The organism is Paraburkholderia sp. JHI2823 (assembly GCF_038900695.1).
GTDB lineage: Bacteria > Pseudomonadota > Gammaproteobacteria > Burkholderiales > Burkholderiaceae > Paraburkholderia > Paraburkholderia mimosarum.
Window position 1 is genome coordinate 1 of the sequence record NZ_JAYMRY010000002.1, and the last position, 56,052, is coordinate 56,052.

The following is a 56,052-nucleotide window of genomic DNA, read 5'->3' on the forward strand; positions in this document are numbered from 1 at the left end:
ACCCCGAACCACCCAAGGCCGCTCCACCCCGATGAAGTCCCCCACCGGCCGCAAACCTCGTCCCCGTCTCGTCGCGCGCTTCGTGGCGATCTCGTGGCGCGACCTGGCCGTCACGTTCGGCCCCATCCTGCTCGTGAGCGCGGCGGCCATCTGGCTCGCGGTGCGCCTCATCCAGCCCGCGCCGCCCAACACGCTCACCATGAGCGCCGGCCCCAAGGGCAGCACCTACTGGAACGCCGCCCAGAAGTACAAGGAAATCCTCGCGCGCAACAAGATCGCGCTGACCGTGCTCGAATCGGAAGGCTCGCTGCAGAACCTGCGTCGCGTGGCCGATCCGGACGCTCACGTCGACGTTGCGTTCGTGCAGGACGGCCTCGCGAGCAAGGTGCCCGACGGTCTCGTCTCGCTCGGCAGCGTGGCCTACGTGCCGCTCGTCGTGTTCTACCACGGCCCCGTCGCCACGCGGCTCTCGCAGTTCGCGGGCCAGCGGCTCGCCATCGGCGCGGAAGGCAGCGGCACGCGCGAGCTGGCGCTCACCCTGCTCAAGGCGAACGGCATCGAGCCGGGCGGCTCGACGAAGCTCCTGCCGCTCTCCGGCGAGGACGCCGCGCGCGCGCTCGTGGAAGGCAAGACCGACGTGGCCTTTCTCGCGGGCGACTCCGCGCAGCCGCCGGTCATGGGCCGCCTCATGCGCACGCCTGGCGTGCGCTTTTTCGACTTCACGCAGGCCGACGCCTACGCGCGCCGCTTCCCCTACCTCACGGCCATCACGATTCCGATGGGCGCGTTCGACTTCGGCCGCAATCTGCCTCCCGAGCCGCTGCAGTTCATCGCGCCCACGGCCGAGCTGGTGGCGCGCGACTCGCTGCATCCGGCGCTCTCGGACCTCCTTATCGAAGCGGCCAAGGAAGTACACGGCCGTTCGACGCTGCTGCAGCGCGCGGGCGAGTTCCCTTCGCCGCGCGCCCAGGACTTCCCGATTAGCGCCGACGCCGCGCGCTATTACAAGTCGGGCAAGAGCTTCCTGTACCGCGTGCTGCCGTTCTGGGTCGCGAGCCTAGCCGACCGGCTCGTCGTGTTGCTGGTGCCGATCATCGTCGTGCTGATTCCCGGCATGCGGATCGTGCCGTCGCTCTACGCCTGGCGGGTAAAATCGCGGATCTACCGCTGGTACGGCTCGCTCATCGCGCTCGAGCGCGCGGCCATGGCCGACATCTCGCCAGCCGAGCGGCAAGCGCTGCTGCGCCGGCTCGACTCCATCGAAGAGTCGGTGAACGGCATGAAAATGCCACTCGCTTACGCCGAGCAGTTCTACGTCCTGCGCGAGCACATCGGCTTCGTGCGCGCGCGGCTCGCGGAGGCGCGCGATACGCGGGCCGCCGATCGCGCCGAAAGCGAAGGGGCGCAGGAAGGCGAAAGCCAGGAAGCGGACACAGCAGGCAACGAGGCGAGCCATGCAGAAGAAAGCGGCGGCAACGACACAGGCGAGCGCACGCACTAGCGCCGCCGCACGCATTTTGAACCGGTTGCATACAACAATGGGCCACGCGCACCACGGCCCGGACATAGCGCTAGAGCGGAGGAACAGCATGATCAACGGCATCGACGCCAACCAGCCAACCTGGTTCTACGACTTCGTATCGCCGTTTTCGTATTTGTTGCTGGAGCAGCACGACAAGTGGCCCGGCTTCGACTTCGTGCCGACGCCGGTATTGCTCTCCGAGCTGTACCGCCACTGGGGCCAGCCGCTCAGCTCTGCGATCCCGGCCAAACGCGTCTTCACCTACCGGCACGCGCTCTTTCGCGCCGAGCAGCTCGGCATTCCGTTCAAGATGCCGCCCGCGCACCCGTTCGACTCGATCAAGCCGATGCTGCTCGCCATCGCGGCCGGAGGCGACCTCGCCTGCGTGCGCGAGATCTTCCGCTTCATCTGGCGCGAGGGGCGCGACCCGTCGACCGAAGAGGGCTTCGAGCAGCTTTGCGAGCGCGTGGGCATCGCGCACGGCGAGTCGCTGATCGAAGAAGAAGCCGTGCGCGCGCAGTTGCGCCGCAACACCAATGACGCGATCGCGATGGGCGTGTTCGGCGTGCCGACGTTCTGGATGAACAAGCAGCTCTTCTGGGGCGAGGACGCGTTGCCGATGGTGCTCTACTGCGCGCGCTCGCCGAACTGGCTCGATTCCCGCGAAGTCAGGCGCATCACGTCGTTGCCTTCGGGACTCGCCAAGCGCGCAGCAGAGTAACGGAGTGACGGGCAGCGCGCCCGTCTGATTCCCGGCATGCCGCGCGCCCTATGGCGGCGGCACGCGAGCCGGCTTATGGTTATGGGGTGAATCCGTGCGCGCTTTCGTGTCGATGCGCGCACGCGTCTTTGCCCGCCACGCCCCATGGACGACGATACCGCCCTCTCCCTCGACATCTGGCTGGTGCGCGTGCTGCGCACGCTGCTGGTGGAGCGCAGCGTCACGCAAGCCGCGTTGCGCCTGAACCAGACGCAGCCCGCCATCAGCACGGCGCTGCGCCGGCTGCGCGAGATCCTGGGCGACCCGATACTCGTGCGCGGCAAAGCCGGCATGGTGCCGACCGAGTACGGCGAGTCGCTGCTGCAACACGCGCAGCGCGTGCTGCGCGATGTCGAGTTCGTGGCTACGCCGCACGGCGATTTCGACCCAGCGCGCTCGAAGCGCACCTTTCGCCTCGCCGCCCCCGACTATCTCAACGACTTCTTCATGCCGACGCTCATCGCGCGCTTTCGCGAGACGGCGCCCGCGGCGCGGCTGGAAATTCTCTCGCTCTCGCCAACGCTCGATCACCACGTCGCCCTGGACGCAGGCGAGCTCGACATCGTGATCGGCAACTGGCCGAAGCCCGAAGCGCGTTTCGCGCGCAGCGACCTGTTCTCGGACAAGGTGGTCTGCATGATGCGCGCGGATCATCCGCTCGCGCGCCGCGAGCTCACGCGCGAGGCCTATCTCGCCGCACCGCATCTCGCGCCCACGCCGTACACGGGCGCGCACGCGAGCGCGATCGATCTGGGCTTCGCGAAGGCAAAAGCCGAGCGGCGCATCGTCGCGACGCTGCCCTACTTCGGGCTCGTACCGCAGGTGCTGATGCAGTCGGATCTGATCTTCACGACGACGCGGCGCTTCGCGCAGCATTACGCGAAGCTGCTGCCCATTGCCGTGGTCGATACGCCGTTCGCGTTCCCGCGCATTCGCTGCTACCAGATGTGGCATCTGCAGCCGGACAGGCCCAGCGACGTGGGATGGCTGCGGGCGTTGATCGATGAAGTGTCGCAGACGTTGACGGCCGAGCGCGACGGGAAGCGCCCGGGAGCGAACAGGGCCGCGCGCGCGGCTGGCGACGAGGCGCCTCATTGAAACACGCGCCCGTCTCGCTTCTCGTCCTGCCGCGTTTTTTATCGGCTCGCGCCGTGATGACTTGTTGAGATCGTCCCCCGCCCGGCGACGACCCGGTTCATGTCGTCGATCGAGACCGGTCTCGCGGGCTTCTTCACGATGCCTTTGAGCGACGCAAGCGAGCGCGTGGCCGGAAAGATCTCATAGCGCCCCGTCGCCTCATTGAAACTGAACTCGATCCGGTCTCCCGCCTGGAGGCCAAGCTGGTCGCGCACGTCTACCGGGATCGTGACCTGGCCCTTCGAAGTGATCGTTGCTGCTGTCATAAAGGCACCTCCGAGACGCCTTTACTCTAAGGTAAGGCAAACGGAAATGCCAAGGCAACCGTCGACGCACCACGCCGCCAACGAGACGCGATATCGGCAAGCGTTAGTCGCCGCAATCAGTTGCGGCGACGGCTTGCAGGCGCGGGGTAACACGGCCGCGCATGCCTGTCTCAGCCTCCCTCGAGCGCAACCGTTTTCACAGCGGCCGGACGCTGCGCCACCCGCATCTGCATGAGCTGCGCGGCCACGGCCACCGCGATCGATGAAGGCGCCTTGTCGACGATGCCCGCCACGCCGATCGGACAGGTCATCTCGCCAAGCTGCTCCGCGGCGATGCCACGATCAAGAAGCCGCCGCTCGAACTTCACGCGCTTCGTTTTCGAGCCGATCAGCCCGAACCATGCGAAATCGCGCCGGCGCATGATGTGCTCGGTCAACTCGAAATCGAGCGCGTGATTGTGCGTCATCACGAGGAAATACGCGCCCGCCGGCGCCTCGTCGACGATCGCGGCCGGCGTGTCCGTGGCCTCGATCTGGACGTTGGCGGGCACTTCGTCGGGGAACAGTTCGTCGCGCTCGTCCACCCACTGCACGACGCACGGCAGCATGCCGAGCAGCGTGACGAGCGCGTGGCCCACGTGTCCCGCGCCGAACAGCACGATATGCATGGGCCCGTAGTGCGGCACGGGCGTGCTGCGGCGGCCGATGACCACACGGCCGGTTTCATCGACGCGCACACAATGTTCAGGATGACGATTCATGGTTCGAAACTCCGCGCCTCACGCCGCACCGCGCGCCATGGCCCGCACCGCGCGCACGGCCTTGAGGATCTCCTCGGCGGTGGCGGGCGCATTCATCGGCGGGTTGAACCGGTAGTCGGCCACGCTCGCCACGGCGTCGCGAATTGCGAAAAACACCGAGAACGGCAGCAGGAGCGGTGGCTCGCCCACGGCCTTCGAGCGATGAATGCTGTCTTCCGCATTGCGGTTCTTGAAGAGCTTCACGTTGAATTCGGCGGGCGTGTCGTTCACGGTCGGGATCTTGTAGGTGGAGGGCGCGTGCGTCATCAGCTTGCCGTCCGCCTTCCACCAGAGTTCTTCCGTGGTGAGCCAGCCCATGCCCTGAATGAAGCCGCCTTCCACCTGGCCCACGTCGAGCGCGGGGTTCAGCGAAGCGCCCACGTCGTGCAGGGCGTCGGCGCGCAGCACGCGCATTTCGCCGGTGAGCGTGTCGATCACGACCTCGGAAACCGCCGCGCCATACGAGTAGTAGTAGAACGGCCTCCCGCGCAGCGCCGCCTGATCCCAGTACAGCTTGGGCGTGGCGTAGAAGCCGTCCGACCAGAGCTGCACGCGCGCGAGATACGCCTTCGAAACCAGCGTTTCGAACGGCACGATCTCCTCGCCCACGATCACGCAGTCGTTCGCGAACTGCACGTCGGCGGCATTGACTTCGCCCTTGCCCCACGTGGTCGCCGCGAGCGCGGCGAGGCGCTCGCGCAGCTGGCGCGCGGCGTCCTGCGCGGCCTTGCCGTTCAGGTCGCTGCCCGTCGAGGCCGCCGTGGCCGACGTGTTGGCGACCTTGCTCGTATCGGTGGCGGTGACGCGCACGCGGTCGAACTCGATGCCGAGCTCGTGCGCCACGACCTGCGCGACCTTCGTGTTGAGGCCCTGGCCCATCTCGGTGCCGCCATGGTTCACGAGCACCGAGCCGTCGGTGTAGATGTGAACGAGCGCGCCCGCCTGGTTGAAATGCGTGACGTTGAACGCAATGCCGAACTTGACCGGCGTGAGCGCGATGCCCTTCTTGAGCACCTCGCTGTTCGCGTTGAACTCGCGGATCGCCGCACGCCTTGCGCGGTAGCCGCTCGTTTCGACGAGCTCGTCGATCAGCTCGTGAATGACGTTGTCCTCGATGACCTGGCCATAGGGCGTCTCGTTGTTGTGCGTCTTGCCGTAGAGGTTGCGGCGGCGCACGTCGAGCGAGTCGAGGCCGAGCGAGCGCGCCACGTCGTCCATGATGTATTCGATCGCGAACGCGCCCTGTGGGCCGCCAAAGCCGCGAAACGCCGTATTCGACTGCGTGTTGGTCTTGCCGCAGAAACCGGAAATCGATACGTCGGGCAACCAGTAGGCGTTGTCGAAGTGGCAGACGGCGCGCGTCATCACCGGGCCGGAAAGATCCGCGGAAAAGCCGCAGCGCGAAGTCATGTCGACCGACACGCCTTCGATCGTGCCCGCGTCGTCGTAGCCCACTTCGTAGGTGTAATGGAAGTCGTGGCGCTTGCCCGTCACCATCATGTCGTCGTCGCGGTCGGGACGCAGTTTCACGGGGCACAGCAGCTTCCATGCGGCGAGCGCGGCGCAGCAGGCGAAGAGGCCCGACTGCGATTCCTTGCCGCCAAAACCGCCGCCCATGCGGCGGCATTCCACGAGCACGTTGTGCGAGGCGACGCCCAGCACGTGCGCGACGAGGTGCTGCATTTCGCTCGGATGCTGCGTGGAGCACCACACGTGCATGCCGTCGTCGTCCTTCGGCACCGCGTACGCGATCTGCCCTTCGAGATAGAACTGCTCCTGGCCGCCGAGCAGCATCTCGCCCTCGTGGCGATGCGCGGCGCGCGCGGCACGCGCGGACGCCTCGCCGCGCGCGAGCTTCATCGGCGGCAGCACGGATTGTCCGGCGGCGCGCGCCTGCTGCGCCGTGAGCACCGCGGGCAGTTCCTCGTAGCGCACCTCGGCGCGGCGCGCAGCGAGGCGCGCCGTGTCGTGCGAAGCCGCCACCACGATGAACATCGGCTGGCCGACGTACTGCACGACGCCATCGGCGAGAACCGGATCGTCGTGGATGATCGGGCCGCAATCGTTCACGCCGGGAATGTCCCCGGCCGTGAGCACGGCCACCACGCCCGGCGTCGCACGCACTTTCGCGAGATCCATCGAGACGATGCGCGCATGAGCCTTCTGCGAGAGGCCGAGCGCGGCGTGCAGCGTGCCTGCCACGAGCGGAATGTCGTCGGTGTACGTGGCGCGCCCGCTCACGTGCAGATGGGCGGATTCGTGCGGACGCGAGACGTGCACCTGCGTGAACGACTCGACGGGGTCGTGCGCTTTCAGTTCGTCCAGGAACGGTTCGGCTTGCTGGTTCATTGTTTCGTTCTCCGAATATCTCAGGCCGGTTCCGCTGTCACGTTGCGCACATTGAGCGCCTGCGGCGCGAGCGGATCGTGCGCACGCGTTTCGAGCCAGAAGCGGTACAGCGTGTTCTTCGCGGCTTCGAGGCGGTACTCGCTCGTCGCGCGCATGTCGGAAAGCGGCGCGTAGTCGTCGCCTAGCGCGATCATCGCGGCCTGTACCGTCGCCTCGTGCCATTGCGCGCCGGCGAGCACGGCCTCCGCGTGGCTCGCGCGCTTCGGCGTCGCGGCCATGCCGCCGAACGCGATGCGCGGCTCGCGGATCACGTCGCCATCGGCGATCCAGGCGAATGCGGCGCACACGGCCGAGATGTCCGAATCGAAGCGCTTCGAAATCTTGTAGGTGCGAAACCGCAGGTTCGCGCGCGCGCCGGTGCGCGTGGGCACCTTCAGCGCGAGCACGAATTCGTGCTCCGCCATGTCCTTCTTCTGGTACGCCTGATAGAGGTCTTCGAGCGGCATTTCGCGCTCGATCTCGCCGCCGCGCAGCACCACGCGCGCACCGAGCGCAATGAGGCCAGGCATCGAGTCGCCGATGGGCGAGCCGTTCGCCACGTTGCCGCCGATCGTGCCCGCGTTGCGGATCGGCAGCGAGGCGAAGCGCAGCCACATCTCCTCGAGTTCGGGGTAATGCTTCGCCAGCTCGGCATAGCCGCGCTCGACCGTCACGCCCGCGCCGATCTCGATCCACGCGTCGCTCACCTTGACGTCGCGCATCGCATCGATCTGGCCCACATAGACGACGTCGCCCAGCTCCCGCATCTGCTTCGTGACCCACAGGCCGATGTCGGTGCTGCCCGCGAGAATGCGCGTGGTCGGGCGCTCGGCCTTGATCGCGGCGAGCGCCTCGACGGTGCGCGGCGCATCGTAGCGCTGGCCGCGGTGCTCGTAGTGGAACGTGTCCTTGCGTTCGAGCGTGGCGAGCGTCTGCGCGAGCGCCTTCACGTCGACGGGCTGTTTTGGCGCATCCATCTGGAACATCCGCTCGGCGGCGTCGAGGATCGGCCGGTAGCCGGTGCAGCGGCACAGGTTGCCCGTGAGCGCGTTGGCGATCTCTTCGCGCGTAGGCGCGCTGCACGCGCCCTTGCCCGCGCAGCCGCCCTTGCCGGCCTGGCCGCCGTGCTCGTGGCCATGCTTCTCGTAGAGCGCCCACATCGACATCACGAAGCCCGGCGTGCAAAAACCGCATTGCGAGCCGTGGCAGTCGACCATGGCCTGCTGCACGGGATGCAGCGAGCCGTCGGGCTGGCGCAGGTCTTCGACGGTGAAGAGCGCCTTGCCGTCGAGCGTCGGCAGGAACTGGATGCAGGCGTTGACGGCCTTGAAGCTCACGCCGCCCGCTTCGTCGCGTTCGCCCACCACGACGGTGCAGGCGCCGCAATCGCCTTCGGCGCAGCCTTCCTTGGTGCCGGTGCAGCGCGCGTCTTCGCGCAGATATTGAAGAACGGTGCGCGTGACGCCCGCGTCGCTGACTTCGCGGATCGCGTTGCGGTGATAGAAGCGGATCGGCTGGTTCATGGGTTCTGGCTCGTCGTTGGCTGCGGCTCGCAAAAGGCGTGTGCCGCTCGAGTGGACGCTTCGAAAACTATCACTGCCAATATTGGCAACCCATAGCTACGCGAGCATGGGGGATATATCGCTGGATCGATAAATCCGCGCGCTGTGATGATGCCGCACTTATGTTGGGATGGCTCGATTGCGCGGTTTTCCGGTGGATGTGCGAATAACGGACACGGTCGATTGACGTCGCCTTCCGCACGAACGGTCGGACACAGAGACAGAATCTGCACGAATTGCGGCCAACGTCCCGTGATATCGCGGCATCTTCGAAGGGTAGCGTCCGCCAGGCAGCACACTGGCTCAGCGCGAAACAAGCGCGCTCCGCGTACCCGCACCGCTTGTCCATTTCTGCACGAGAACCGGTTCCATGGGACAATCCCGCCTTTCCCGCCGTTAGCTATCCGCATTTTCCCCATGTCTGCCGATTTGGCGCCCCCGCGCAACGCCGCATCGACGACCCTGCAGATCATCCCGGTCGTCTTTTTCACCTTCCTCTGCTACCTGACGATCGGCATCCCCCTCGCCGTCCTGCCGGGCTTCGTGCACAACGATCTCGGTTTCAGCACCGTGGTGGCGGGCGCGGCGATCAGCGTGCAGTACATCGCCACGCTCTGCTCGCGCGCGCTCGCGGGCCGCTCGGCGGATACGCTCGGTCCCAAGAAAACCGTGACGATCGGCCTGACGATCTGCGGCGCGAGCGGCGTGCTGCTGCTGCTCGGCACGCTCGTCGATCACTGGCCCGGCCTCGCGCTCGCACTGCTCGTCGTGAGCCGCCTGCTGCTCGGGTGCGGCGAGAGCCTGTGCGGCACGGGCGCGATTCTCTGGGGCATCGGCCGCGTGGGGACCGCGCACAACGCGAAGGTCATCTCGTGGAACGGCATCGCCACGTACGGCGCGCTCGCGATCGGTGCGCCGCTCGGCGTGGAGATGGGGCGTTTCCTCGGCTACTGGGCACTCGGCGTTTCGGTCATCGCGCTGGCCGCGCTCGGCTTCTGGCTCGCGCGCCCGATCGCGCCGGTGCCGCTCGTACACGGCGAGCGCATGTCGTACCGCAGCGTGTTCACGCGCGTGCTGCCGCACGGCATTGGCCTCGCGCTCGGCTCGGCGGGCTTCGGCTCCATCGCCACCTTCGTCACGCTGTTCTACGCGGCGCGCCACTGGCCCAACGCGGCGTTCACGCTCACGGTGTTCGGCCTGATGTTCATCGGCGCGCGCCTCCTGTTCGCGAACACGATCAAACGCTTCGGCGGTTTCCGCGTCGCCATCGCCTCGTTCTCGTTCGAGTGCGCAGGCTTGCTGCTGCTCTGGCTCGCGCCCACGCCGCAAATCGCGCTCGCGGGCGCGGCGCTCACCGGCTTCGGCTTCGCGCTCGTGTTTCCGGCGCTCGGCGTCGAGGCGGTCGGACTCGTGCCGCCCGCGAGCCGCGGCGCGGCGCTCTCGGCCTACTCGGTGTTCCTCGATCTCTCGCTCGGCATCACCGGACCGCTCGCGGGCTATGTCGCGAATCTGTTCGGGTATGGCTCGGTTTTTCTCTTCGCCGCGATCGCGGCAGCGTCCGCCGTGGCGCTTTCGGTTTCGCTCCATCGCAAGAGCCTGCGCGCGCGAAGCGCAGGCACCGCGCAAAGCACGGCCGCATCCACCGCCCAACAGGGCGAATAAAGCAACCGCGTGCAGCAGGGGCGGCTCACGGCTGCCGGGATACGCCTTCGTTCTCTTGAAAGCGCTATCAAAGAACGGACGGGAATGCATATTAAATAACATTCAAGCCATTGCCATGTCATGCACAATCATTCTTTTGCATGACATGGAAATTCACGCGCGCTGATTGCCGGCTTGCAAATCAGGTCTAATTCGCAAAGTGCAATTGGCTCACCATCCCATGAAATTTACTGCATACTCGTTGCGATTCGCACGTGCGCGCCCCGCAGCAATGTGTTAGAGCTGGCATGAATCGGGCGAACCCGCTATGCGGAATGGCACCCAATTGAATATGCGATACGCAAAATCGCATTTGTCAATCTATTGCGCACCTTGAGGGTTATTGAATCTGACGTTTGCTGGGACAACATTGTAATTCCCACAAACTGCCAATATGATTTTTACTGGATTATCGAGGTTCCGCTTTTGAGGTTCATTGGCTAGTGCGAGGCGCCAGGCCGCCTCCTCACGCACGTCCGCCAGCAGTCGCAGTGCGCACTCAACCGGTCCACGCATTGAGCATACGAGGCTAGACATGAACCAGATACACGCGATGCGCGTCTTCCTGAGGGTTGCGGAAACTGAGAGCTTTCGTCGCGCGGCACAGCAGCTCGACGTCTCCAACGCGCTCGTCACGCGCTCGATCGCCATGCTTGAGGCGCACCTGAACACGCGGCTCATCAACCGCACCACGCGCAATCTCTCGCTGACGGAGGCAGGCCTGCGATATCTGCAAGGGTGCCGTTGCGTGCTCGAAGAACTCGATCATCTCGAGAACAGCGTCGCGCAGACGGAAAGCGAGCCGAGCGGAACCCTGCGCGTGCTCGCCGCCGGCACGCCTTCGCTGGCCGCGCTCACGCCGCTCTTCGGCGGCTACCGGCGCCTTTATCCGCGCGTGAATGTGCGCCTCACGCTCGCCGAAGGGCCTGTGGATCTCGTTGAAGACGGCTTCGACGTGGCCATCGTCGGCGCCACGCCTGCGCGCCACGGCGCGTTCGTCGAACGCGCGCTGGCCACCACGGCGTTCGTGCCGTGCGCGTCGGCCGCGTGGCTCGCGGAACATGGAGAGCCGCGCACGCCCGCGCAACTCGCACAGTGCCCCGCCGTGGCGCTGCCGCCAGAGGAACGCAGTACGACGTGGCAGTTCGCGCGGCCTGGCGAGCGTGCGCAACAGGTCACCCTGCTGCCCGGCTACACCGTCAACAACGTGCTGATGGTGCGGCTCGGTGCGCTGGCCGGCATGGGCGTGGCGATCTTGCCCGCGCCGCTCGTCGCCGACGACCTGGCCGCCGGCACGTTGCGCAGGCTGCTGCCCGACTACGAGACCGACGACCCCGACACGCGCATGTGCATCGTCTATTCGAGCCGCCAGTACGTGCCTGCGAAGACGCGCTCCTTCGTCGACTATGCGCTCGAGCACTTTGATCGTGCGTGTGCCGGAACCGCTGCTGCGAATGGGACGCCATCGTCATTGAAAGCGGAATCGACCGGCGCGCCGATCAGGCCGATGAGCGTCGCGTGAACCTGCAACGCCCGCGCGTCATGCTGGCGCGCGATGCACACGTTCGATATCGATGCACCAGGGCAGCACGCAGCCGCTAGCGAACACGCCGCTCGCGCCGCCACGAAGCATCAGAACGGGGCGCACGCTCGTCGTCGAAGGTGACCGGGCCCTCGGCCGCGCCACACAGTTCGCGAAGCAGCGCGGCTTCCCGCTCGTGCACTTCCACGGGCAGCCATAGCGCGCCTGCCCACGCGAGGTAGCGCGCACGATGCTGGCCGTTGCGGAACGCCACCACGCCTTCGTGCGCGAGGCCGAGCCAGCCGGCCAGCCCCGTCGTGCGGCGTTTGGAGATCGTCACATAGGGCATTTGCGGCACGCGCTCGTTGTCGGGATCGAGAAATTCACGAATGCCTCGCACCTTGCCGCTATGCCAGTCGTCGACGGGCTTGAGGACGTAGTCGGTGTCGTCGCGATCGGCGCAGACGAGCAGCTTGTGCAAATCGACGATCACGACTTCATGGCGCGTGCCATCGGCTGTGAAGACACGTTTGAAACGCACATGGTCGTACGCGTCGTGGGCGGGCAGCGGGACGGTCCAGAAAGGTCCACAAGCCGGAGACGCCGAGGAATCCGGAAAGGATGCGAGAGGGGACATGGACGTCGATTGCATGCAGGGGGCGGGAAAGCAGTTCACAAGTTGAAACCGGCCTAAGCTACGGATGGACCATGAAATTTTTATGACGAATGCAGGGCGCATCGAGGAGATGCCCATGACCATCGAAACCTTCGGCGAACACGTGCGCATCGAAGTCCAGGAACATGTAGCAATTATCGTGCTCGATCGCCCGGCGCGGCGCAATGCCATCGACAGACCCACGGCGAATGCGCTGGCAGCCGCCTTTACGCGCTTCGAAAGCAATTCCGCCTGGCTCGCGGGCGTGCTGTACGGCGCGGGCGGCACCTTCTGCGCGGGCGCGGACCTGACGGCGCTCGCCGACCCCAAGCGCCGCAACGAAATCCGCGAAGACGGCGGCGGCCCAGGGCCGCTAGGCCCCACGCGCATGTCGCTCAGCAAGCCCGTGATTGCGGCGGTGGCGGGCTATGCCGTGGCGGGTGGGCTGGAGCTCGCGTTGCTGTGCGATCTGCGCGTCGTCGAGGAAGACGCGGTGCTCGGTGTGTTCTGCCGGCGCGTGGGCGTGCCGCTCATCGACGGCGGCACCGTGCGCCTGCCGCGGCTGATCGGCCTTTCGCGCGCGCTCGATCTCATCCTCACGGGGCGCGCCGTCGATGCCCAGGAAGCGCTCGCGTTCGGGCTCGCCAATCGCGTGGTCCCCAAAGGCGGCGCGCGCAAGGCGGCCGAGCAGATCGCCGCGCAACTGGCGGCGCTTCCGCAGGCTGCGCTGCTCGCGGACCGCCGCTCCGCGCTCGACCACAGCGAACTGCCCGATATGGCCGAGGCGCTGCGCCGCGAAGGTGCGCACGGCTATCGCGCGGTGCTCGAAGAAGGGCTCGCACACGCGGCACGCTTCGCGGCCGGCGCGGGTCGCCACGGCGAGCCGCTAGACGAGTAAGGCACAGCGAAAAGAACCGGCTTGCCGGACTGATGCGCCAATGGCCAGCGGTCCGCGGCCGATTCTTGAAGGCGCGCGCGAGACGCACTAGATTGAATTGATCCGCGCCGCAGCCCCCGCTCCTGCCGCGATCCCCCAAGACGTCGAGCACGCTCGCGTCCTGGGCCATCCTCCGACGAACCGCCCCGGCGCCCCTTCCCTGATGCCGCATCACGGGAGAGATCTCATGCCGACGGATCGAATCATCCGCTTCGCGGACTTCGAACTCGACGTCGAGCGCTACCAGCTGCGTCGCGAAGGCGTGCAGGTTCGCCTGGAACGCTTGCCCATGGATCTGCTGATCCTGCTTGCCTCGCGCCGTGGCGAGCTGATCTCGCGCGCGGATATCGTCGACCGGCTGTGGGCCGGCAGCCCCTTTCGCGACACCGATAACGGCCTGAACACGGCGATCCGCAAAATCCGCATTGCGCTTGCCGACGACCCCGCCGCTCCGCGCCATCTCATCACGGTCAAAGGCAAGGGCTACCGCTTCGACGGCATCCTGCCCCCGGTCGCCGAGGCGCACGACGCCAGTCTCGCCGCCGCGCACGACGCGCACGCTTCGCGCGAGCGCGAGCACGGCGAGCACCCCGTACGCATGCTGGTGCTGCCGTTCGCCAACCTCACCGACGACGCGAGCCAGGAGAGCCTGTGCTGCGCGCTCGCCGACGAAATTTCGGTCACGCTCGGCGCGCTCAACCCCGAGCGGGTTCTCACGATCGCGCGGACCACGGCGGCGTGCTATCGCGCGACGCAAAAGAGCATCGGCGAAATCGCGCGCGAGCTGGCCCTCGATTACGTGCTCGAAGGCTCGCTCACGCGCGCCGGGCAGCAAACGCGCATTCTCACGCGTCTTATCCGTTGCGCCGACGAAGTGCAGATCTGGAGCCGCGCGCACGAGAGCGCCACGCAGGGCGCGCTGGAGATCCTCAAGGAGGCGGTCGCCGCGCTCGCTGCGGACCTCGCCTCGACGCTTTCCGAGCAGCAGCGCACGCGGCTCGCGCGGCGCCTGCCCGTCGATCCGGCCGCGCACGACGCCTATGTGCGCGGGCGCTTCTTCTGGTATCGGCGCGTGCATTTCGAGGCGGGTTTTTCCGCGCATCACGGTCTGGGCGGCGAAGACTTCGTGCGCAGCCGCGCGTACTTCGAGGCCGCGCTAGAGCGCGACCCGAGTTATGCGCTCGGCTACACAGGTCTTTCGAACTACTACGGATCGACGGTGGTGCACGGTTTCATCGCGCCCGACGATGGCTGGCCGGTCGCGCGCGCACTCGCCGAAAGCGCGCTCGAACTCGACCCGGACCTGCCCGAGGCGCACCATGCGCTCGCGGCCGTACGTTACTTCTACGATTGGGACTGGGTTCAGGCAGAGGCCGGTTTTCGCGAGGCGTTACGGCGCAATCCGAGCTATCCGGAGGCGCATCGGCTGTACGCGCGCATGCTCGTCGCGGCGGGGCGGCGCGCCGAGGGCGACGCCGCGATGGAGCGCGCCGAGCGGATCGATCCGCTGGCGTTCCAGGGGTCGCGCGCGTTCGGCATGGTGATGTCGGGCAGGCACGCCGAAGTGGTCAACGAATATCTCGCGCCGGGGCACATGGAGCATCCGCCGCTCGTCTATCAGCTGCTCGCCACGGCGTTCGAAGTGAAGAAGCTCTATGCGCAGGCCGTGGACGCCACCGTCGAGGCGCTCGAGCACTGCAACCAGCACGCGCGCGCCACGACGATTCGCGCCCGCTGGGAAGCAGGCGGCTATGACGCGGTGCTGCGCTGGTATCTCGAGGATCTGCTCGCTCGACGGCGCTCGCGGTACACGTCGCCGCTGCTCATCGCCGAAGCCTATGCGCGCGTCGCGCAACCCGACGAGATGTTCCACTGGCTCGAAACCGCGCTTGCCGAGCGCAGTTCGCGGCTATGCGAACTGCGCACCAATCCGTGGTTCGCGCCATGGCGCCCGACCGGGCGCATGCGGCTCATCGAAAAACATATTGCCGGCGGCCCGACGCGCTGAGCGACTGGCGCGGTTCGCGAACGCGTGTGGGGTCGCCGTCCTGCAACGCCAGCATCCCCTCGCTCAGTTGCCGTGATAGAGCCCTTCAGTCAGGGCCTTCTGCTGGCCCGATTGCTGGGAGCGCACTAGATCCTGATAAACCTGCGCGTGCGTGAGCGCGATCGGCGCCCCCGCAGCCCCCGTCGACATGGGCGATCCGCCCACGTCCTGCGCAGGCGGCGGCGCACTGGCCTGCGTCTGCTGATCGCTCTGCGACTGAGCGAGCGCGCTACCTGCGAAGAAGGCGGCCGCAGCGGCCACCGCGATGCGTACGGTATTCATCGTGTTCATGTCATCGCTCCAGGAAGGTCGCGCATGTTCGTGGCCGTCATGCGCGCAACGGACGAGGCCAGGGCGGTGCCATGCCGGCGGGCGGCCCGGACAGGGAAGCTTCGCCGCGCTGGTTCGTGTCGGTATCGTGCTGCGCGCGAGTGCGATGCACCATGCAGACAACCTGTAGAAATCGTCAAGAAATAAGACGAATGGTGGATCCCCGCCGCCCCGGAAAAGCTGTTGTTTTCCCGGCAGCGAAGAAAAGCGTGCCGTATGCGAGGCGTGAGGTTTCAGTACAATTCCGCGTTGACTTAAATGACCACGGCTTCGGGCCTGCCCCGCCGCCGGTCCGCGCCGAGCCCACGCCATGCCCTTGCCTCTCCTCGCCCTTGCCGTTGCCGCCTTTGGTATCGGTACCACCGAATTCGTCATCATGGGCCTGCTGCCCGACGTCGCGCGCGACCTGAGCGTCTCGATCCCCGCGGCGGGTATGCTCGTCTCGGCCTATGCGCTCGGCGTGACGATCGGCGCGCCCATCGTCGCCATCGCCGTTGCCAACGTGCCGCGCAAGCAGGCCCTCATGCGGCTGATCGGCATCTTCATCGTCGGCAACCTGCTGTGCGCGCTCGCGCCGAACTATTCGATCCTGATGGCCGCGCGCATCGTCACGGCGTTCTGCCATGGCGCGTTCTTCGGCATCGGCTCGGTGGTCGCGGCCGGGCTCGTGGCGCCGAACCGCCGCGCCCAGGCCATCGCGCTCATGTTCACGGGCTTGACGCTCGCCAACGTGCTGGGCGTGCCGCTCGGCACCGCGCTCGGGCAGATCGCCGGCTGGCGCACGACGTTCTGGGCGGTGACCGCCATCGGCGTCCTCGCGGCCGCGGCGCTGCAGGTGTGCCTGCCCGCGAAGATCGAAATGCAGAAGGCTAGCCTCGTGCACGAGTTCGGGGTACTGAAGAATCCGCAGGTGCTCATGGTGCTCGGCATGAGCGTGCTGGCTTCGGCCAGCCTCTTCGCGGTGTTCACTTACATCACGCCGATCCTCGAAGACGTGACGGGCTTCTCGCCGCACGAAGTCACCTTCGTGCTGCTGCTGTTCGGCCTCGGGCTCACGGTGGGCAGCACGCTGGGCGGCAAGCTCGCCGACTGGAAGCTCATGCGCTCGCTGCTCACGTTCCTCGCCTCGATCGCCGTGGTGCTCGCCGTTTTCTCGCTGACCATGCACGAGCCGATCGCCGCGATGGCGACGATTTTCGTCTGGGGCATTCTCGCGTTCGCGATCGTGCCGCCGCTGCAGATGCTGATCGTGAACCGCGCGAGCGACGCGCCCAACCTCGCCTCCACGCTCAACCAGGGCGCCTTCAACCTTGGCAACGCGGGCGGTGCGTGGATCGGCGGCGTGGCGATCAGCGCGGGCGCGCCGCTCACGGCGCTGCCGTGGGTGGGCGTCGCAACGGCGTTCGCGGCGCTCGGGCTCACGCTCGTCTCGGCGCAGATCGACCGGCGCGCGCGACGGCGCGTGGCGGTCTCGGGATCGACTTCCTGCGCTTGATGCGCTTCTATGCGTTCCTGCGGGCGGCACGCGTGGCGGTGCCACACCGCGACTGCCCACCGTGAGGCGCGGCTGCGGCAGGCTACGCACGCGCCTGTAGCCGCCCCGTAGTAGCATTGCGGCCGATGAAAACCGTCCTCACCCGCGACTTCCTCGCGCTGATCCTGAGCGTAGCCGTGGTCGGCCTCGGCTCCGGCGCGACACTCCCGCTCACCGCTCTCGCCCTCACCGACGCCGGCTACGGCACCGCCATCGTCGGCCTGCTCACGGCCGCGCAGGCGCTGGGGGGCCTGGCCGTCGTGCCGCTCACGGCGTGGATCTCCACGCGCTTCGGTTCGCGCCAGGTGATCGTCGGCTCCGTGCTGACCGTCGCCATCGCGACCGCGCTCATGCAGGCGAGCGCCAACCTGTGGCTCTGGGCGCTCCTGCGCATGCTCTGCGGCGCAGCGCTCATGCTGCTCTTCACGATCGGCGAAGCGTGGGTCAACGAACTCGCCGACGATTCGAACCGCGGCCGCGTCGTCGGCATCTATGCCACGACGTTCACGCTGTTCCAGATGTCGGGCCCGGTGCTCGTGAGCCAGATCGCGGGCTTCACGGCGTGGCGCTTCGCGATCTGCGGCGCGCTCTTCCTCATTGCGCTGCCGATGCTCGCGGCAATCCGCTCGAATCCGCAGCAAACCGATCTGCACGAGCCGCACGGCAGCTGGCGTCACGTCATGCCGAAGATGCCGGCGCTCATCGTCGCGACGGGCTTTTTCGCGCTCTTCGACACGCTCGCGCTTTCGCTGCTGCCGCTCTTTGCCATGGGTCACGGCATCGGCAGCGAGGTGGCCGTGCTGTTCGCCTCGGTCGTGCTGCTCGGCGACACGACCATGCAGTTCCCCATCGGCTGGCTCTCCGATCGCCTGGGCCGCGAGCGCGTGCATGCGCTCATGGGCGTGATCGTCGCGGCGCTGCTACCACTCCTGCCCTTTGCCGTGGATACGCCGTGGCTGCGCTGGCCGCTCCTCTTCGTGCTCGGCGCGGCGGCGGGGTCGATCTATACGCTCGCCATCGTCGCGTGCGGGGAGCGCTTCGAAGGCATCGCGCTCGTCTCCGCGAGCGCGCTCGTGAGCGCCTCGTGGAGCGCCGCGAGCTTCGGCGGCCCGATCGTCACCGGCGCGCTGATGCAGCACGCGGGGCGCGATTCGATGCTATGGGTGCTGTTCGCGGGCGCGCTCGTCTTTCTCGGCGCGCTGCGCTGGGAGCGCTCGCGAGGGTTGGCGCAAGCGCGCGCGTAGCGTCGTCCAACCGACAAAGAAAGACGGCCGATGCGCCTCTGTAGCGCATCGGCCGTCCTGCTTTCCAGACTTGAGCTTTCGTTATTTCAGCGCCGGCAGGATCTTGCCTGTGCAGGCGCCAAAACCCACGCGATAGCCATCGCCCTGGCACCAGCCCGCCAGCGTCAGCTCGTCGCCATCCTCGATGAAAGCGCGCGTGCCGCCGCTCTTCAGTTCCAGCGGATTTTTCCCGTTCCACGTGAGTTCGAGCAGGCTGCCGAACGAGTCCGGCGTCGGGCCCGAGATCGTGCCCGAGCCCATCAGGTCGCCCACGCGCGTGTTGCAGCCCGCCACCGTGTGATGCGCGAGCTGCTGCGCCATCGTCCAGTACATGTGGCGGAAGTTCGTGCGCGCGATGGTCGTCGCATCCGTCGCGCCTTCGGGCCGCATCCTCACTTCCAGCGCAATGTCGAACGCGTGATCGCCCTTGTGGCGCAGATATTCGAGCGGCTGCGGCTCCTGCGCGGGCTGCGCGACGCGGAACGGCTCCAGCGCGTCGAGCGTGACGACCCACGGCGAAATCGTCGTGGCGAAGCCCTTCGAATTGAACGGCCCGAGCGGCACGTATTCCCACTGCTGGATGTCCCGCGCGCTCCAGTCGTTGAGCAGCACCATGCCGAAGATGTGATCCTCGGCGTCTTCACAAGCGATCGGCTCGCCCAGCGCATTGCCGCGCCCGACGATGAAGCCCGTCTCCAGCTCGATATCGAGCTTGCGGCACGCGCCGAACCCCGGACGCTCCTGATCGGGAAGCTTCAACTGGCCATTGGGGCGGCGCACCGGCGTGCCGCTCACCACCACCGACGAAGCGCGGCCGTTATAGCCGATCGGCATCTCGGACCAGTTCGGCAGCAGCGCATTCTTCGGATCCCGAAACATCGCCCCGACGTTCGTCGCGTGTTCCTTCGACGAGTAGAAGTCGGTGTAGCCGGGAATCTGCACGGGCAGATGCAGCTTTGCATCGGCGAGCTTGACGAAGGCGCGCTGGCGCAGCGCCGCGTCGTCGCGCAGCGTCGGCGTTTCACGTGCGAGGAGCGACGAAAGCTGCACACGCACGCTGCGCCACACGTCGCGACCGAGCGCGATGAAGTCGTTCAGCGCGGGGCGCGCAAACACGTCTTGCGGCGCGCTCGCGGGCAGACGCAGCAGCCCCGCTTCGTGCAGCACCGCGAGATCGGCCACGAGATCGCCGATCGCCACGCCCACGCGCGCGTTCCCGTTACCCGTATCGCTGAACACGCCGAATGGCAGGTTCTGGATCGCGAAATCGCACTGTGCGTCGTTCGCACGCTCGATCCAGCTCTTGCGCTGGGGATCGAGCGTCGCCTTGAGTTCGTCCGTCATCGTGCTGCTCATTGCTGCTCCGGATTGAAGTGTTTCTTGAGGCCTTGCCAGCACTCGTAGTAGTTCGCCTGCAACTGGCTCGTTTCGAGCGCGTAGCGCGTCGGGCGGATCAGCGTGCGGGTCTCGAACATGAAGGCCATCGTGTCGTCGACCTTGTTCGGCCTGGTCGTATCGGAAGCCGAGGCCTTCTCGAACGTCTCGGCATCGGGGCCGTGGCCCGTCATGCAGTTGTGCAGGCTCGCGCCGCCCGGCACGAAGCCCTCGGCCTTGGCGTCGTACACGCCGTGCACGAGACCCATGAACTCGCTCGCCACGTTGCGGTGATACCAGGGCGGCCGGAACGTGTTCTCGGCCGCGAGCCAGCGCGGCGGGAAGATCACGAAGTCGATCGCGTCGACGCCGGGCGTGTCCGTCGGCGATTGCAGGACGAGGAAGATCGAGGGATCCGGATGGTCGTAGCTGATCGAGCCGATCGTATTGAAACGGCGCAGATCGTACTTGTAGGGCGCGTAGTTGCCGTGCCACGCCACGACGTCGAGCGGCGAATGGCCGATGTCGGCGCGCCAGAGCTGGCCATTGAGCTTCGTGACGAGCTCGAAATTGCCTTCGCGGTCTTCGTAGGCGGCGACGGGCGTGAGGAAGTCGCGCGGATTGGCGAGGCCATTCGAGCCGATCACGCCGAGATCGGGCAAACGCAGCAGCGCGCCGAAGTTCTCGCAGATGTAGCCGCGCGCTTCGCCGTCGGGCAGATCCACCGTGAAGCGCACGCCGCGCGGAATCACGGCGATTTCGAACGGCTCGACGTCGAGCCGGCCCATCTCGGTGCGGATCGCAAGGCGCCCCTGCTGCGGGACGATCAGCAGTTCGCCATCGGTGTTGTAGAAAAAGCGGTCGACCATCGGCCGGTTGGCCGCGTACAGGTGGATCGCGCAGCCGCTCATCGACGCCGCCGAGCCGTTGCCCGACATCGTCACCCAGCCGTCGATGAAATCCGTGGGCTCGGCGGGCATGGGCAGCGCGTCCCAGCGCAACTGGTTGGGCGGCGTGGGCGGCACGTCGCCGAAATCGGCGACGAGGCGCGGCGCCCCGTTCGTGTCCGGATGCGAAGCGAGCGGCGTGAACGGCTGGTGCACGGCGCCCGGACGGATCCGGTAGAACCACGTGCGGCGGTTGTGCGAGCGCGGCGCGGTGAACGCCGTGCCGGAAAGCTGCTCAGCATACAGGCCGTAGGCGCAGCGCTGCGGCGAGTTCTGCCCTGCGGGCAACGCGCCCGGCAGCGCCTCGGTCGCGAACTCGTTGGCGAAGCCGCTCATGTAGCCGTGCTGGACTTCGGTCGGGTGCCGCAAAGGTGCATTCATTGCCGTCTCTCCACGTTCTCGGGTCATGACATCAGGTCACGCGATTTACGGATGGTAAAACGAATTACGTTTAGTGAAATTACGTGTATACCCTGGCCAATCCCTGCCAAACGCCGGCAGGCCTCCAGAAAGCGCGGGCGCGGCCGATAACGTTATGACCAAACAGTCCATCCGGCGCGGCTGCGGGCTGCTACCATCGGTCCATGCGGCCCCGGGTCGGGCTCGCACCTCTCACTCGCGCCCCGCTACACCACCATGATTGCTCCCACCATTCCCGAGCTCGTCGCCCGTGCCGCCGACCATCCGTTTCTGGGCGAGCACCTCGCGATGGGCAGCGGCGTGCACGCCAAAGAGGCCGTAGCGCGGCGGCGCAGCGTGGAACTGCTGAGCGCCTACGAGCCGATCTACGACATCAGCGTGCACAGCGGGGCGCAGTCGCTCACCGCCGACCTCTCGTTGGCCTCGCGCTTTGGCGACGAACTCGGGTATCAGGCGGTGACGCTGCGCGAACAGGACGGCGCCCTTGCGCCCTTCGACCCGTTCAGCGACGCGCTCGACGATCCCGAGCTGGTCGCGCTGGACCGCATGGTGCGCGCGCTGCACGCGATCAACTTTCTGGGGGGCCAGCAGCACGGGCTGCTCTTCCTGCGCGTGCATGAACGGCTGCTCAAGAGCGTGAAGTACGACCACGGACGGCATTTCTCGAACGTGCTGGTGTCGTTCGGGCTCAATCCCGGGCGCATCGTGATCGAGCTGCCGCCGGCGGCGGTGGCGCACCGCACCTTCCTCAGCTATCTCACGAAGAGCTATCAGCGTTACGGGTTCAAGGTGGCGGGCAATCTGCCGAACGCCGGGCAAATCCTCTCGGTATCGGACATGCCGCGACCCGACTTCCTGAAGATGGACGCGTCGTCGGCATTGCGCGATTCGATGGTGAAGCCGCTCGTGAGCTATGCGGCGCGGCTGCGCATCCCGCTGATCTTCAACCGCGTGACCGATGCGGCGCAGTTCGAGCAGTTGCAGCAGTACGACGTGCGCTTCGTGCAGGGGCCGGTGTTCGCGGCCCAGGACAAGGTGGTTTGAGGGTGATTCCGGCGCGTAGGCGGGCTGACGCGCGACCTAGAGGCTGACGGGTTCCTGCTCCAGCTCGACGCCGAAGCGCGCAAGCACGTCGCGCTGGATGGCCTCTGCCAGTTCGAGAATGTCCGCGCCGGTGGCTCCGCCGCGATTGACGAGCACGAGCGCCTGACGCTCATGCACGGCCGCGGCGCGCAGCGCGCGGCCCTTCCAGCCGCAGCGGTCGATCATCCAGCCGGCCGCGAGCTTCACGCGCCCGTCCGACTGCTGGTACGAAACGATCTGCGGCTCGCGCACGACGAGCGCGTCGTACTGCGACGCCTCGATCACGGGATTCTTGAAAAAGCTGCCCGCGTTGCCCAGTTGCAGCGGATCGGGCAGCTTGGCGCGCCGCACCGCCACCACGGCGTCGAACACTGCGCGCGCATGCGGCGCCTCGCCGGCGTTGCACTGAGCCAGTTCGCGCGCGAGGTCGGCATAGCCCGCGTTGGGCTGCCACACCTTCGGCAGGCGGAACGTCACCGACGTCACGACGAAACGATCGCGCCCCTCGCGCTTGAAGAAACTGTCGCGGTAGCCGAAGCGACAGGCGGCCGCGTCGAACTCCATCGCTCGGCAGGTCGCCATTTCGATGGCCCTGACCGACACGCAGCGCTCCGCCATCTCGAGGCCATACGCGCCGATATTCTGAATCGGCGCCGCGCCCACCGTGCCCGGAATCAGCGCCAGATTCTCGAGGCCCGGCATACCGGCTTCGAGCGTCCAGGCGACAAAATCGTGCCAGTTCTCGCCCGCGGCCGCCTCCACGTACCATGACTGGCCATCCTCGTGGGCAATGCGCTTGCCGCGGAGCGCCACGAGCAGCACGAGACCGTCGAAGTCGCGCGTGAGCACGACATTGCTGCCGCCGCCCAGCACGAGCGTGCGCAAGCCCTGGGCGCGCGGATCGCGCACGGCAGCGGAGAGATCGGCCTCGCTTTCGACCCGGCACGCATAGCGGGCGCGCACGTCGAAGCCGAACGTGTTGTGCGCGCGCAGCGGATAGCCGGCGGCAAACCACACGGGAGACGTATCGACGGGCGTTGGGACGAGGGGCATTGGGGGAGAACGGAACACGGACAGCGGACGAAATCAGGCAGGAAAAGCCGCCTTGGGCAAACGCAACCGCGCCGGTAGAATGGCGTCGGTCCGTGATTATAGCGAGTGTGCGAGCCGCTGCCTCAAAATGCGGCAACGAATGCAGCCGCAGCGCCCGGGCGCGCAGTTTGCGTCGCTTTTGCGTTGTTCGTTTGCGTCGCTTTTGCCTCGCTCGTTAGCGTCGTGATTTGCGCAGTCGTTCTGCACCTCGTACTTTTGGGAGAAAGCAATGCCATCGTTTGACGTCGTCAGCGAAGCCAACATGATCGAAGTGAAGAACGCCGTGGAGCAATCGAACAAGGAGATCTCCACGCGCTTCGACTTCAAGGGCTCGGATTCGCGCGTCGAGCAGAAGGAGCGCGAACTGACCGCGTTCGCCGACGACGATTTCAAGCTCGGCCAGGTGAAGGACGTGCTGGTCTCGAAAATGGCCAAGCGCAATGTGGACGTGCGTTTTCTCGACTACGGCAAGATCGAGAAGATCGGCGGCGACAAGGTCAAGCAGGTCATCACCGTGAAGAAGGGCGTGTCGGGCGACCTCGCGAAGAAGATCGTCAGGCTCGTGAAGGACAGCAAGATCAAGGTGCAGGCGAGCATCCAGGGCGACGCCGTGCGCGTGACGGGCGCCAAGCGCGACGATCTGCAGAGCGTGATCGCCATGCTGCGCAAGGACGTGACCGACACGCCGCTCGACTTCAACAACTTCCGCGATTAAATCCGCCTTGCAGGCACACGGCGAGGCGGCATGGCCCGCCCCGCTGGCCTGGCGCTTCGCAAGACTTTCCTTTATCACCGCGAGCCGTCTCCGGCGTCTTCAAATTCGACAGCGCCATATTTGAAGGTGAGAAAGCGGCGCCGCTTTCTCACTGCCTGCGAGTTCCCTCGTCAATCGAGCCTGAACTGTCCCACCGCGTCGGCGAGACTGGCGGCCTGGCTGCGCAGCGCCGCCGCTGCGGCCGTCGACTGCTCGACGAGCGCCGCATTCTGCTGAACCATCTCGTCGAGCTGGCTCACCGCGCGGTTCACTTCCTGGATGCCGCGCGTCTGCTCGCTGGCCGCGTTGGTGACCTCGGAGATGATGGTCGTCACGTTCGAGACGTTCGCCACGATCTCGTCCATCGTCGTGCCAGCGCGGCGCACGAGCTGCGAGCCCGAGGTCACGCTCGAAACGGTCGATTCGATCAGCGCCTTGATCTCGCGCGCCGCCTGCGCGCTGCGCTGCGCAAGGCTGCGCACTTCCCCCGCCACCACCGCGAAGCCGCGGCCCTGCTCGCCCGCGCGCGCGGCTTCCACCGCGGCGTTCAACGCGAGAATGTTGGTCTGGAACGCGATGCCGTCGATCACGCCGATGATGTCGGCGATCTTCACCGAAGCCTTCTCGATGTCGCCCATCGTATGCACGACGTCGCCGATCACGGAGCCGCCGCGCGAGGCCGCCTGCGAAGCCGTTGCCGCCGTCACGTCGGCCTGCTGCGCCGCGTTCGCCGACTGCGCGACCGTCGCCGTGATCTGCTCCATCGAGGCGGCCGTCTCTTCGAGGCTCGCCGCCGCCGACTCCGTGCGGCCCGACAGGTCGACGTTGCCCGCCGCGATCTCGTCGCTCGCGGTGCGCACCGACTGGCTCGCGTCGCGGATGTTGCGCATCACGTCGCGCAGCTTGTCCATGAACGCGTTGAACGATCGCGCGATCTGCGCGACTTCGTCGTTGCCCACGGCAGGAAGGCGTTTCGTGAGATCGCCCTCGCCGGCGCTGATCGCGTCCATCGCGTCGCGCACGCGCGAAAGGCGCTGGAACGACACGGCCGTGGCCGCCGCGACGATCGCCGCCGCCGCGACCGCGATCACCACGAGCGCGATGAGCGACGCCGTGAGCAGCGAGCGCATACCGGCCGTCGCATCGGCGCGGTCGTAGGCGACGACCACGCGCCAGTCGGTGCCCGGAATCGTTTGCGCACGCATGAACCTGGTGTCGCCCTTCACGTCGACCTGCAACGGCGCGTTGGCCGCGAACAATGCGTTCAGACGATCGCCGGCGAGGTCGGGCGCGAGTTCGGCGACGGGTTTGAGCGTGAGTTGCGCGTCCGGGTGCGCAACGATCGCGCCGCTCGCGTCGACGAGCATGCCGAAGCTCGCCGGCGTGGGATGAATCGAGCGGACGTTGGCGATCACGCTGTCCATCGTCACGTCACCGGAGATGACGCCTTTCACGGCGCCGTCGCGAATCACCGGCTCCGCGAACGCCACCACGAGCTTGCCCGTGCCGACATCGACATAGGGCGGCGTAACGACCGCCTTGCCGGCCGCGACGGCCTGCTTGTACCAAGGGCGCCCGGTCGGATCGTAGTCGGGCGGAATGCCGTTCGCGTCGGAAAACTTCGCCGTGCGGTCGGCATAACCCACGTAGACGTTCTGGAAGCCGCCTGCCGCCGCGATCTGCTTGAGCGCCGGCACGGGGTCCGCACCGAGCACGGCGTCCTGCAGCGAGTCGATCATCCGCGTGTGGGTCGCGACCCACTCGCCTATGCCCTGCGCGTGGCTCTCTTCGAGCGCCGAGAGGGTGCTGTCGATCGAATCCTTGTTGTGCGAATCCGCGACGAAATAGTTGAGCGCCGTATTCGCGGCGAGTGCGGCCACGACAATGACGACGCATAGCGCGACGATGCGCGAGCGGATGGTGGAAAACATGGGGGGGATTGCCGTGTGGGAAATGAAGAGGAAGCCGTAAAAACCTGGTCGGAAAACAACCGGGATTACGGCAGGCCGCACGGCATTCTTGAGGGCGCCACTGCAGAACGCGCGCCACTTTTCGCTACTTGCCCGAAGATAGCCTCAGGTTGGGCGAAATAGTCAGATTAATGACGCAGTGCCCCATGACCGCTGGCAGGCTACTTCACGGCGCCAGAGGTCTTCTTCTCGCCGATGCGGCTTTCCTTGCCCGCGATCAGCTTGGCGATGTTCGCGCGGTGCCGCCAGAACAGCAGCACGCTCATGGCGAGGATGGCGAGCGCGACGATGCGCGGGCCGAACATGAACACGTAGTAAAGCGGCGCGAACACTGCGGCTGCCAGCGCCGCGAGCGACGAGTAGCGCGTGAAGAACGCGACGATGAGCCAGGTGGCGAGCGTGGCGACGCCGAGGATCGGATTCACGGCGAGCAGCACACCGGCCGCGGTCGCAACGCCCTTGCCGCCCTTGAAGCGGAAGAACACCGGGTACAGGTGCCCGAGGAACACGGCGATGGCGGCCAGCGCAATCGCCGCGTCGCCGAGACCGTAGCGGGGGCCGAAGCGCACGACGAGCCAGACGGCCAGCCAGCCCTTGAACGCGTCGCCGATCAGCGTGAGGATCGCGGCCTTCTTGTTGCCGCTGCGCAGCACGTTGGTCGCGCCGGGGTTGCCGGAGCCGTAGGAGCGCGGATCGTCGAGGCCCATGAAGGCGCTCACGATCACGGCGAACGAAATCGAGCCGATCAGATAGGCGAGAACGGCGACGAACAGGTTGTACATGCACGAAACCCGGAGAAAGTGGAACGATGCGCGCCGGGCTTGAGACTTGGCGCTCCCGCCCGGCGACGCGCGACGGCGCTCATTCTACCCAAGCGCGGGCGCCAGCTGCCCACGCAGGCGCCGCAAGCCAGGGTATTCAGGGAAGCAAAGTGAAGCGGGTCCGGGACCTCGTGCGTCACTCGACGCTCGCGCACTGCACCGGCTTCGCGTCGAGCAGCGTCGTGAGCACCGAAGGCGCGAGGCTCACCAGATAACCGCGCCGACCGCCGTTGAGCCAGATCTGGTCGAGGTCGAGTATGGTCGATTCGACGTACACGGGCATGCTTTTCTTCGTGCCGAACGGCGACGTGCCGCCCACCAGGTAACCCGAATGCCGGTTCGCCACTTCGGGCTTGCAGGGCTCGACGCGCTTCGCGCCGATCTGGCGCGCGAGATTCTTCGTCGAAACCTTGCGGTCGCCATGCATGAGGACGACGAGCGGCCTGGCGTGCTCGTCCTCCATCACGAGGGTCTTGACGACGCGATGCTCGTCCACGCCGAGCTGGCGCGCGGACTCGCCCGTGCCGCCATGCTCGACATACTCGTAGGGGTGTTCGCCGAAGGCGACGCCCGCGCGGCGCAGCATCTGCGTGGCGGGCGTTTCGGAGACATGTTTCGTTTTGCTCATCGGCGCATTGTAATCGCACGGCCCGCACGGGCGGTGCCGGCTCACCCGCGCGGATGGTGTTTCTCGTGCAGCAAGCGCAGCCGCTCGCGCGCGACGTGCGTGTAGATCTGCGTAGTGGAGATATCGCTGTGGCCGAGCAGCAGCTGCACGACGCGCAGATCGGCGCCGTGATTGAGCAGATGGGTGGCGAACGCGTGGCGCATGGTGTGGGGCGAGAGCGGCGCGTGCACGCCGCCCGCCGCCGCGTGGCGCTTGATGATGTGCCAGAACTGCTGGCGCGTCATGCCTTCGGCGCGCGCGGTCACGAACAGTGCGTCGGTCGTGCGCGCGCCGAGCAACGCGGGCCGCGCCTCGCGCAAGTAACGCTCGATCCACGCGTGCGCCTCTTCGCCGAACGGAATGAGGCGCTCCTTCGAGCCCTTGCCGAGCACGCGCACGACGCCTTCGTTCAGGCCCACCTCGACGGTCTTGAGCGTGACGAGTTCGGTCACGCGCAAGCCGCTCGCATACATCAGCTCGAGCATCGTCCGGTCGCGCAGGCCGAGCGGTGTGTTCACATCGGGCGCGCCGAGCAACGCCTCGACCTGCGCCTCGCTCAACGTGGAAGGAAAACGCGGCGGCTGCTTCGCCGAGCGGATGCGCACGGTCGGGTCCGCATGCACGCGCTGCTCGCGCAACGCCCAGCCGTAGTAGCGGCGAAACACCGAAAGGCGCCGGTTCGCCGACGTGGATTTGTCGTCCTTGCGGCGCGCGCTGTAGGCGAACAAATCGTCTTCGCGCGTCTTGTCGAGCGAATTGGCGCGCTCGCGCGCGAGCCATTGCGCGAAGAGGCGCAAGTCGCGCCGGTAGGCGTCGAGCGTGTTGCGCGAGAGGCCGTGCTCGAGCCACATCGCGTCGCAAAACGTGTCGATGGAAGCGAGGCTCGCTGCGAGCGCTTCGGCGGCAGCGGGTTCGAGCGCTTGCTCCGTTTCTTCGGCGGCTTCGCTCTCGGGAAGCGGCGGCGGGTTCGTCGTCATCGTCATCGTGTTATCGGAGCTCAAACCGGTTCGTCGTGCATTCGTGTGCGAGCAGCCAGCGCTTCACGTCGCGAAAGAAGCCCTCGCCCCCATGATGGGCGAAACCTCCGAAGCCGCTCGCCGACACCACGCGATGACACGGAATGACGATCGGAAACGGATTGTCGCCGCATGCCTGGCCCACGGCGCGCGCGCTGTCGCTGCCGATGCGCTTCGCGAGTTCGCCATAGGTGAGCACCTCGCCCGCCTCGATCGCGCAGATGCCGTCCCACACGCGCCGCTGGAACGGCGTGCCAAGCGGTGCGAGCGGCAGGTCGAAGCCGGCATCGGCGTCTTCGAAATACCGTGCGATCTGCGCGGCCGCGCGCTCGGCGAGTTCGCCATCGGGCTCGACGCTCGCCGTGTGCGCCGGCAAATAGACGATCTCGCGCAGCGCCTCGCCGCCGGTGCGAATGCCGACTTTGCCGAACGGTGCGTCGATCACTGCGTTGAACATCGCTGCCTCCTTCGTGCGCGAGCGTTGCACGCCATGGTGCCGCGTTGCGCGCGCGATTTCCAGCACGCCGCTCTGCATTTTCACGCCCATGTTCTTCCTCGCATCGTCGTTTCAGGCCGCTTCGAGCGCCCACTGCACGTGTTCGCGCACGATCGCCGATTCGTCACGCTCGCGCGCGCGCAGCGCCTTCACGATGGCATCGCGCGCGGCATCGTCCGCATTCGCCGGGCGCTTTCGCGTCGCGCGCAGCGCGTTGCCCATCGCGACCGCGATGTTGCGCGACCAGCGTTCATAGCCGATGCGCCGTATCGCGCTGCCCTGCATGCGCTCGTCGAACTGCGCGGCGCTCCAGCCGAACAGGTCGACGAGGCTCGCGCGGTCGAGCCCGTGGCGCACGTCGAAGTCCGCCACCGGCGCGGCCTGGGCAAACTTGTTCCATGGGCAGACGAGCTGGCAGTCATCGCAGCCATACACACGATTGCCGATCAGCTCGCGTAATTCCAGGGGAATGCTGCCCTTCAATTCGATCGTCAGATAGGAAATGCAGCGGCGCGCATCCACGCGATACGGACCGGTGATCGCGCCCGTCGGGCATGCATCGATGCAACGCGTGCAGCTCCCGCAATGCGCGCCGGGCGTTTCTGGCGCTGCGCTGGCCGGGTCGTCGGCGTCGATGGGCAGCGGCACGTCCACGTAGATCTCGCCGAGGAAGAACAGCGAACCCGCATCGCGCTGCAAGAGCAGCGTGTGCTTGCCGCGCCAGCCGACGCCGGCCTTCTGCGCGAGTTCGACTTCGAGCACGGGTGCGGAATCCGTGAACACGCGAAAGCCGAACTTGCCGATCTCGGCCTCGATACGCTCGGCGAGTTGCTGCAGACGAGCGCGCAAGACCTTGTGATAGTCGCGGCCGCGCGCGTAGATCGATACGACGGCGGCATTCGGGTCGGCAAGGCGCGCGTGCTCGCGCAGGCGCCAGTCGGCGTGGATGGCATGAAGGCTCTCATGGGCAACGTCCGTGCCGGGTGCCGACTCACCCGTGGTGCCGACCGGGGCGCCAGCCCGGGTGCCAGCAGCGGCGCTTGCCTCGTCGCCGCCTTGCGAAGCACTTTCGTGTCGCTTTCCCGTCGCATTCGGCGCGAGCGTATCGATGGGCAAATAGGCCATCCGTGCGGTGATCACGCGTCGCGTGCCGGCCACAAGCTCGGCGGGCCGCGCGCGTTTCATCTCATGTTTGGCCATATAATCCATCTCGCCGTGGCAGCCTGCTTCGAGCCACGCGGCGAGGCCCGCCTCGGCATGGGAAAGGTCGGTGTCGCTGATGCCGATCGCACCGAACCCCAGCTCGCGCCCCCACGTCCGGATGCGCGCCGCGAGCGCGGCGAGCGCCGCGTCATCGAGCGGCATGGCCTGCTCAGCAGCAGGCACAGACGATTCTCGCAGCGCATGCGCTTGATGAGACGTCGAGTCGAGCGCCTCCGAAGACGCGCGCACGTCCTGCGCGAAGTTGGAAGGGGAATGCGTGGGGTTCATCATGTCATTTTACGAGAATGCCCGACACGCCCGGTCACGACCACGCGCCGCTTCCGCTTGAACGCTCTGCCGACGTTCTCCTCGAACGCCGTTTCGATCTCGCAGATGCAGCCGCCACCGACGCCTTCGGCGCACGCTTTGCGCACGCGCTCGAATCGCTGCGCGCGAACGATGCGCACAACGCTGCACAAGCCGGCGCGCAAGATCCCGGCACGCCGCCCTTCCACGGCCTGCACGTGCAACTGCACGGCGACCTCGGTGCGGGCAAAACGTCGCTCGTGCGCGCCACCCTGCGCGCGCTCGGCCACACGGGGCGCGTGCGCAGCCCGACCTACACGCTCGTCGAGCCGTACACGGTGGCAACACCGAGCGGGGAACTCCCGCTCTATCACTTCGATCTGTACCGTTTCAGCGATCCGGCCGAATGGGCGGACTCGGGCTTTCGCGAATACTTCGCGCAGGATGCGGTGTGCCTCGTCGAATGGCCGCAACGCGCGGGCGGCCTGCTGGGCGTGCCCGATCTCGTGTTTTCGCTCGAGCCGGATGCAAGCGGCGACGGCCGCGTGCTCACCGCCTACGCATACAGTGCATCAGGAAAGGCATGTCTAGAAAGATGTTGATAAAACCGTTCCGCTCGATCGAATCGGCCGCCACCGCCACGCACAACTGGCGCCGCCGGCAGATCCTGAAGGCGGGCGCCTCCACGCTCGTGCTCGGTCTTGCCGCGCCGCGCCTCGCGTGGGCCACCTCGGTCATCGGCGTGCGCGTGTGGCCCGCGCGCGATTACACGCGCGTCACCATCGAATCGGACCAGCCGCTCTCGAACTCGCAGCAATTGCTGCAGGGCCCCGACCGTCTCGTCGTCGATTTGAGCGGGCTCGATCTCGACGATGCGCTCAGGAACCTCGTCTCCAAGATCACGCCGAACGATCCGCAGATCCAGGCCGTGCGCGTGGGCCAGTACCAGCCGCACGTCGTGCGCATGGTGTTCGACCTCAAGGGCGGAGTGAAGCCGCAGGTGTTCACGCTTGCCCCTATCGGCTCGTACAAGTACCGGCTCGTGTTCGACCTCTATCCCGCGGTTGCGCCCGACCCGCTCATGGAGCTGCTCGCGCAGACCGAGCGCAAGCAGCAGCAATTCGACGCGAACGAGGCCATGAAGGACAGCGCGCCGCCTTCCACGCCGTCGACGCTCGCTGGCCCCAATGCGCCCGCGCACGACAATAGCGACGCCTTCTTCGAGCGCTATGCGCAGAGCGACACGAGCGCCGCGCCGCGTTCCTCGTCACAGGTTCCGCCGGTGCCGCCGGTGACGCCTGGCGTGGCGGTGCCGCGTCCGGGCAAGTCCGCGCCCAAACCGCAGCCGCCCGTCGTCGCTCAGCGTAACAACGGCAGCAACGTTGATGGCAGCACCGACGACAGCTACGGCTTCACGGCGCCACCAAAGTCTGGCAGGGGCAACACCACGCGCCTGCTCACCGTCGCGATCGATCCCGGCCACGGCGGCGAGGACCCGGGCGCGATCGGCAGCGCGGGCACCTACGAGAAGCACGTCGCCCTCGACATCGCGAAGAAGCTGCGCGCGAAGATCGACGCCCAGCCCAACATGCGCGCGATGATGACGCGCGACGCCGACTTCTTCGTGCCGCTGAACGTGCGCGTGCAGAAGGCGCGCCGCGTGGGCGCGGACCTGTTCGTCTCGATCCACGCCGACGCGTTCACCACGCCCGCCGCGCGCGGCTCGTCGGTGTTTGCGCTTTCGGAGCACGGCGCCTCGAGCGCGGCGGCGCGCTGGATGGCGAACAAGGAAAACTCGTCGGACCAGATCGGCGGCATCAGCGTGCAAACGGCCGACGCCGCCGTGAACCGCGCGCTCTTCGACATGTCGACGACGGCGCAGATCCGCGACTCGATGCGCTACGGCGGCTTCGTGCTCGACGAAGTCGGCGAGATCAACAAGCTGCACAAGGGCTCCGTCGAGCAAGCGGGCTTCGCGGTCCTCAAGGCGCCCGACATTCCGTCGATCCTCGTGGAGACGGCCTTCATCAGCAATCCCGAGGAAGAGAGCAAGCTCAACGACGACGCCTATCGCGACAAGATGGCGAACGCCATCCTCAAGGGGATCAAGCGCTACTTCGCTGCGAATCCGCCGCTCGCGAAGAGCCGCATGACCTGACCCCCCGCAGCCCGGAGCACGCCGCGCACGCCTTCGGGCTGCGCGGCGTTGTCATTTGGCGCTAAGGGATTCCGGGTTCAATCGTGGATTCAACGGGATTCAAACCGGGTTCGGAACGGGATGGCGAGCCGGCTCAGGAGCGCGCGTCGGCAACCCGCTGCTTGACCCACCCGCCGAACACATTGACGGCGAGGCCGCCAATCACGAGCACGGCGCCGCCGATCTCGGCGGCCGTGAGACGCTCGCCGAGCAGGAGCGATGCCGAGGCCAGCCCGACGATGGGCACGAGCAGCGAAAATGGCGCCACCTGGCTGGCCGGATATTTCGAGAGCAGGCGGCTCCACAGGCTATAACCGAGCAATGTGGCGACGAACGCAAGATAGACGATCGCACCCCCCGAAGTCATGCCGATGCCCGCAAGCGCCTGCCCGATGCGCTGCGGCCCCTCCATCCAGTACGAAAGCAGCAGGAACGGCAACGGCGGCACGAGGCTTCCCCACACCACGAGGCCGACGAGATCCACCTTGCCCACCTTCTTCGTGACGATATTGCCGAGCGCCCACATGCAGGCCGCGCACAGCGTGAGCAGGAAGCCGGCGATGGTCATGCCTTGCGCGCCGGCCCCGGTCGATTCCTGGCCGATCAGCGCGAGGCCGGCAGCCGCGATCAGCAGTCCGATCACGTTCTGCGCGTGAAAGCGTTCGTGGAGGAAGAGCGCCGCGAAGCCGAGCGTGAAGAACGCCTGCGCCTGCAGCACGACCGAGGCGAGCCCCGCGGGCATGCCCACGTACATCGCCGTGAAGAGGAACGCGAACTGGCCGAGCGAGATGGTCGCGCCGTAGGCGATCAACCAGCGCAGCGGCATTTTCGGACGCTTCACGAACAGCACCGCCGGAAAGGCCGCCAGCATGAAGCGCAGCGCGCCGAGCAGAAGCGGCGGCACGCCGTGCAGCCCCACCTTGATCACCACGAAATTCACACCCCAAGCCAGCACCACCACCATCGCGAGCAACAAGTCCTTCGGCGACATCCCCTGCTCCTCCTGTTACGTCGACCCTTGCGAAACGAGTCAGCAATGTTACCGCCTCGTCGCGAGGGGCGCCGCGGCGCCAACGCCTTAGCCACACGTCGGTAAGGCCGGCGTTAGAATGAGCGCCAACCTGCCTCACGCGCTGCCTGCGCGTCGATTTCGCCAACACCGATTCGCCAACACCATTACGCCGTACGACCCATCAAGGAAGCCTCATGTCCTCATCGATCAAAGCGGTTCTCAAGCCTCATCAACGCGACATCGGCAATCTCTATGTGCGGCGCGTGCTGCCCGCGCTCGCGGCACGGCTCGTCGGCCCGTTCATCTTCTTCGATCACATGGGCCCCGCCACGCTCGCGCCGGGGTCGGGCGTCGACGTGCGTCCCCATCCGCATATCGGCCTTGCCACAGTCACGTACCTGTTCGACGGGGCGTTGATGCATCGCGACAGCATCGGTTCCAGCCAGAAGATCGTCCCCGGCGACGTGAACTGGATGACGGCCGGGCGCGGCATCGTCCACTCCGAGCGCACGCCCGACGAGGACCGCGCCACCGGCCTCGTCATGCACGGCATCCAGACCTGGGTCGCGCTGCCGCTCGATCACGAAGACGCGGAACCGTCGTTCTTCCATCACGCCGCCGCGACGCTGCCCGAGATCGAGCGCAACGGCGTGTCCATACGGGTGATCGCGGGCTCGGCGTTCGGAGCGACTTCGCCGGTGGAGACGTTCTCCGGCACGCTCTACGTGGCAGCAGATTTCACGCCGGGCAGCGCGCTCGCGCTCGACGCGGAGCATGAAGAGCGCGGCGTCTACCTCGTGGAAGGCGACCTCGCCGTCGACGGCACGCCGCTCGAGCAGCACACGATGGCCGTGCTGGTGCCCGGCGAGACCGTCACGCTGTCGAGCGCGGGCGGGGCACGGGTGATGCTTCTCGGCGGGGAGAAGCTCGAAGGCGAGCGCTTCATCGAATGGAATTTCGTGGCAAGCTCGCGCGAAAAGATCGAAGCCGCCAAGGCGGCATGGACGCGCCAGGAAATGGGGCATGTCCCCGGCGAAACGGAATGGATTCCGCTGCCGGAGAAGAAGCCGCGCTGAAGGTGCCCGCTGGTGCCCGCCGGTGCCGCTGGTTGCCGGTGGTGGCCGGTGAATTGGCCGCAGAAGTCGCCGATTGAAATCCCGGCGTTTCGTCCCCAACTAGCCACATGACGGATTTCTCAACGAGGACGCAATGGACACCACTCTCGCCACTTTCGAAAAAGACGTGATCGAAGCGTCGGCGCTGGCGCCGGTGCTCGTCGACTTCTGGGCGCCCTGGTGCGGCCCTTGCAAAAGCCTCGGCCCGATGCTCGAAAAGCTCGAAGCCGAATACGCGGGCAAGTGGAAGCTCGTGAAGGTGAACGTCGACGAAAACCAGGAGCTAGCCGCGCATTTCGGCGTGCGCAGCATTCCGCACGTCGTGGCGTTCGCGGATCGCCAGGCAGTCGATCAGTTCGTGGGCGTGCTCCCGGAAGGCCAGCTGCGCCAGTTCCTCGACGGCCTGATCCCCGACGGCGCCGAAGCCGCGCGCCAGGCCGCGCAGGAAGCGCTGGCCGAGGGCCGCCGCGACGAAGCCTATGAAGCGCTGCAGGCCGCGCTCGCCTTCGATCCGGGCAACGATGACGTGCGTATGGATCTGATCGAGATGCTGCTCGCCGACAACCGCAGCGACGACGCGCAAAAGGAAGTCGAGCTGCTCTCGCCGAAGACCACGCAGGGCATCGATGCGCGCTTCAACGCGATCAAGACGCGCCTCGACGCGCTCGACGCCGCCGCGGACCTGCCCCCCACCGACGCGCTCGAAGCCCAGGTGGCCGCCAACCCCGGCGATCTCGAAGCGCGCTTCGATCTGGCGAACGCGCTGATCGCGCGTCGCAAGTACGCGGGCGCGCTCGAGCATCTGCTGGAGATCGTCAAGCGCGACCGCGCGTTCCGCGACGACGTGGGCCGCAAGACCATGCTCTCCGTGTTCGACCTCGCGGCGCACCAGCCGCAGCTCGTGAGCGAGTGGCGCCGCAAGCTGAGTGCGACGTTGAATTGATTTTGAGCGCGCGGAGGACGCCGCATGCGCCCTCGCGTTGCCTGCTCGCCTGGCGATCAGTCGGTTAACGCCCGAACGCGGCCGTACTGATCGCCGAAACGCACGATGTCGTCTTCCCCGGGATAGCAGTCCAACTGCGCCTCGATGATCTCGAGCGCCGTCTCGCGTGGATACGCATCGCGAATCTGTTCGCGCGCCCCCCTGGATTGCAGCGACCGCTACGGACTTTTTTCTGCCATCGGTGGCTCGGCCGTCGTTATGTGCGGCAACGCACGAAGTGCGAAGGCGGCAGCGCGAAGTGATGTTTCACATCCGAACGTTTCTGCGAAGGTGTGGGCGCGAGCCCAACGGAAGTGGATCGAATCCGCGCCACTTCGGTGGCCATCGTGCAAAGTCCGCACGGCCGTCGCTCGACGATGTTTCAGAGAGGATGCATTTTCGATGCCCCGCATGCGGAACGCGAAATCCGCACTGAATCAAAGGGTTAGAGGAAGCAAACTTCAGCGACTTCGCAGGCGCCCGAGCGCGGGCGTTGTACAAAACTGAAACAATAAATGCGGCATTGCGCCGCTTCCGAAACAGCTGTCGCCTCGCTAACCCGCAAGCACCCTCACTTTCGCCACTTCTGGCACAAGCCCTGCTAAGTAGAGTTCGCCACCGAAGCGCGGACGCAGACAGACGAGATCACCAAACGCTACGGGGCTCATGGGGCCGGCGCAGCGAACGAATAGCCGTTGGGGTAGCGGCGATAACAAAAAAGTTCGGCGCACGGAATCACAAAAGACAAGGGGCGGTGCGCCGCTTCACGCGAGGACCAATCATGTTGACCCTTCAATCCGATCTGCACGGCAACCATTTGCTGGGCGCGCTTCCGTCCCACGAGTGGCAGGCATTGGCGCCGCATCTCGAGCTTGTTCAACTGCGCACTGAACAACTCCTCTGCGACTGCGGCCAGCGTATTCATCACGTGTACTTTCCGACGACGGCCGTCATCTCGATGCTCTCGACGATGGAAGACGGCAGCTCCGTCGAAATAGCAGCCGTGGGCCGTGAAGGTATGACTGGCGTGCCGGTGCTGACCGGTGGCGAAACCATGCCGAACCGCGTGCAGGTGCAAAGCTCCGGCTTCGCCTATCGCATCAGCGCACATGCGCTCAAGCAGCAGTTCGCGCGCTCGGACCTCCTGCGCCGCGTTACGCTGCTTTACATGCATGCACTCCTCACGCAGGTCGCCCAGACGGCCGCGTGCAACCGTCACCACTCGCTGAGCAAGCAGCTGTGCCGCTGGCTGCTCATCGAAGTGGACCGTGTCGACTCGAACGATCTCAGCGTGACGCAGCAACTGATCGCGGACATGCTCGGCGTGCGACGCGAAGGCGTCACGGAAGCGGCCGGCAAGTTGCATGACGAAGGTCTGATCCATCACAGCCGCGGCAAGATCCGCGTGCTCGACCGCCAGCGCCTCGAAGCGCGCGCCTGCGAGTGCTACGGTCTCGTGCGCCGCGAGTTCGATCGCCTGCTGCCGCGCCTGCACGAAGCGGAAGCCGTCGAATAAGCCGGGCCGGCGCCGGGTTCATTCGCTTCCTCGTTTTCGCGGTTTCAGGGCGATAAGAGAGCGTGCCTCGCGAGGCACGCTCTCTTGCGTTCCTGCTACCCGACTTCAGCGCGCGCCGACGCGATGCGCCAACGCCCGCAGCACATACGAAGCCGCCGCGAAACCAAAGCTCGCGGTCACGCACACGCTGGAGCCAAAGCCCGCGCAGTTCAATCCAACCGGCCCATGATGTCCCGGCGACGTACTCACGTGCTCGGCCTCGGGATCGATATCGCACACGGCGGCTTCGGGATAGATGAGCGGTTCGTCCGAATACACCGCACTCACCTTGAACCTGGCCTTCGGCCCGCGCGGAAAGCCATGCTGCTTGCGCAACTGGCCGCGCACCTTGGAGAGCAGCGGATCCTGGATCGTGAGCGCGAGGTCGTCGATGCGGATGCGCGTGGGGTCGAGCTGCCCGCCCGCGCCGCCTACCGTGATGAGCGGCACGCGATGCTCGACGCACCAGGCGATCAGCGCGGTCTTGGTCCGCACGCTGTCGATGGCGTCGATCACATAGTCGAAGCCGCCGCCGAGCAACGCCTGGAAGTTCGACGGCTCCACGAAATCCTCGACGAGCCGCACGTCGCACGCCGGATCGATGAGCTTGATACGCTCGGCCATGGCCTCGACCTTCGGCTTGCCGTAGTTGCCGTCGAGCGCATGGATCTGGCGGTTGGTGTTGCTCTCGGCGACGTTGTCGAGGTCGATGAGCGTGAGCTTGCCGATCGCGCTGCGCGCGAGCGCCTCGGCCGCCCACGAACCCACGCCGCCAATGCCGATCACAGCAATGTGGGCGCGCTCGAACGCGTCGAGCGCCGGTGCGCCATAAAGCCGCGCGATTCCGCCGAATCGGCGGGCCCGGTCGGCAACATCGGCGGCAGGGCTCGCGGTAAGATCGTCGGAGCCGGCGGCGGGGGAAAGCGGAGTAAGGGTCATGACAGTTGGCAATCGTGAGCGGACCGGCCGCGCACGGCGCGCAGCAGTCCTCGCAAGACCCGTATTTTGCCTGATCGCGCCCGCTGGGGCCCCCGAGACCCGGCGCGCGCTGCCTCGTCGCCTGTTCGTTTCCTGCCGGTTATACTCGTCCAAACTGAAGCATCCGCATAAAAGATGACAACCCTCGCCGATCTCCGCAAGAACTACTCGCTCGGCTCGCTCGACGTCGCCGACGTCGATCCCGATCCGATCCGCCAGTTCCAGACCTGGTTCGCCCAGGCGCTCGACGCGAAGCTGCCCGAGCCCAACGCCATGACGGTCGCAACGGTCGACGAAGCGGGCCGCCCCGCCGCCCGCATCCTGCTCATCAAGGGCGTGGACGAACGCGGCTTCGTGTTCTTCACGAACTACGAAAGCCGCAAGGGCCGCGAGCTGGCCGCGAATCCGCATGCGGCACTACTCTTCTACTGGATCGAACTGGAGCGGCAGGTGCGTATCGAGGGCAAGGTCGAGCTCACGAGCGCCCAGGAAAGCGACGCCTACTTCAACTCGCGCCCGCTCGGCTCGCGCATCGGCGCGTGGGCCTCGGACCAGAGCACGGTGATCGCGAACCGCGAGGCGCTCGAAGCGCGCGAGCGCGAGATCGCGGCGCAATATGGCGAAGCGCCGCCGCGGCCGCCGCACTGGGGCGGCTACCGGCTCGTGCCGAGCGCCATCGAGTTCTGGCAGGGCCGGCCGTCGCGGCTGCACGACCGCATTCACTACGTTCGGGACGGCGCGCTCTGGCGCATCGAACGTCTCGCGCCCTGAGCGCATGCGCGCGGCGTCGCCGAGCGCGCGCCGCGCGACCGGGTTTTCGTCTCACCCGCCGTCGGCAGCTTGCTGTTGCCATATTGCTGTTGCCACAACCCTGCTGCAAAAAACGCTGTTGCCAAAACGCCGTTGCCAGATATCAAGCATCGCAATTCGCTTTTGTCATTGGGCTTCAACCGTTCATCTGACATGGAGAGAAACGCATGTTCTGGGAGAAGAAACTCGCACAGTGGGTAGAAGAAGTGCGCAACCGGGCCGATCTGCCCGCCCGCCTCGTCCTGTGGAGCGGCCAGCAGTACGATTTCGGCCACTTCGCCGCGCCGCAGGTCACGCTCAAGGTCAATAGCGCGGCGGCGCTGCCGCTCCTGCTGGAGCCGAGCCTCGACAACCTCGGCGAGGCCTACGTGAAGGGCAAGATCGACATCGAGGGCAAGCTGGCCGACATCATCAACATCAGCTACTCGCTCGCGCGCAGCACCGTCACGAGCGCCAGCAAGCTCGCGCGCGTGCGCCGCTACTTCACGCACTCGAAGTCCACGGACAAACGGGCCATCCAGTATCACTACGACGTCTCGAACGAGTTCTACAAGCTGTGGCTCGACGAGAACATGGTCTATTCGTGCGCGTATTTCGAAAACGGCGACGAAGATCTCGCCACCGCGCAGTTGAAGAAAATCGACCACATCCTCACCAAGATCCAGCTCGAGGAAGGCCAGACGCTGCTCGACATCGGCTGCGGATGGGGCGCGCTCGTGCTGCGCGCCGCGCAGAAGTTCGGGGCGCGCTGCGTGGGCGTGACGCTCTCGCAGAACCAGTTCGATCTCGCCACCGCGCGCGTGAAGGCCGCGGGCCTCGACGATTGCATCGAGATCCGGCTGCAGGACTATCGCGACATACACGGCCAGTTCGACCGCATCACGAGCGTGGGCATGTTCGAGCACGTCGGGCGCAAGAATCTGCCGGGCTATTTCCGCAAGGTCCACGACCTGCTCGCCGACGACGGCGTCGCGATGAACCACGGCATCACCTCGTCCGACGCCGACTCGGGCGAAACGGCGCTCGGCGGCGGCGAGTTCATCGACCGCTACGTGTTCCCCGACGGCGAGCTGCCGCACATCGGCCTCGCGCTCGAAGCGGCGCAGCGCGGCGGCCTGGAGGCGGTTGACGTGGAGAGCCTGCGCCGTCACTATGCGCACACGCTCGATATCTGGGCAGAGAATTTCGAGGCGCGCGCCGAGGAAGCGAGAAAGCTCGTCGACGACGAGAAGTTCCGCATCTGGCGCGTTTATCTGGCGGGTTGCGCGTACGCGTTCGAGCACGACGACGTGTCGATCTTCCAGATCGTCTGCCGCAAGGCCGGCCGCAGCGCGAAAACGCTGCCGTGGTCGCGCCGGTATATGTACGAGAAGCCGCTCTGACGCAAGCGGCGGCGCCGCGGGCCTCGCTCGCTGCGCCGCCCGCGATTCGACTGCCCGGCAGTCGAGCGTGGCACGAGCGGCTTCGCCCCTCGACCGCCATCACAACGCAAAGCGCGACGCAACTGCATGAACGAACGCGATGACGGCCGCCATCTGGGCCAGGATCTGGACCACGGCGCGGGTCACGACCTGTTTGGCGATATGACGGGCGGCCCAGCCGGTGAAGCGCCGCGCGCGGCGGCCAACGATTCCGGCCGCGACGGCCTGCGCCATGCGGCGCGCCGCATGGCGCGGACAACCGAAACGCGCGCCGAGCCGCAGCCCGATCTGTTCGGTTTTGCAGCACCGGCGCCCACGCAGAAGCCCGCCACCAAACGCCTCGCCCGCGCCACGGACGACGACGCCGCAATCGAAGAACGCGACGAAGGCGAGCCACAGCCACGCGCACCGCGCGCGAAACCGCCAAAAGAGCGCACGGCCAACCCGGCCGCCCCCAAACGCCGCGGCCGCGGCGTGCTGCCTGCCGTGGCGACGCAAGACACGCTCGACACGGCCGCCGCGCTGCCCGCGAGCGTGCGCCTCGGCACCTCGTCGTGGTCGTTTCCGGGCTGGCGCGGCATCGTCTACGGCGACGATTACAGCCAGTCGAAGCTCGCGCGCGACGGCCTCTCGGCTTATGGTGCGCATCCGCTCCTGCGCTCGGTGAGCATCGACCGCTCGTTCTACGCGCCGCTCACCGTCACTGATTACTTGCGCTACGCGCAGCAGGTGCCCGACTCCTTCCGCTTCATCGTGAAGGCGCCGGCGCTCGTCACCGACGCCAGCGTGCGCGGCGAGCGTGGCGAGCCCGTCTCGGCGAACCCATGCTTTCTCAACGCGGAGCTCGCCGCACGCGAGTTCGTCGAACCATGCCTCGCGGGCCTTGGGATCAAGGCGGGCGCGCTCGTGTTCCAGTTTCCGCCGCTGCCCGACCCGTTGCTCGCCGACCCGGCGGCCTTCGTCGAGCGCCTTGCGGCGTTTCTCGCCGCGTTGCCCCCGCTGCCCGAACCCGCCGAGGGCGTCGACGGCCCCTGCTATGCGGTCGAAATCCGCGACGCGATCCTCCTCACGCCGCGCTTCGTGCGCATGCTGCGCGCCGCGGGCGTGCGCTACTGCGTGGGGCTGCATGCGCGCATGCCGGATCCCCTGCGCCAGGCCGCGGCGCTCGCGCTGATGGACGGCGAAACGCCCGCCGGACCGCTGATCGTGCGCTGGAGCCTGCACAGCGGCTTCAAGTACGAGCAGGCGAAGGCGCGCTACGAGCCGTTCGACAAGCTCGTCGACGAAGACCCGCATACGTGCGTCACACTCGCCGAACTGGCTGCACGCTACGCGATGGCGGGCCAGCCCGTGCTGATCACGACCAACAACAAGGCGGAGGGCTCGGCGCCGCTCACCTGCGCCAAGCTCGCGCGGGCGATCGCCGACGAGATGGAGCGCTTGCGCGGGGAAACGATGCTCGAAGCAACGAGCCCGCCAACGGTCGGACAGGCAGATGCGCCGGACGACGTGCAGCCCGGCGCACAGGAAGAGAAACGAGAAGACGGCTAATGCGCGCGGGGGGATGCGAAAAAACCGCCCGCGCGCCGTTCGCCGCTTATTCTGGCTTGAGCCGGTGCGCGAACTTCTGCCGGAATTTCGCGACCTTCGGCGCGACCACGAAGGAGCAATAGCCCTGGTTCGGGTGTTGGGCGAAGTAGTTCTGGTGATACGCCTCTGCGGGGAAATAGTTGCCGTCGAGCGGCAGCACCTGGGTGACGATCTTGCCGTCGTATACGCCCTCGGCGGCCAGCTCGCGGATCGCCTGTTCGGCCGTCTCGCGCTGCGCCTCGGAGTGCGTGAAGATCGCCGAGCGGTACTGCGTGCCCACGTCGTTGCCCTGGCGGTTCAGCTGCGTGGGGTCGTGAATCGCGAAGAAGATGTCGAGAATCTCGCGGTAGCTGATCGTCGCGGGATCGAACTCCACCTTCACGACCTCCGCGTGGCCGGTGTCGCCGTCACAGACCTGCTCGTAGCTCGGGTTCGCCACGTGGCCGCCCGCGTAGCCCGACTCCACCGCGCTCACGCCATTCACGCGCAGATACACCGCCTCGAGGCACCAGAAGCATCCGCCGCCCAGGGTGGCCGTTTCGACTGACTGACTCATGCTGTTCGCTCCTTTGATCGTGAGTGCGGACACAATCGCAGACATCGCCGCGCGGTTGCCCGCGAGACCCGCCGTCCGCCGCTTCCGCTAAAATTGTGACAATTCGCCGATTTTCCACATGACGTTGATTCCGACTTCCGCTCCCGCCGCCGCTTGCGCGCCCCGCGAGGGCCTGCGCCGATGACCCGCCACGCCAGCCCGCCCAATTTCGACGCCGCCGCGTTCCGCCGCGCGCTCGGCCAGTTCGCCACCGGCGTGACCGTGATCACGACGCGCGCCCCCGACGGCCAGCTCATCGGCATCACGGCCAGCTCGTTCAACTCGGTCTCGCTCGATCCGCCGCTCGTGCTGTGGAGCCTCGCCACGCGCTCGGCTTCCATGCCCGTGTTCCGCTCGAACAGCCATTATGTGATCAATGTGCTCGCCGCGTCGCAGCTCGACCTGTGCAAGCGCTTTGCGACCGTGAAGGGTGACCGCTTCGAGGGTGTCTCGCACGCGGCCGGCGACTCCGGCATGCCGGTGCTGGACGGCGCGATCGCGTGGTTCGAATGCCACAACCGCAGCCGCTACGACGAAGGCGACCACGTGATTTTCGTGGGCGAGGTGGAGCGCTGCGGCGTGCGCGAAGATGGCGACGACGCTTCGCCGCTCGTGTTCCACGGCGGCGCGTTTCACCAGATCCAGTCGCTCTGATCCGGCGCTTCGGGTAAGCCCAGGGCGCTGAGACACAGCGCCCAGCTCCACCCTATACCTGCGTGCTCTTCGGCTCGCGTTGCGCGATCAGATCCACGGGCACGCCCGCTTCGACCTTGAGCGTCGTGAGCACGATGTTCGAGCGGATGTCCATCACGCCCGGCGCCTTGTAGAGCTTGTTGAGCACGAAGTCCGAGTAGTGCTTGAGGTTGTGCGCGAGAACCCGCAGCAGGTAGTGCGTCTCGCCCGTCACCACATAAGCCCCCACCACCTCCGGCCAGTCGCGCAGCGCCGTGACGAAGCGCTCGTGCCAGCTCTCCTGGTCGTTGCGCATCGACACCTGCACGAACGCCTCCATCTCGAAGCCGAGAATCTCGCGGTTCAGGCTGGCGCGGTAACGCTCCACCACGCCCTGCTCCTCAAGCAGGCGCAAACGGCGCAAACACGCCGACGGCGAGAGCGAAATGCGCTCCGCCAGATCGAGATTGCTGATCCGTCCCTCGTTCTGCAGCACGGCGAGAATACGGCAATCGGTAGCATCAAGCGAGATTGCGTTCATATTTGGTCTCCATTCCCCTCTGGAGACAAATTATGTGCCAATAAACGAAGTTTGCGGCGCTTTTTTCGCAAGCACATTTCGTGTGGGGTTGCCTATCATTCGAAGCATAGCTTTGCATGGGGCCGCACTAAGCGCTAAAGCGCCAAGTGCGGCCGACAGGAGACAACGCACACCGAAGCCGCCTTTGACATGACACAGATCAAGGACATTTCCCCGCCGATTCGCCCCGAAACGCCCGTCTGGCCCGGCGATACGCCCGTTGGCGTCGAGCGCGTGTGGCGCATGGAGGCCGGCTCGCCGGTCAACGTCGCGCGTGTGACGCTCTCGCCGCACACCGGCGCGCACACCGACGCGCCGCTCCATTACGACGCCGATGGCGCGCCGATCGGCGCGGTGGCGCTCGAAACGTACATCGGCCCGTGCCGCGTGATTCATTGCGTAGGCGCCGCGCCGCTGGTGCTGCCCGAGCACGTGGAAAGCTCGCTGCAAGGCATCCCGCCGCGCGTGCTGCTGCGCACCTACGCGCACGCGCCGCAGGACCGCTGGGACAGTGCGTTTTGCGCGGTCGCCCCGCAAACCATCGATCTGCTCGCGGCCCATGGCGTGCGCCTCGTCGGCATCGACACGCCTTCGCTCGATCCGCAGGAGTCGAAGACGATGGACGCGCATCACCGCATCCGCGCCCATCGCATGGCGATACTCGAAGGCGTCGTGCTCGACGAGATTGCGCCCGGCGACTACGAGCTCATCGCCCTGCCGCTGAAGTTCGCGACGCTCGACGCAAGCCCCGTGCGCGCCGTGCTGCGCGAGTTGCCATCGCCCGCCGCATCCTGAAGAAACCACCGAATTCCCGCTATCCCGCTCAATCCGCGAAACGACGAAACGTAGACATGAACGACCGCAACGAAGCCCTGGCAGCCGATCGCGCCGATCCGCTCGCCGCCCTGCGCGAGCAATTCACGCTCGCCGCCGGCACCATCTATCTCGACGGCAACTCGCTCGGCGTGCCGCCCTCGGCTTCGGCCGCGCGCGCGCAAGCCGTGATCGGCGCCGAATGGGGCGAAGGCCTCATCCGCAGCTGGAACAGCGCGGGCTGGTTCGCCATGCCCAAGCGCCTCGGCAACAAGCTCGCGAAGCTGATCGGCGCGGCCGACGACGAAGTCGTCGTCACCGACACCATCTCGATCAACCTCTTCAAGGCGCTCTCCGCCGCGCTGCGCATGCAGAACGCGCGCGACCCGAAGCGCCGCGTGATCGTCTCCGAGCGCTCGAACTTCCCGAGCGACCTGTACATCGCGCAAGGGCTCATCGAGCAGCTCGACCGCGGCTACGAGCTGCGCCTCGTCGACGACGCTTCCGAACTGCGCGCCGCGATCCGCGAAGACGTGGCCGTGGCGATGATCACGCACGTGAACTACCGCACCGGCGAGATGCACGACATGCGCGCGCTCACCGAACACATTCACGCGCAGGGCGCGCTCGCGCTGTGGGATCTCGCGCATTCGGCCGGTGCCGTGCCCGTGGACCTGAACGGCGCGAACGCCGACTATGCCGTGGGCTGCACGTACAAGTACCTCAACGGCGGCCCCGGTTCGCCGGGCTTCGTGTGGGTGCCGAGGCGTCATCAGGATGCGTTCTCGCAGCCGCTCTCGGGCTGGTGGGGCCACAAGTCGCCGTTCGAGATGAACCCGGTCTATCGTCCGGACAACGGCATTGGCCGCTATCTGTGCGGCACGCAGCCGATCGTTTCGATGGCACTCGTCGAATGCGGTCTCGACGTGTTCCTCCAAACCGACATGCAGGCCATCCGCCGCAAGTCGCTCGCGCTCACGGACCTTTTCATCGAACTCGTCGAAACGCGCTGCAAGGAATACGGCCTCACGCTCGTCACGCCGCGCGAGCACGCGCAGCGCGGCTCGCATGTGAGCTTCGAGCATCCGCACGGCTACGAGGTGATGCAGGCGCTGATCGCGCGCGGCGTGATCGGCGATTATCGCGAGCCGCACGTGCTGCGCTTCGGCTTCACGCCGCTGTATCTGCGTTACGTCGATGTGTGGGACGCCGTGGAGACGCTGCGCGACGTGCTCGCCACCGAGTCCTGGCGCAAGCCCGAATTCGCCGAACGCGGCGCGGTGACCTGAGGAGCGGAACATGAACGATCACATGCAGGTTCCCGGCATGCCCGACGCGGGCGAGACCACCACGACCGACAGCGCGGCACACGGCGGCTGCCCGTTCGGGCACGGTGCAGCGCCCGCTCCCGCGACGGCCGGGGGTGAAGGCTGGCACGACGCGCAACTCGACTTCTCGAAGTCGATGAGCTACGGCGACTATCTCGCGCTCGATGCCGTGCTCAACGCGCAGCATCCGCTCTCGCCCGATCACAACGAGATGCTGTTCATCGTCCAGCATCAGACGAGCGAGCTGTGGATGAAGCTCGCGCTCTACGAGCTGCGCGCGGCGCTCGCCAACGTGCATCGCGACGCGCTGCCGCCCGCGTTCAAGCAGCTCGCGCGCGTGTCGCGAATCATGGAGCAACTGGTGCAGGCGTGGAATGTCCTGTCGACGCTCACGCCTTCGGAGTACACGGCGATGCGGCCGTATCTGGGCGCGTCATCGGGCTTCCAGTCGTATCAGTACCGGCAGATCGAATTCCTGCTCGGCAACAAGAACGTGCAGATGCTCAAGCCGCACGAGCATCGGCCCGAGGTTCACGCGCAGGTGAAGGCGACGCTCGAAGCCCCTTCGTTCTACGACGAAGTGATCCGCCTGCTCGCGCGGCGGGGCTTCGCGATCGCGCCCGAGCGTCTCGCGCGCGACTGGACGCTGCCGACCGCGCACGACGCGACGGTCGAGGCGGCATGGCTCGAGGTCTACCGCAATCCTTCGCAGTACTGGGATTTGTACGAGATGGCCGAAGAACTCGTCGATCTCGAAGACGCGTTCCGTCAATGGCGCTTCCGCCACGTGACGACGGTCGAGCGGATCATCGGCTTCAAGCAGGGCACGGGCGGTACGAACGGTGCGCCGTATCTGCGCAAGATGCTCGATATCGTGCTTTTCCCTGAGCTTTGGCACGTGCGCACGGTGCTGTAACGCAAAAGCCGCACACAAAGAAAAAACGCCCGCCATGATCTGGCGGGCGTTTTTTGCGCAGGAACGCTGAGCGAGGCTTAGACCACCACGGTCTGCGCTTCGCCTTGCTTGCTCTCGCGCACCACGCCGATCTTCCACACCTGCTCGCCCGCCGCGGCCAGGAGCGACGCGGCGGCGTCGGCCTGATCGGCCGCCACGACCACGGCCATGCCGATGCCGCAGTTGAACACGCGGTGCATTTCCGCATCGGCCACGCCGCCATGCTTCTGCAGCCACGTGAACAGCGGCGGCAGCGGCCATGCCTTGTGGTCCAGCTCGGCCGTCAGGCCTTCGCGCAGCACGCGCGGAATGTTTTCGACGAGCCCGCCGCCCGTGATGTGCGCCATGCCCTTCACCGTGATGGTTTCCATCAGCTTGAGCAGCGGCTTCACGTAGATGCGCGTGGGCGCCATCAGCGCGTCGGCGAGCGAGCGGCCGTCGAAGTCGGCGGCGAGGTCCGGCTGCGCGCGCTCGATGATCTTGCGCACGAGCGAGAAGCCGTTCGAGTGGATGCCGCTAGAAGCGAGGCCCAGCACCACGTCGCCCGGGGCGATCGTGCTGCCGTCGATGATCTTGCTCTTCTCGACCGCGCCCACCGCGAAGCCGGCGAGGTCGTATTCGCCGTCGGGGTACATGCCCGGCATTTCGGCGGTCTCGCCGCCGATCAGCGCGCAGCCCGAGAGTTCGCAGCCGTGCGCGATGCCCTTCACGACCGTGGCCGCCGTGTCGACATCCAGCTTGCCGCACGCGAAGTAGTCGAGGAAGAACAGCGGCTCGGCGCCCTGCACGAGGATGTCGTTCACGCTCATCGCGACGAGGTCCTGGCCGACCGTGTCGTGTTTGTTCAGATGAAACGCGAGACGCAGCTTGGTGCCCACGCCGTCGGTGCCCGAAACCAGCACGGGTTCCTTGTACTTTTTCGGCACTTCGAAAAGCGCGCCGAATCCGCCGATGCCGCCCATCACGCCGTCGCGCAGGGTCTTCTTCGCAAAGGGCTTGATGCGATCGACGAGCGCGTCACCCGCATCGATGTCCACGCCTGCGTCGCGGTATGAAAGGCCTTGGTCCTGCGATTGGTCCTGATTAGCGGGGCCGGATTTCGGTTGATTCATGGGGAAGCGCCAGAAGGTCGGTAAAATGCGATTTTAACCGATTGACGGCGCCCCGCCGCCGCTCCCGCAGCGAGATTTGGCACGTACGCCGCCCGCCCCCCCAACCGGAAACCGAGTTTTGCCGCAGAACACATCGCTCTTCCCGCCCTGCCCGCGCCGGCCCTCGACGCAGGCCTTTGCCTCGCCCGGGATCGCGCTCGCCCTCGGCAACGCGCGGCGGCGGCGGCCCAGTGATCTCCGCAGCGATTTCGAGAGCACGCTTTACCCGAACTGAATTCCGTCCAGACAGACCGTGCAGCGACAGTTAACGCTCGATCTCGGCACCCCGCCGCCATCGACCTTCGACAACTTCCATATCGGCGCCAATGCCGAGCTGGTCGCGCGCCTGCGCGGCCTGGACGCGGCGCTGATGGCAGGCCCGATCGCCGATCGCACGTTTTATGTCTGGGGCGAGCCGGGCAATGGGCGCAGCCACCTGCTGCAGGCGCTCGCTTACGAAGCGCCGCCGGGCCACGTGCGCTATCTCGGTCCGCAAAGCGCGCTGGCCGCGTTCACGTTCGATCCGCGTGTGACGATCTATGCGGTGGACGACTGCGATTCGCTCTCGGGCGCCCAGCAGATCGCGCTCTTCAACCTGTTCAACGAGGTGCGCTCCTGGCCGGGCTGCGCGCTCGTCGCCACAGGCAACGCGCCGCCGATGGGTCTCACCGTGCGCGAGGACCTGCGCACGCGCCTCGGCTGGGGCCTCGTCTTCCATCTCGCCCCGCTCTCCGACGAAGGCAAGGCCGCCATACTCAAGCTGGCGGCGCGCGAGCGCGGCATCGTCCTCGCCGACGACGTGCCCGCTTACCTCCTCACGCACTTCCGGCGCGACATGCCGAGCCTCATGGGCTTGCTCGACGCGCTCGACCGCTTCTCGCTGGAGCAGAAGCGCGCGGTGACGCTACCCTTGTTGCGCACGATGCTCGCGACGGGCGTCGACGAACTCGTGATCGCGGCGAGTGCAGCGCCGGCGGACGTGGCGAACGAAGCGCAGCGCGCCGAAGACCCGACGACAACGGCCGACGACGACAAATCCAGCGCGCCGGCCAGCGCGGAAAAAGACCGGAGAGGCAGCGACGCGACGCAAATTCGGCCCGGGGAAGAGGATGAAAGGCCATTCGCGTCAGCACTAGCCGCCGGTTCGCCCGCAGCCCCCGCGGCCGAGCCAAACGCCACCCAGCCCTACGAGGCGCCGAAAGCGCCCGCCTTGCAGTCGCGCGCGCCGCTCCCGGTGCCGTTCAAGAAGCCGACCGATAACGTCGAAGGCGAACTGGGTGCCAAATACCGCCATGTGGTCCACAAGGAACTGGGCACCGAGCTCAAGGGCGAGGTCGAAGCCGACGTGAGCAACGAGATGACCGGCGAGTTGCGCGGCGATCTCGATCCGCCGGCCGGCACGACCGCCGGGCCTGGCGAGACGGCTGGCGAGACGCCCGCCAACGCGCCAGCAGCGGCCGAAGCAGACGCGCCCCCGGCGGCACAACCACCCGCCGCCGTTGCCCCGAGCGCGACAGCCACGGAAAACGAACCGCACCCCGCGCCGGACACCTCGCCCCGAGCACCGAGCCCGAGCGCACCCCAATCCCCTGCGGACCCCGCCGCGCCGAAGCCGTCAGCGGGCGGCGGCAACGGCGAGCCGCGCTTCAAGTAAAATGAGCGCCCATGGCTAACCTTGCACTTTTCGATCTCGATCACACGTTGATCCCCACCGACAGCGACCACGAATGGGGCCGCTTCATGGTGAAGCTCGGCATCGTCGACGGCGAGCGCTTCGCGCAGCAGAACGACCGCTTCTACGCCGACTACAAGGCCGGCAAGCTCGACATCCACGCGTACCTCGTCGCCATGCTCACGCCGCTCGCGAAGTATTCGCGCGCGCAGCTCAAGGCGTGGCACGACCAGTACATGCACGAGGTGATCAAGCCGACCATCCTGCCGAGCGCGGTCGAGCTCGTGAAGAAGCACAAGGAAGCGGGCGACCTCTGCTGCGTGGTCACGGCCACCAACGAATTCATCACGGCGCCCATCGCCGAGGTATTCGGCGTGGACAAGCTGATCGCATGCGAAGTCGAAACCGTGGACGGCCATCCGGCATCGGCGTTCACCGGCCGCCCGACGGGCACGCCGAGCTACCGCGAAGGCAAGATCGTGCGCGTCGAGCAGTGGCTCGCCTCGCTCGGCAAGAACTGGTCGGACTTCGAGCGCAGCTACTTCTATAGCGACTCGCACAACGACATTCCGCTGCTCGAAAAAGTCTCCGATCCGATCGCCACCAACCCCGACGACACCCTGCGCGCTCACGCGCAACAAGCGGGCTGGCGCATTCTCGATTTGTTCCAAGCCCAGTGATCAAGAAATTCATCCGCAAGCTGTTCGGCCAGGACGACGCCGCAGCGGCGCAAGACACCGAAGCCCCCGCCGACGCACAACACACGGCCGCGCGTGAAGGCGCCGGCGGCACCGGCACCGCGCGAGCGCGCCGCAAGCCGGCGAGCGCGCAAAAGACGTCCAAAGCGCGCGCCGATAAGGGCCCACGCGACCCGGCCACGCCCGTCATCCTCCCGGCCGACGTCCACGGCATCAACCCCGCACTCATCTCGCGCAACGCCGTGCGCGTGACCGAAGGCCTCCAGGAGGCGGGCTTCCGGGCGTTCATCGTGGGCGGCGCGGTGCGCGACCTGCTGCTCGGCGTCGCGCCCAAGGACTTCGACGTCGCGACCGACGCCACGCCCGACCAGGTGCAGAAGCTGTTCCGGCGCGCGCGCATCATCGGCCGGCGCTTCCAGATCGTGCACGTGCAGTTCGGCCAGGAAATCATCGAGGTCTCGACGTTCCGCGCGCTGATGGATGCACCGGCCGCCGAGGCCGTGCCCGCCGCAGCGCCCGCAAAGCGCATGCGCCGCGACGAGCTCGACCGCAAGACGCACCACGTCGACGCGAGCGGCCGCGTGCTGCGCGACAACGTCTGGGGCGAGCAGCACGAAGACGCCACGCGCCGCGACTTCACGATCAACGCGATGTACTACGACCCAGCCACGCAGACGGTGCTCGACTACCACAACGGGATGGCCGACATGCGCGAGCGTCTGCTGCGCATGATCGGCGACCCGGCCACGCGTTACCGCGAAGACCCGGTGCGCATGATGCGCGTGGTGCGTTTCGCGGCGAAGCTCGGCTTCGAGATCGAGGAGCACACGCGCGAGCCGATCAGCAAGCTCGCGGACCTCATCAACAACGTGCCGGCCGCGCGTCTTTTCGACGAGATGCTCAAGCTGCTGCTCTCGGGCCACGCGCTCGATTGCCTGAAGTGGCTGCGCAAGGAAGGCCTGCACCACGGCCTGCTGCCGCTGCTCGACGTGATTCTCGAACAGCCGCAGGGCGAGCGTTTCATCACGCTTGCGCTCTCGAACACCGACGCGCGCGTGCGCGCGGGCAAGCCGGTCTCGCCGGGCTTCCTGTTCGCCACGCTGCTGTGGCACGACGTGCAGCAGCGCTGGCAGCAGTACACGGCCGAAGGCGAGATCCCGGTGCCGGCGCTGCACCGCGCGATGGACGACGTGATCGATGCGCAAACGGAGAAGCTCGCGATCCATCGCCGCTACTCGTCGGACATGCGCGAGATCTGGGGCATGCAGTTGCGCCTCGAAAAGCGGGGCCGCGGCGCGATCAAGCTGCTGGAACACCAAAGATTTAGAGCGGCGTATGATTTCCTCCTGCTGCGCTGCGAGTCGGGCGAGCTCGACGCCGCAATCGGCCAGTGGTGGACGGACTTCATCGATGGCGACAGCGCGGCCCGCGAGGCCCTGCTCTCGCAGGGCGGCAGCAAGGAGCGCTCGCCGCGCAAGCGCCGCCGCCGCGGCGGCGCGCGAAGCCGCAAAACGGGCGAGGGTGCGTCGGACGGCGCGTCGGAAAGCGGCGAAGCCGGTGCAGTGCACGAAGCAAGCAGTGCAGACTATGACGGCCACGCCGGTCCGCACGAGGACTGACGACGTGGGGAGCCGCGGCAAGCCGCGGCGCGCACGTGTCGAACCGCAACACAAGTCGCAGGAAGTGAAGCCATGACGGTTGCCTGGCTGGGAATCGGCGCGAATCTGGGGGATGCGCGCCAGACCCTCAAAGACGCGGTGGTGTGCCTCGCACAGCAGCACACCCTCACCGTCGTCGCCAAATCGAGTCTTTACCGCACCGCGCCCATCGACGCGGGCGGCGACGACTATTACAACTGCGTCGTGAAGCTCGAGACCGGTCTCGACGTCCGCGCGCTGCTCGCGCTTTGCCAGCGCGTCGAGCATCACTTCGGCCGGGAGCGTCCCTTTCGCAACGCGCCCCGCACGCTCGACATCGACATCCTGCTGTATGGCGAGGCCATCATCGACGAACCCGATCTCGTCGTGCCGCATCCGCGCATGACGGGGCGCGCGTTCGCGCTCGTGCCGCTCGTCGAGATCGATCCCGAACTCGTGATTCCGGGCGTGGGCCCCGCCAGCGCGTTCCTCGCCGCCGTGGCCGACCAGCGCATCGAGAAGGTCAAGCCGTTGTGCCAGTGCCCAGGCATCGCGCCCGCGCCCGACGCCCCGCCTTCCGGCGGCTGCCGATGAGCTCGACGCCCCTGCCCGTCGTCAGCGCGCGCGCCTCGCGGCCCGCCACGTTGCAATACATCGTGATCGAAGGGCCGATCGGCGCGGGCAAGACCGCGCTCGCCACGCGGCTCGCCGAGCGCTGGTCGATGCAAACGCTGTTCGAATCGAATGCGGATAATCCGTTTCTCGAACGCATGTATCGCGACTCCGCGCCCTCGTCGCACGCGCTCGCGGCGCAACTTCATATCGCATTGCAACGCGAGCAGCTCTCGCGCGACGTGGCGGCGCGCCGCGCAGCGGGCGTGCCGCTCGTGACGAACTTCCTCGCGGAGCGCAACGACCTGTTCGCGCGCCTCACGCTCGCGGAAGACGAACTGCCGCTCTACCGCGCGTTCGCCGCGCGCCTGGAATGCGCGGCGCCCGCGCCCGACCTGGTCGTCTATCTGCAGGCGAGCCCCGAGGCGCTCTATGCACGCATCCAGAAGCGCGCCGTGCCGCGCGAGCTGCATATCTCGAGCGCGTTCCTGCGGGCGCTCTGCGACAGCTATAACGATTTTTTCTATCATTACGATCATGCGCCGGTGCTCACCGTTGGCGCCGAGCATCTGAATCTGCCCGACTCCGACGCGGACCTCGCGCTCGTCGCCGAACGTATCGAGACGATGCGCGGCCGCAAGGAATCCTTCGTCAAGGGCACGTCGCTGTAGTCGTCGCCCTCGCGCGAAACGGCGGCGCAGCCCCTCTTCGTTTTCCCTTTCCCAACGGATTTCCCCATGACTTACCTGCAGGAAACGAGCCGCAGCGCGGTCACCGTGCCCAAACTCCAGGCCATGCGCGACGCAGGCGAGCGCATCGCGATGCTGACCTGCTATGACGCGAGCTTTTCCGCGCTGTGCGAGCGCGCGGGCGTGGATACGGTGCTGATCGGCGACTCGCTCGGCAACGTGCTCCAGGGCCACACGACGACGCTGCCCGTCACCATCGACGACATCGCCTATCACACGGCCTGCGTGGCGCGCGCGCAGACGAAGGCGCTGATCGTCGCCGATCTGCCGTTCGGCACCTTCGGCACGCCCGAGGACGCGTTCGCGAACTCGGTGAAGCTCATGCGCGCCGGCGCGCAGATGGTGAAGATCGAGGGCGGCGAATGGCTCGCGCCCACGGTGAAGATGCTAGTGGAGCGCGCGGTGCCCGTGTGCGCGCACATCGGCCTCACGCCGCAGTCGGTGCACGCATTCGGCGGCTTCAAGGTACAGGGCAAGAGCGACACGGCCGCCACCCAGCTGATTCGCGATGCGCTCGCGCTTCAGGAGGCGGGCGCGCAACTCGTGGTGATCGAGGCCGTGCCCGCCGCGCTAGGCGCGGAAGTCACGAGGCAATTGCGCATTCCGACCATTGGCATTGGCGCGGGTGTGGACTGCTCGGGCCAGGTGCTCGTGCTGCACGACATGCTCGGCATTTTCCCCGGCAAGCGCCCGCGTTTCGTGAAGGATTTCATGGCGGGCCAGCCCGATATCGAATCGGCCGTGCGCGCGTATGTGCAGGCCGTGAAGGAAGGCACGTTCCCCGGGCCCGAGCACGTGTTCTGAGCGGACTCTCGTACGATCCCGCTCGCGCAATGAAAAAGCGCGCTCTTTGAGGAGCGCGCTTTTTTTTGCGGCTGCGTTCGCGCGATGTGCGCTACGGCTGCTTCATCGAATCAAGCGAGCCGGCACCGCGCCGCGCAACGCATTGGTGAGCATCAAGGCTTCCGCTTCGAGCACGTCGTCGCGCGTGAGCACGCGCTCCCTCGCGCCAAACGACGCGTCGTCGAGCACCACGCCGCGCATCACGCCCGGCAGTACGCCCGACGCGAGCGGCGGCGTGTACCACTTGCCGTCGAGCTTCACGAACACGTTCGAGCGGCCGCCTTCGGTCAGCTCGCCGCGCTCGTTGAAGAACAGCATGTCGAAGCCGCCCAGCGCTTCGGCCTCGCGCCACGCGCGATCGAATTCGGCGCGGCGCGTGGTCTTGCGCAACAGGAGCGCATCGGCGGATTCGACCGGCGCGTAGCCGTGGTCCGGCGCGAGCAGCACGCCCACGGTGTCGTGCGCGAGCGCGGCGAGCGGCGCGCTGGTGAGCGTCGCCGCCCCGCTCTTGCCGAGCGCGAGCCGCATGCGATGCGGCGCATCGTCGTCCGCAAACGTGGCGCACGTCTCGTTCAAGCGTGCGCGCAACGCTTCGACGTCGCATGGAAAACCGAGCCACGCCGCGCTCGCCGCGAGCCGGGCGAGATGGCGCTCCGCGTGGCGCACGCCGCCAGCACGCGTCGCGTACATCGTTTCGAAGCATTCGAGGCCCGGGTCGGCATCGGTCAGGAAACGGGCTTTCAAGCGACACTCCTCGTATTCGTCGGCGGCCACGCTGTCGAGCACGATGCCCGCCCCCACGCCCATTTCGCCGTGCCGCGTTGCTCCCCGGCCCTTTGTCGGCGCATCGAGCGTGAGCGTGCGGATCACGACCGAGAGGCAAAAATCGCCGCAAGTCTCGCCTTCCTTCGAGGCGTCGAGCCAGCCTATCGTGCCCGTGTACAGCCCGCGCGGCGCATGCTCCAGCGCTTCGATCAGCTCCATCGTCCGGTGCTTGGGCGCACCCGTGATCGAGCCGCAAGGAAAGAGCGCGCGCATCGCGTCGGCGAACGTCGTGCCTTCGCGCAGCGAAGCTTCCACCGTCGACGTCATCTGCCAGACGGACGCATACGGCTCCACGCTGAAGAGCGCGGGCACATGCACCGAGCCCGTGCGCGCGACGCGCGAAACGTCGTTGCGCAGCAGGTCCACGATCATCACGTTCTCGGCGCGGTTCTTCGGATCGTTCGCGAGAAAACGCGCGGCGGCCGCGTCTTCCTCGGCGTTTGCCGAGCGCGCGGCCGTGCCTTTCATTGGTTTCGCGCGCAACGTTTTGCCGCGCTTCTCCACGAACAGCTCGGGCGAACACGAGAGCACCCAGCGATCGCCCGGCAGCGCGATCAGCGCGCCGTAACGCACGCGCTGCCGCTCGCGCAAGCGCCTGTAAAGCGCGAGCGGCGAACCGAACGCCTCGAAGCCGAGCCGGTACGTGTAGTTGATCTGATACGAGTCGCC

Annotated in this window: 49 protein-coding genes and 1 pseudogene (1 of these 50 only partly in view); 29 read left to right on the top strand and 21 right to left on the bottom strand. The window is 66.8% G+C overall.

Annotated elements, in window-relative coordinates; all coding sequences use genetic code 11:
• Positions 1 to 31 precede the first annotated feature (31 nt).
• The 3 genes from VSR34_RS02585 to VSR34_RS02595 all read left to right on the top strand — a co-directional run bounded on the left by VSR34_RS02585 (position 32) and on the right by VSR34_RS02595 (position 3,380).
• A complete protein-coding gene (locus VSR34_RS02585) occupies positions 32 to 1,501 on the top strand; it encodes a TAXI family TRAP transporter solute-binding subunit (protein ID WP_342961950.1) in 1,470 nt (489 codons plus the stop codon).
• 88 nt (positions 1,502 to 1,589) lie between these two features.
• The gene (locus VSR34_RS02590) at positions 1,590 to 2,243 is read left to right on the top strand and encodes a 2-hydroxychromene-2-carboxylate isomerase (protein WP_342961781.1); all 654 of its coding nucleotides are present in this window, start codon (positions 1,590 to 1,592) and stop codon (positions 2,241 to 2,243) included.
• A 144-nt stretch (positions 2,244 to 2,387) separates the two neighbouring features.
• On the top strand, positions 2,388 to 3,380 hold the full coding sequence (locus VSR34_RS02595; protein ID WP_342961782.1) for a LysR family transcriptional regulator: 993 nt from the start codon (positions 2,388 to 2,390) through the stop codon (positions 3,378 to 3,380).
• Positions 3,381 to 3,418: 38 nt separating this feature from the next.
• Here VSR34_RS02595 and VSR34_RS02600 read toward each other — a convergent pair whose 3' ends face one another.
• From VSR34_RS02600 to xdhA, 4 genes are all read right to left on the bottom strand, one after another.
• On the bottom strand, positions 3,419 to 3,685 hold the full coding sequence (locus VSR34_RS02600) for an AbrB/MazE/SpoVT family DNA-binding domain-containing protein (protein ID WP_342961783.1): 267 nt from the start codon (positions 3,683 to 3,685) through the stop codon (positions 3,419 to 3,421).
• A 170-nt stretch (positions 3,686 to 3,855) separates the two neighbouring features.
• Positions 3,856 to 4,446 carry a xanthine dehydrogenase accessory protein XdhC gene (gene xdhC, locus VSR34_RS02605; protein ID WP_342961784.1) on the bottom strand — a complete coding sequence of 197 codons (591 nt, stop codon included), beginning with the start codon at positions 4,444 to 4,446 and terminating at the stop codon, positions 3,856 to 3,858.
• Positions 4,447 to 4,464: 18 nt separating this feature from the next.
• Positions 4,465 to 6,834 carry a xanthine dehydrogenase molybdopterin binding subunit gene (gene xdhB / locus VSR34_RS02610; RefSeq protein WP_342961785.1) on the bottom strand — a complete coding sequence of 790 codons (2,370 nt, stop codon included), beginning with the start codon at positions 6,832 to 6,834 and terminating at the stop codon, positions 4,465 to 4,467.
• Positions 6,835 to 6,854: 20 nt separating this feature from the next.
• Positions 6,855 to 8,396 (bottom strand): xanthine dehydrogenase small subunit, encoded by a 1,542-nt coding sequence (gene xdhA, locus VSR34_RS02615; RefSeq protein WP_342961786.1) that lies wholly within the window; start codon positions 8,394 to 8,396, stop codon positions 6,855 to 6,857.
• A 456-nt stretch (positions 8,397 to 8,852) separates the two neighbouring features.
• Between xdhA and VSR34_RS02620 the strand changes: the two genes are divergently transcribed.
• Positions 8,853 to 10,097: an MFS transporter gene (locus tag VSR34_RS02620; RefSeq protein ID WP_342961787.1), complete on the top strand. Its 1,245-nt coding sequence runs from the start codon at positions 8,853 to 8,855 to the stop codon at positions 10,095 to 10,097.
• 574 nt (positions 10,098 to 10,671) lie between these two features.
• Positions 10,672 to 11,658: a LysR family transcriptional regulator gene (locus VSR34_RS02625; RefSeq protein ID WP_342961788.1), complete on the top strand. Its 987-nt coding sequence runs from the start codon at positions 10,672 to 10,674 to the stop codon at positions 11,656 to 11,658.
• A 76-nt stretch (positions 11,659 to 11,734) separates the two neighbouring features.
• Here VSR34_RS02625 and VSR34_RS02630 read toward each other — a convergent pair whose 3' ends face one another.
• The gene (locus VSR34_RS02630; RefSeq protein WP_342961789.1) at positions 11,735 to 12,295 is read right to left on the bottom strand and encodes a hypothetical protein; all 561 of its coding nucleotides are present in this window, start codon (positions 12,293 to 12,295) and stop codon (positions 11,735 to 11,737) included.
• 115 nt (positions 12,296 to 12,410) lie between these two features.
• Between VSR34_RS02630 and VSR34_RS02635 the strand changes: the two genes are divergently transcribed.
• On the top strand, positions 12,411 to 13,211 hold the full coding sequence (locus tag VSR34_RS02635) for a crotonase/enoyl-CoA hydratase family protein (protein ID WP_342961790.1): 801 nt from the start codon (positions 12,411 to 12,413) through the stop codon (positions 13,209 to 13,211).
• A 226-nt stretch (positions 13,212 to 13,437) separates the two neighbouring features.
• Positions 13,438 to 15,258: a winged helix-turn-helix domain-containing protein gene (locus VSR34_RS02640; RefSeq protein WP_342961791.1), complete on the top strand. Its 1,821-nt coding sequence runs from the start codon at positions 13,438 to 13,440 to the stop codon at positions 15,256 to 15,258.
• Between the two features lie 63 nt (positions 15,259 to 15,321).
• Here VSR34_RS02640 and VSR34_RS02645 read toward each other — a convergent pair whose 3' ends face one another.
• Positions 15,322 to 15,588, bottom strand: coding sequence for a hypothetical protein (locus VSR34_RS02645; protein WP_028209557.1), 267 nt, complete (start codon positions 15,586 to 15,588; stop codon positions 15,322 to 15,324).
• 349 nt (positions 15,589 to 15,937) lie between these two features.
• On the opposite strand from VSR34_RS02645, the gene VSR34_RS02650 reads away from it, so the two are divergent.
• Together VSR34_RS02650 and VSR34_RS02655 are read left to right on the top strand one after the other, a co-directional pair.
• A complete protein-coding gene (locus VSR34_RS02650; protein ID WP_342961792.1) occupies positions 15,938 to 17,122 on the top strand; it encodes an MFS transporter in 1,185 nt (394 codons plus the stop codon).
• A 125-nt stretch (positions 17,123 to 17,247) separates the two neighbouring features.
• A complete protein-coding gene (locus VSR34_RS02655; protein ID WP_342961793.1) occupies positions 17,248 to 18,405 on the top strand; it encodes an MFS transporter in 1,158 nt (385 codons plus the stop codon).
• An 81-nt stretch (positions 18,406 to 18,486) separates the two neighbouring features.
• Here VSR34_RS02655 and fahA read toward each other — a convergent pair whose 3' ends face one another.
• A complete protein-coding gene (fahA, locus tag VSR34_RS02660; RefSeq protein ID WP_342961794.1) occupies positions 18,487 to 19,800 on the bottom strand; it encodes a fumarylacetoacetase in 1,314 nt (437 codons plus the stop codon).
• Positions 19,797 to 21,146, bottom strand: a complete 1,350-nt coding sequence (gene hmgA / locus VSR34_RS02665; protein ID WP_036045417.1) for a homogentisate 1,2-dioxygenase — start codon at positions 21,144 to 21,146, stop codon at positions 19,797 to 19,799. Before hmgA ends, fahA begins: the two co-directional genes overlap by 4 nt.
• 255 nt (positions 21,147 to 21,401) lie before the next feature.
• On the opposite strand from hmgA, the gene VSR34_RS02670 reads away from it, so the two are divergent.
• Positions 21,402 to 22,229: an EAL domain-containing protein gene (locus VSR34_RS02670; protein WP_028231452.1), complete on the top strand. Its 828-nt coding sequence runs from the start codon at positions 21,402 to 21,404 to the stop codon at positions 22,227 to 22,229.
• A gap of 36 nt (positions 22,230 to 22,265) precedes the next feature.
• Here the strand turns inward: VSR34_RS02670 and murB are convergent, their stop codons facing one another.
• The gene (gene murB / locus VSR34_RS02675; RefSeq protein ID WP_342961795.1) at positions 22,266 to 23,321 is read right to left on the bottom strand and encodes a UDP-N-acetylmuramate dehydrogenase; all 1,056 of its coding nucleotides are present in this window, start codon (positions 23,319 to 23,321) and stop codon (positions 22,266 to 22,268) included.
• Positions 23,322 to 23,589: 268 nt separating this feature from the next.
• Here murB and VSR34_RS02680 point away from each other — a divergent pair, with 268 nt between their 5' ends.
• Positions 23,590 to 24,075: a YajQ family cyclic di-GMP-binding protein gene (locus VSR34_RS02680; RefSeq protein WP_028209548.1), complete on the top strand. Its 486-nt coding sequence runs from the start codon at positions 23,590 to 23,592 to the stop codon at positions 24,073 to 24,075.
• A gap of 170 nt (positions 24,076 to 24,245) precedes the next feature.
• On the opposite strand, the gene VSR34_RS02685 is transcribed toward VSR34_RS02680, so the two are convergent.
• From VSR34_RS02685 to queG, 6 genes are all read right to left on the bottom strand, one after another.
• Positions 24,246 to 26,045 carry a methyl-accepting chemotaxis protein gene (locus VSR34_RS02685; protein ID WP_342961796.1) on the bottom strand — a complete coding sequence of 600 codons (1,800 nt, stop codon included), beginning with the start codon at positions 26,043 to 26,045 and terminating at the stop codon, positions 24,246 to 24,248.
• Positions 26,046 to 26,245: 200 nt separating this feature from the next.
• Positions 26,246 to 26,866: a glycerol-3-phosphate 1-O-acyltransferase PlsY gene (gene plsY / locus VSR34_RS02690; protein WP_342961797.1), complete on the bottom strand. Its 621-nt coding sequence runs from the start codon at positions 26,864 to 26,866 to the stop codon at positions 26,246 to 26,248.
• 175 nt (positions 26,867 to 27,041) lie between these two features.
• The gene (gene ybaK, locus VSR34_RS02695) at positions 27,042 to 27,533 is read right to left on the bottom strand and encodes a Cys-tRNA(Pro) deacylase (protein WP_028209535.1); all 492 of its coding nucleotides are present in this window, start codon (positions 27,531 to 27,533) and stop codon (positions 27,042 to 27,044) included.
• Positions 27,534 to 27,574: 41 nt separating this feature from the next.
• Positions 27,575 to 28,549: a site-specific tyrosine recombinase XerD gene (gene xerD, locus VSR34_RS02700; RefSeq protein ID WP_028231448.1), complete on the bottom strand. Its 975-nt coding sequence runs from the start codon at positions 28,547 to 28,549 to the stop codon at positions 27,575 to 27,577.
• A 10-nt stretch (positions 28,550 to 28,559) separates the two neighbouring features.
• Positions 28,560 to 29,045, bottom strand: coding sequence for a methylated-DNA--[protein]-cysteine S-methyltransferase (locus tag VSR34_RS02705; protein ID WP_342961951.1), 486 nt, complete (start codon positions 29,043 to 29,045; stop codon positions 28,560 to 28,562).
• A gap of 111 nt (positions 29,046 to 29,156) precedes the next feature.
• A complete protein-coding gene (gene queG / locus VSR34_RS02710; RefSeq protein WP_342961952.1) occupies positions 29,157 to 30,449 on the bottom strand; it encodes a tRNA epoxyqueuosine(34) reductase QueG in 1,293 nt (430 codons plus the stop codon).
• A gap of 143 nt (positions 30,450 to 30,592) precedes the next feature.
• Between queG and tsaE the strand changes: the two genes are divergently transcribed.
• Both tsaE and VSR34_RS02720 read left to right on the top strand, forming a co-directional pair.
• Positions 30,593 to 31,195 (top strand): tRNA (adenosine(37)-N6)-threonylcarbamoyltransferase complex ATPase subunit type 1 TsaE, encoded by a 603-nt coding sequence (gene tsaE, locus VSR34_RS02715; protein ID WP_028209531.1) that lies wholly within the window; start codon positions 30,593 to 30,595, stop codon positions 31,193 to 31,195.
• The gene (locus VSR34_RS02720; RefSeq protein WP_342961798.1) at positions 31,177 to 32,751 is read left to right on the top strand and encodes an N-acetylmuramoyl-L-alanine amidase; all 1,575 of its coding nucleotides are present in this window, start codon (positions 31,177 to 31,179) and stop codon (positions 32,749 to 32,751) included. The genes tsaE and VSR34_RS02720 overlap by 19 nt, the downstream gene beginning before the upstream one ends.
• 133 nt (positions 32,752 to 32,884) lie before the next feature.
• On the opposite strand, the gene VSR34_RS02725 is transcribed toward VSR34_RS02720, so the two are convergent.
• Positions 32,885 to 33,781 (bottom strand): EamA family transporter, encoded by an 897-nt coding sequence (locus tag VSR34_RS02725; protein WP_342961799.1) that lies wholly within the window; start codon positions 33,779 to 33,781, stop codon positions 32,885 to 32,887.
• 215 nt (positions 33,782 to 33,996) lie between these two features.
• On the opposite strand from VSR34_RS02725, the gene VSR34_RS02730 reads away from it, so the two are divergent.
• From VSR34_RS02730 to VSR34_RS02740, 3 genes are all read left to right on the top strand, one after another.
• Positions 33,997 to 34,878 carry a pirin family protein gene (locus VSR34_RS02730; protein ID WP_342961800.1) on the top strand — a complete coding sequence of 294 codons (882 nt, stop codon included), beginning with the start codon at positions 33,997 to 33,999 and terminating at the stop codon, positions 34,876 to 34,878.
• A 133-nt stretch (positions 34,879 to 35,011) separates the two neighbouring features.
• Positions 35,012 to 35,860, top strand: coding sequence for a thioredoxin (trxA, locus tag VSR34_RS02735; RefSeq protein WP_342961801.1), 849 nt, complete (start codon positions 35,012 to 35,014; stop codon positions 35,858 to 35,860).
• Between the two features lie 820 nt (positions 35,861 to 36,680).
• Positions 36,681 to 37,415: a Crp/Fnr family transcriptional regulator gene (locus VSR34_RS02740; RefSeq protein ID WP_342961802.1), complete on the top strand. Its 735-nt coding sequence runs from the start codon at positions 36,681 to 36,683 to the stop codon at positions 37,413 to 37,415.
• Positions 37,416 to 37,520: 105 nt separating this feature from the next.
• Here the strand turns inward: VSR34_RS02740 and tcdA are convergent, their stop codons facing one another.
• A complete protein-coding gene (tcdA, locus tag VSR34_RS02745) occupies positions 37,521 to 38,393 on the bottom strand; it encodes a tRNA cyclic N6-threonylcarbamoyladenosine(37) synthase TcdA (RefSeq protein ID WP_342961803.1) in 873 nt (290 codons plus the stop codon).
• A gap of 174 nt (positions 38,394 to 38,567) precedes the next feature.
• Between tcdA and pdxH the strand changes: the two genes are divergently transcribed.
• From pdxH to VSR34_RS02760, 3 genes are all read left to right on the top strand, one after another.
• Positions 38,568 to 39,203, top strand: a complete 636-nt coding sequence (pdxH, locus tag VSR34_RS02750; protein WP_028209523.1) for a pyridoxamine 5'-phosphate oxidase — start codon at positions 38,568 to 38,570, stop codon at positions 39,201 to 39,203.
• Positions 39,204 to 39,409: 206 nt separating this feature from the next.
• A complete protein-coding gene (locus tag VSR34_RS02755) occupies positions 39,410 to 40,624 on the top strand; it encodes a cyclopropane-fatty-acyl-phospholipid synthase family protein (protein ID WP_342961804.1) in 1,215 nt (404 codons plus the stop codon).
• Positions 40,625 to 40,750: 126 nt separating this feature from the next.
• Positions 40,751 to 42,214 (top strand): DUF72 domain-containing protein, encoded by a 1,464-nt coding sequence (locus tag VSR34_RS02760; RefSeq protein ID WP_342961805.1) that lies wholly within the window; start codon positions 40,751 to 40,753, stop codon positions 42,212 to 42,214.
• Positions 42,215 to 42,260: 46 nt separating this feature from the next.
• On the opposite strand, the gene msrA is transcribed toward VSR34_RS02760, so the two are convergent.
• A complete protein-coding gene (msrA, locus tag VSR34_RS02765; RefSeq protein ID WP_342961806.1) occupies positions 42,261 to 42,809 on the bottom strand; it encodes a peptide-methionine (S)-S-oxide reductase MsrA in 549 nt (182 codons plus the stop codon).
• Positions 42,810 to 42,989: 180 nt separating this feature from the next.
• Between msrA and VSR34_RS02770 the strand changes: the two genes are divergently transcribed.
• Complete coding sequence (locus VSR34_RS02770; RefSeq protein ID WP_028209520.1) at positions 42,990 to 43,502, top strand: flavin reductase family protein; 513 nt, start codon at positions 42,990 to 42,992, stop codon at positions 43,500 to 43,502.
• 52 nt (positions 43,503 to 43,554) lie between these two features.
• Here the strand turns inward: VSR34_RS02770 and VSR34_RS02775 are convergent, their stop codons facing one another.
• A complete protein-coding gene (locus VSR34_RS02775; RefSeq protein WP_028209519.1) occupies positions 43,555 to 44,061 on the bottom strand; it encodes an Lrp/AsnC family transcriptional regulator in 507 nt (168 codons plus the stop codon).
• A 189-nt stretch (positions 44,062 to 44,250) separates the two neighbouring features.
• Between VSR34_RS02775 and kynB the strand changes: the two genes are divergently transcribed.
• The 3 genes from kynB to kynA are packed head-to-tail and all read left to right on the top strand — an operon-like array spanning position 44,251 to position 47,157.
• Entirely contained in the window at positions 44,251 to 44,895 is a 645-nt protein-coding gene (gene kynB, locus VSR34_RS02780; RefSeq protein ID WP_342961807.1) for an arylformamidase, read from the top strand.
• A gap of 56 nt (positions 44,896 to 44,951) precedes the next feature.
• Positions 44,952 to 46,202: a kynureninase gene (gene kynU / locus VSR34_RS02785; RefSeq protein WP_342961808.1), complete on the top strand. Its 1,251-nt coding sequence runs from the start codon at positions 44,952 to 44,954 to the stop codon at positions 46,200 to 46,202.
• A 10-nt stretch (positions 46,203 to 46,212) separates the two neighbouring features.
• Positions 46,213 to 47,157 carry a tryptophan 2,3-dioxygenase gene (gene kynA / locus VSR34_RS02790; protein WP_342961809.1) on the top strand — a complete coding sequence of 315 codons (945 nt, stop codon included), beginning with the start codon at positions 46,213 to 46,215 and terminating at the stop codon, positions 47,155 to 47,157.
• A 77-nt stretch (positions 47,158 to 47,234) separates the two neighbouring features.
• Here kynA and purM read toward each other — a convergent pair whose 3' ends face one another.
• Positions 47,235 to 48,308 carry a phosphoribosylformylglycinamidine cyclo-ligase gene (purM, locus tag VSR34_RS02795; protein ID WP_028230140.1) on the bottom strand — a complete coding sequence of 358 codons (1,074 nt, stop codon included), beginning with the start codon at positions 48,306 to 48,308 and terminating at the stop codon, positions 47,235 to 47,237.
• A 292-nt stretch (positions 48,309 to 48,600) separates the two neighbouring features.
• On the opposite strand from purM, the pseudogene hda reads away from it, so the two are divergent.
• The 6 genes and pseudogenes from hda to panB form a co-directional block, all read left to right on the top strand.
• Positions 48,601 to 49,278 (top strand): annotated as a pseudogene (gene hda, locus VSR34_RS02800) (DnaA regulatory inactivator Hda); the annotation flags it as partial.
• Between the two features lie 734 nt (positions 49,279 to 50,012).
• Positions 50,013 to 50,699 (top strand): HAD family hydrolase, encoded by a 687-nt coding sequence (locus VSR34_RS02805; protein WP_028209511.1) that lies wholly within the window; start codon positions 50,013 to 50,015, stop codon positions 50,697 to 50,699.
• Positions 50,696 to 52,336: a polynucleotide adenylyltransferase PcnB gene (gene pcnB / locus VSR34_RS02810; protein ID WP_342961810.1), complete on the top strand. Its 1,641-nt coding sequence runs from the start codon at positions 50,696 to 50,698 to the stop codon at positions 52,334 to 52,336. The genes VSR34_RS02805 and pcnB overlap by 4 nt, the downstream gene beginning before the upstream one ends.
• A 72-nt stretch (positions 52,337 to 52,408) precedes the next feature.
• The gene (gene folK / locus VSR34_RS02815) at positions 52,409 to 52,948 is read left to right on the top strand and encodes a 2-amino-4-hydroxy-6-hydroxymethyldihydropteridine diphosphokinase (protein ID WP_342961811.1); all 540 of its coding nucleotides are present in this window, start codon (positions 52,409 to 52,411) and stop codon (positions 52,946 to 52,948) included.
• Positions 52,945 to 53,637 (top strand): deoxynucleoside kinase, encoded by a 693-nt coding sequence (locus VSR34_RS02820; RefSeq protein WP_342961812.1) that lies wholly within the window; start codon positions 52,945 to 52,947, stop codon positions 53,635 to 53,637. Before folK ends, VSR34_RS02820 begins: the two co-directional genes overlap by 4 nt.
• Positions 53,638 to 53,703: 66 nt before the next feature.
• Positions 53,704 to 54,519, top strand: a complete 816-nt coding sequence (panB, locus tag VSR34_RS02825) for a 3-methyl-2-oxobutanoate hydroxymethyltransferase (RefSeq protein WP_028230135.1) — start codon at positions 53,704 to 53,706, stop codon at positions 54,517 to 54,519.
• 102 nt (positions 54,520 to 54,621) lie between these two features.
• Here panB and pabB read toward each other — a convergent pair whose 3' ends face one another.
• Positions 54,622 to 56,052, bottom strand: partial view of an aminodeoxychorismate synthase component I gene (gene pabB, locus VSR34_RS02830; RefSeq protein ID WP_342961953.1) — the 3' portion only. It continues 453 nt past the right edge of the window; 1,431 of the gene's 1,884 nt are visible here — the last part of the coding sequence; its start codon lies beyond the right edge, outside the window — the gene reads right to left on this strand; the stop codon is at positions 54,622 to 54,624.

Coding starts and splice junctions, on each gene's coding strand:
- VSR34_RS02755 (WP_342961804.1), top strand. CDS start 39,410: ATGTTCTGGGAGAAGAAACTCGCACAGTGGGTAGAAGAAGTGCGCAAC.
- VSR34_RS02805 (WP_028209511.1), top strand. CDS start 50,013: ATGGCTAACCTTGCACTTTTCGATCTCGATCACACGTTGATCCCCACC.
- VSR34_RS02585 (WP_342961950.1), top strand. CDS start 32: ATGAAGTCCCCCACCGGCCGCAAACCTCGTCCCCGTCTCGTCGCGCGC.
- folK (WP_342961811.1), top strand. CDS start 52,409: ATGACGGTTGCCTGGCTGGGAATCGGCGCGAATCTGGGGGATGCGCGC.
- panB (WP_028230135.1), top strand. CDS start 53,704: ATGACTTACCTGCAGGAAACGAGCCGCAGCGCGGTCACCGTGCCCAAA.
- VSR34_RS02635 (WP_342961790.1), top strand. CDS start 12,411: ATGACCATCGAAACCTTCGGCGAACACGTGCGCATCGAAGTCCAGGAA.
- msrA (WP_342961806.1), bottom strand. CDS start 42,809: ATGAGTCAGTCAGTCGAAACGGCCACCCTGGGCGGCGGATGCTTCTGG.
- pdxH (WP_028209523.1), top strand. CDS start 38,568: ATGACAACCCTCGCCGATCTCCGCAAGAACTACTCGCTCGGCTCGCTC.
- xdhC (WP_342961784.1), bottom strand. CDS start 4,446: ATGAATCGTCATCCTGAACATTGTGTGCGCGTCGATGAAACCGGCCGT.
- VSR34_RS02600 (WP_342961783.1), bottom strand. CDS start 3,685: ATGACAGCAGCAACGATCACTTCGAAGGGCCAGGTCACGATCCCGGTA.
- purM (WP_028230140.1), bottom strand. CDS start 48,308: ATGAATCAACCGAAATCCGGCCCCGCTAATCAGGACCAATCGCAGGAC.
- VSR34_RS02725 (WP_342961799.1), bottom strand. CDS start 33,781: ATGTCGCCGAAGGACTTGTTGCTCGCGATGGTGGTGGTGCTGGCTTGG.
- VSR34_RS02685 (WP_342961796.1), bottom strand. CDS start 26,045: ATGTTTTCCACCATCCGCTCGCGCATCGTCGCGCTATGCGTCGTCATT.
- kynA (WP_342961809.1), top strand. CDS start 46,213: ATGAACGATCACATGCAGGTTCCCGGCATGCCCGACGCGGGCGAGACC.
- fahA (WP_342961794.1), bottom strand. CDS start 19,800: ATGAGCAGCACGATGACGGACGAACTCAAGGCGACGCTCGATCCCCAG.
- VSR34_RS02645 (WP_028209557.1), bottom strand. CDS start 15,588: ATGAACACGATGAATACCGTACGCATCGCGGTGGCCGCTGCGGCCGCC.
- VSR34_RS02590 (WP_342961781.1), top strand. CDS start 1,590: ATGATCAACGGCATCGACGCCAACCAGCCAACCTGGTTCTACGACTTC.
- VSR34_RS02770 (WP_028209520.1), top strand. CDS start 42,990: ATGACCCGCCACGCCAGCCCGCCCAATTTCGACGCCGCCGCGTTCCGC.
- VSR34_RS02650 (WP_342961792.1), top strand. CDS start 15,938: ATGCCCTTGCCTCTCCTCGCCCTTGCCGTTGCCGCCTTTGGTATCGGT.
- VSR34_RS02720 (WP_342961798.1), top strand. CDS start 31,177: ATGTCTAGAAAGATGTTGATAAAACCGTTCCGCTCGATCGAATCGGCC.
- VSR34_RS02640 (WP_342961791.1), top strand. CDS start 13,438: ATGCCGACGGATCGAATCATCCGCTTCGCGGACTTCGAACTCGACGTC.
- kynU (WP_342961808.1), top strand. CDS start 44,952: ATGAACGACCGCAACGAAGCCCTGGCAGCCGATCGCGCCGATCCGCTC.
- ybaK (WP_028209535.1), bottom strand. CDS start 27,533: ATGAGCAAAACGAAACATGTCTCCGAAACGCCCGCCACGCAGATGCTG.
- tcdA (WP_342961803.1), bottom strand. CDS start 38,393: ATGACCCTTACTCCGCTTTCCCCCGCCGCCGGCTCCGACGATCTTACC.
- VSR34_RS02730 (WP_342961800.1), top strand. CDS start 33,997: ATGTCCTCATCGATCAAAGCGGTTCTCAAGCCTCATCAACGCGACATC.
- tsaE (WP_028209531.1), top strand. CDS start 30,593: ATGCCCGACACGCCCGGTCACGACCACGCGCCGCTTCCGCTTGAACGC.
- VSR34_RS02655 (WP_342961793.1), top strand. CDS start 17,248: ATGAAAACCGTCCTCACCCGCGACTTCCTCGCGCTGATCCTGAGCGTA.
- VSR34_RS02670 (WP_028231452.1), top strand. CDS start 21,402: ATGATTGCTCCCACCATTCCCGAGCTCGTCGCCCGTGCCGCCGACCAT.
- queG (WP_342961952.1), bottom strand. CDS start 30,449: ATGCCGCTCGATGACGCGGCGCTCGCCGCGCTCGCGGCGCGCATCCGG.
- xerD (WP_028231448.1), bottom strand. CDS start 28,549: ATGACGACGAACCCGCCGCCGCTTCCCGAGAGCGAAGCCGCCGAAGAA.
- VSR34_RS02595 (WP_342961782.1), top strand. CDS start 2,388: ATGGACGACGATACCGCCCTCTCCCTCGACATCTGGCTGGTGCGCGTG.
- VSR34_RS02620 (WP_342961787.1), top strand. CDS start 8,853: ATGTCTGCCGATTTGGCGCCCCCGCGCAACGCCGCATCGACGACCCTG.
- VSR34_RS02630 (WP_342961789.1), bottom strand. CDS start 12,295: ATGTCCCCTCTCGCATCCTTTCCGGATTCCTCGGCGTCTCCGGCTTGT.
- VSR34_RS02740 (WP_342961802.1), top strand. CDS start 36,681: ATGTTGACCCTTCAATCCGATCTGCACGGCAACCATTTGCTGGGCGCG.
- hmgA (WP_036045417.1), bottom strand. CDS start 21,146: ATGAATGCACCTTTGCGGCACCCGACCGAAGTCCAGCACGGCTACATG.
- xdhA (WP_342961786.1), bottom strand. CDS start 8,396: ATGAACCAGCCGATCCGCTTCTATCACCGCAACGCGATCCGCGAAGTC.
- kynB (WP_342961807.1), top strand. CDS start 44,251: ATGACACAGATCAAGGACATTTCCCCGCCGATTCGCCCCGAAACGCCC.
- VSR34_RS02625 (WP_342961788.1), top strand. CDS start 10,672: ATGAACCAGATACACGCGATGCGCGTCTTCCTGAGGGTTGCGGAAACT.
- xdhB (WP_342961785.1), bottom strand. CDS start 6,834: ATGAACCAGCAAGCCGAACCGTTCCTGGACGAACTGAAAGCGCACGAC.
- murB (WP_342961795.1), bottom strand. CDS start 23,321: ATGCCCCTCGTCCCAACGCCCGTCGATACGTCTCCCGTGTGGTTTGCC.
- VSR34_RS02820 (WP_342961812.1), top strand. CDS start 52,945: ATGAGCTCGACGCCCCTGCCCGTCGTCAGCGCGCGCGCCTCGCGGCCC.
- VSR34_RS02680 (WP_028209548.1), top strand. CDS start 23,590: ATGCCATCGTTTGACGTCGTCAGCGAAGCCAACATGATCGAAGTGAAG.
- VSR34_RS02760 (WP_342961805.1), top strand. CDS start 40,751: ATGAACGAACGCGATGACGGCCGCCATCTGGGCCAGGATCTGGACCAC.
- plsY (WP_342961797.1), bottom strand. CDS start 26,866: ATGTACAACCTGTTCGTCGCCGTTCTCGCCTATCTGATCGGCTCGATT.
- VSR34_RS02705 (WP_342961951.1), bottom strand. CDS start 29,045: ATGTTCAACGCAGTGATCGACGCACCGTTCGGCAAAGTCGGCATTCGC.
- VSR34_RS02775 (WP_028209519.1), bottom strand. CDS start 44,061: ATGAACGCAATCTCGCTTGATGCTACCGATTGCCGTATTCTCGCCGTG.
- trxA (WP_342961801.1), top strand. CDS start 35,012: ATGGACACCACTCTCGCCACTTTCGAAAAAGACGTGATCGAAGCGTCG.